General features: G+C 61.3%; 50 protein-coding genes and 1 pseudogene (1 of these 51 running past the window's edge). 30 read left to right on the top strand and 21 right to left on the bottom strand.

Annotation, left to right across the window (positions count from 1 at the left end; all coding sequences use genetic code 11):
- The 5 genes in view from EOS_RS30885 to ssuE are tightly spaced (at most 36 nt apart) and all read left to right on the top strand, a layout consistent with a single transcriptional unit that may run on beyond the window.
- On the top strand, positions 1–24 hold the 3' portion of the coding sequence (locus EOS_RS30885) for an ATP-grasp domain-containing protein (RefSeq protein ID WP_047896000.1). It extends 1,221 nt beyond the left edge of the window; the window shows 24 of its 1,245 coding nt (coding positions 1,222–1,245); its start codon lies off the left edge, out of view; the stop codon is at positions 22–24.
- A 6-nt stretch (positions 25–30) separates the two neighbouring features.
- A complete protein-coding gene (locus tag EOS_RS30880) occupies positions 31–1,392 on the top strand; it encodes an ATP-grasp domain-containing protein (protein WP_047895999.1) in 1,362 nt (453 codons plus the stop codon).
- Positions 1,389–2,144, top strand: a complete 756-nt coding sequence (locus tag EOS_RS30875) for an iron-containing redox enzyme family protein (RefSeq protein ID WP_047895998.1) — start codon at positions 1,389–1,391, stop codon at positions 2,142–2,144. Before EOS_RS30880 ends, EOS_RS30875 begins: the two co-directional genes overlap by 4 nt.
- A gap of 36 nt (positions 2,145–2,180) precedes the next feature.
- Complete coding sequence (locus EOS_RS30870; protein WP_047895997.1) at positions 2,181–2,462, top strand: 2Fe-2S iron-sulfur cluster-binding protein; 282 nt, start codon at positions 2,181–2,183, stop codon at positions 2,460–2,462.
- 14 nt (positions 2,463–2,476) lie between these two features.
- Positions 2,477–3,067, top strand: coding sequence for an NADPH-dependent FMN reductase (ssuE, locus tag EOS_RS30865; protein ID WP_063177465.1), 591 nt, complete (start codon positions 2,477–2,479; stop codon positions 3,065–3,067).
- A gap of 649 nt (positions 3,068–3,716) precedes the next feature.
- Here ssuE and EOS_RS47225 read toward each other — a convergent pair.
- Together EOS_RS47225 and EOS_RS30860 are read right to left on the bottom strand one after the other, a co-directional pair.
- Positions 3,717–3,878 (bottom strand): hypothetical protein, encoded by a 162-nt coding sequence (locus EOS_RS47225; protein WP_160312544.1) that lies wholly within the window; start codon positions 3,876–3,878, stop codon positions 3,717–3,719.
- 136 nt (positions 3,879–4,014) lie between these two features.
- On the bottom strand, positions 4,015–4,356 hold the full coding sequence (locus tag EOS_RS30860) for a YncE family protein (RefSeq protein WP_152693197.1): 342 nt from the start codon (positions 4,354–4,356) through the stop codon (positions 4,015–4,017).
- Between the two features lie 381 nt (positions 4,357–4,737).
- Between EOS_RS30860 and EOS_RS47220 the strand changes: the two genes are divergently transcribed.
- Both EOS_RS47220 and EOS_RS30850 read left to right on the top strand, forming a co-directional pair.
- Positions 4,738–4,881, top strand: a complete 144-nt coding sequence (locus EOS_RS47220; RefSeq protein WP_160312543.1) for a hypothetical protein — start codon at positions 4,738–4,740, stop codon at positions 4,879–4,881.
- Complete coding sequence (locus EOS_RS30850; RefSeq protein WP_047895994.1) at positions 4,878–7,796, top strand: bifunctional YncE family protein/alkaline phosphatase family protein; 2,919 nt, start codon at positions 4,878–4,880, stop codon at positions 7,794–7,796. The genes EOS_RS47220 and EOS_RS30850 overlap by 4 nt, the downstream gene beginning before the upstream one ends.
- Positions 7,797–8,159: 363 nt before the next feature.
- On the opposite strand, the pseudogene EOS_RS48355 reads toward EOS_RS30850, so the two are convergent.
- A pseudogene (locus tag EOS_RS48355) lies at positions 8,160–8,327 on the bottom strand (copper resistance protein CopD); the annotation flags it as partial.
- A 16-nt stretch (positions 8,328–8,343) separates the two neighbouring features.
- On the opposite strand from EOS_RS48355, the gene EOS_RS43730 reads away from it, so the two are divergent.
- From EOS_RS43730 to EOS_RS30805, 9 genes are all read left to right on the top strand, one after another.
- Positions 8,344–8,997, top strand: coding sequence for a permease (locus tag EOS_RS43730; protein ID WP_053064088.1), 654 nt, complete (start codon positions 8,344–8,346; stop codon positions 8,995–8,997).
- Entirely contained in the window at positions 8,997–9,686 is a 690-nt protein-coding gene (locus EOS_RS30840) for a response regulator transcription factor (RefSeq protein ID WP_047895993.1), read from the top strand. Before EOS_RS43730 ends, EOS_RS30840 begins: the two co-directional genes overlap by 1 nt.
- Complete coding sequence (locus EOS_RS30835) at positions 9,670–10,950, top strand: sensor histidine kinase (RefSeq protein WP_047895992.1); 1,281 nt, start codon at positions 9,670–9,672, stop codon at positions 10,948–10,950. The genes EOS_RS30840 and EOS_RS30835 overlap by 17 nt, the downstream gene beginning before the upstream one ends.
- 621 nt (positions 10,951–11,571) lie before the next feature.
- Entirely contained in the window at positions 11,572–12,963 is a 1,392-nt protein-coding gene (locus tag EOS_RS30830; protein WP_047895991.1) for a TolC family protein, read from the top strand.
- Entirely contained in the window at positions 12,960–14,024 is a 1,065-nt protein-coding gene (locus EOS_RS30825; RefSeq protein ID WP_047895990.1) for an efflux RND transporter periplasmic adaptor subunit, read from the top strand. Before EOS_RS30830 ends, EOS_RS30825 begins: the two co-directional genes overlap by 4 nt.
- Positions 14,025–14,073: 49 nt before the next feature.
- A complete protein-coding gene (locus EOS_RS30820) occupies positions 14,074–17,193 on the top strand; it encodes an efflux RND transporter permease subunit (RefSeq protein ID WP_047895989.1) in 3,120 nt (1,039 codons plus the stop codon).
- A 42-nt stretch (positions 17,194–17,235) separates the two neighbouring features.
- Positions 17,236–19,260, top strand: coding sequence for a bifunctional DedA family/phosphatase PAP2 family protein (locus tag EOS_RS30815; RefSeq protein WP_047895988.1), 2,025 nt, complete (start codon positions 17,236–17,238; stop codon positions 19,258–19,260).
- Between the two features lie 106 nt (positions 19,261–19,366).
- On the top strand, positions 19,367–20,572 hold the full coding sequence (locus tag EOS_RS30810) for an MFS transporter (protein WP_047895987.1): 1,206 nt from the start codon (positions 19,367–19,369) through the stop codon (positions 20,570–20,572).
- A 27-nt stretch (positions 20,573–20,599) separates the two neighbouring features.
- The gene (locus EOS_RS30805; RefSeq protein WP_047895986.1) at positions 20,600–21,202 is read left to right on the top strand and encodes a phosphatase PAP2 family protein; all 603 of its coding nucleotides are present in this window, start codon (positions 20,600–20,602) and stop codon (positions 21,200–21,202) included.
- Positions 21,203–21,465: 263 nt separating this feature from the next.
- Here EOS_RS30805 and EOS_RS30800 read toward each other — a convergent pair whose 3' ends face one another.
- Both EOS_RS30800 and EOS_RS30795 read right to left on the bottom strand, forming a co-directional pair.
- Positions 21,466–23,319, bottom strand: coding sequence for a thiamine pyrophosphate-binding protein (locus EOS_RS30800; RefSeq protein ID WP_235443014.1), 1,854 nt, complete (start codon positions 23,317–23,319; stop codon positions 21,466–21,468).
- Between the two features lie 331 nt (positions 23,320–23,650).
- The gene (locus tag EOS_RS30795) at positions 23,651–25,396 is read right to left on the bottom strand and encodes a methyl-accepting chemotaxis protein (RefSeq protein WP_047895984.1); all 1,746 of its coding nucleotides are present in this window, start codon (positions 25,394–25,396) and stop codon (positions 23,651–23,653) included.
- A gap of 634 nt (positions 25,397–26,030) precedes the next feature.
- Between EOS_RS30795 and EOS_RS30790 the strand changes: the two genes are divergently transcribed.
- Positions 26,031–26,312, top strand: coding sequence for a hypothetical protein (locus EOS_RS30790; protein ID WP_047895983.1), 282 nt, complete (start codon positions 26,031–26,033; stop codon positions 26,310–26,312).
- A 527-nt stretch (positions 26,313–26,839) separates the two neighbouring features.
- Positions 26,840–27,223 (top strand): hypothetical protein, encoded by a 384-nt coding sequence (locus EOS_RS30785; protein ID WP_047896026.1) that lies wholly within the window; start codon positions 26,840–26,842, stop codon positions 27,221–27,223.
- Between the two features lie 83 nt (positions 27,224–27,306).
- Here the strand turns inward: EOS_RS30785 and EOS_RS30780 are convergent, their stop codons facing one another.
- Positions 27,307–27,759, bottom strand: coding sequence for an Lrp/AsnC family transcriptional regulator (locus EOS_RS30780; RefSeq protein WP_047895982.1), 453 nt, complete (start codon positions 27,757–27,759; stop codon positions 27,307–27,309).
- Positions 27,760–27,883: 124 nt separating this feature from the next.
- Here EOS_RS30780 and EOS_RS30775 point away from each other — a divergent pair, with 124 nt between their 5' ends.
- Positions 27,884–28,417 (top strand): RBBP9/YdeN family alpha/beta hydrolase, encoded by a 534-nt coding sequence (locus tag EOS_RS30775; protein ID WP_047895981.1) that lies wholly within the window; start codon positions 27,884–27,886, stop codon positions 28,415–28,417.
- A gap of 226 nt (positions 28,418–28,643) precedes the next feature.
- On the opposite strand, the gene EOS_RS30770 is transcribed toward EOS_RS30775, so the two are convergent.
- Positions 28,644–28,985, bottom strand: a complete 342-nt coding sequence (locus EOS_RS30770; RefSeq protein ID WP_047895980.1) for a DHCW motif cupin fold protein — start codon at positions 28,983–28,985, stop codon at positions 28,644–28,646.
- 574 nt (positions 28,986–29,559) lie between these two features.
- On the opposite strand from EOS_RS30770, the gene EOS_RS30765 reads away from it, so the two are divergent.
- Positions 29,560–31,527: an acid phosphatase gene (locus EOS_RS30765; RefSeq protein WP_047895979.1), complete on the top strand. Its 1,968-nt coding sequence runs from the start codon at positions 29,560–29,562 to the stop codon at positions 31,525–31,527.
- A 314-nt stretch (positions 31,528–31,841) separates the two neighbouring features.
- Here EOS_RS30765 and EOS_RS30760 read toward each other — a convergent pair whose 3' ends face one another.
- The 4 genes from EOS_RS30760 to EOS_RS30745 form a co-directional block, all read right to left on the bottom strand.
- Complete coding sequence (locus tag EOS_RS30760; RefSeq protein WP_047895978.1) at positions 31,842–32,678, bottom strand: ABC transporter permease; 837 nt, start codon at positions 32,676–32,678, stop codon at positions 31,842–31,844.
- Between the two features lie 19 nt (positions 32,679–32,697).
- Positions 32,698–33,975 carry an ABC transporter permease gene (locus EOS_RS30755; RefSeq protein ID WP_047895977.1) on the bottom strand — a complete coding sequence of 426 codons (1,278 nt, stop codon included), beginning with the start codon at positions 33,973–33,975 and terminating at the stop codon, positions 32,698–32,700.
- A gap of 133 nt (positions 33,976–34,108) precedes the next feature.
- On the bottom strand, positions 34,109–35,152 hold the full coding sequence (locus tag EOS_RS30750) for an ABC transporter substrate-binding protein (RefSeq protein ID WP_047895976.1): 1,044 nt from the start codon (positions 35,150–35,152) through the stop codon (positions 34,109–34,111).
- A gap of 71 nt (positions 35,153–35,223) precedes the next feature.
- Positions 35,224–36,321 (bottom strand): ABC transporter ATP-binding protein, encoded by a 1,098-nt coding sequence (locus EOS_RS30745; RefSeq protein WP_047895975.1) that lies wholly within the window; start codon positions 36,319–36,321, stop codon positions 35,224–35,226.
- Positions 36,322–36,449: 128 nt separating this feature from the next.
- On the opposite strand from EOS_RS30745, the gene pdxR reads away from it, so the two are divergent.
- Together pdxR and EOS_RS30735 are read left to right on the top strand one after the other, a co-directional pair.
- The gene (gene pdxR / locus EOS_RS30740) at positions 36,450–38,003 is read left to right on the top strand and encodes a MocR-like pyridoxine biosynthesis transcription factor PdxR (RefSeq protein ID WP_047895974.1); all 1,554 of its coding nucleotides are present in this window, start codon (positions 36,450–36,452) and stop codon (positions 38,001–38,003) included.
- Between the two features lie 112 nt (positions 38,004–38,115).
- Positions 38,116–39,534 (top strand): NYN domain-containing protein, encoded by a 1,419-nt coding sequence (locus EOS_RS30735; RefSeq protein ID WP_075645418.1) that lies wholly within the window; start codon positions 38,116–38,118, stop codon positions 39,532–39,534.
- A gap of 101 nt (positions 39,535–39,635) precedes the next feature.
- On the opposite strand, the gene EOS_RS30730 is transcribed toward EOS_RS30735, so the two are convergent.
- The 3 genes from EOS_RS30730 to EOS_RS30720 are packed head-to-tail and all read right to left on the bottom strand — an operon-like array spanning position 39,636 to position 42,648.
- Positions 39,636–39,944 (bottom strand): AtuA-related protein, encoded by a 309-nt coding sequence (locus tag EOS_RS30730; protein ID WP_047895972.1) that lies wholly within the window; start codon positions 39,942–39,944, stop codon positions 39,636–39,638.
- Between the two features lies 1 nt (position 39,945).
- Positions 39,946–41,304 carry an acyclic terpene utilization AtuA family protein gene (locus EOS_RS30725; RefSeq protein ID WP_047895971.1) on the bottom strand — a complete coding sequence of 453 codons (1,359 nt, stop codon included), beginning with the start codon at positions 41,302–41,304 and terminating at the stop codon, positions 39,946–39,948.
- A gap of 39 nt (positions 41,305–41,343) precedes the next feature.
- A complete protein-coding gene (locus EOS_RS30720) occupies positions 41,344–42,648 on the bottom strand; it encodes a CitMHS family transporter (RefSeq protein WP_047895970.1) in 1,305 nt (434 codons plus the stop codon).
- Between the two features lie 113 nt (positions 42,649–42,761).
- On the opposite strand from EOS_RS30720, the gene EOS_RS30715 reads away from it, so the two are divergent.
- Positions 42,762–43,661 carry a LysR family transcriptional regulator gene (locus tag EOS_RS30715; RefSeq protein ID WP_047895969.1) on the top strand — a complete coding sequence of 300 codons (900 nt, stop codon included), beginning with the start codon at positions 42,762–42,764 and terminating at the stop codon, positions 43,659–43,661.
- A 43-nt stretch (positions 43,662–43,704) separates the two neighbouring features.
- Here EOS_RS30715 and EOS_RS30710 read toward each other — a convergent pair whose 3' ends face one another.
- From EOS_RS30710 to EOS_RS30695, 4 genes are read right to left on the bottom strand one after another with little or no spacing between them, the layout of a single operon-like run.
- Positions 43,705–45,075 carry a short-chain fatty acid transporter gene (locus EOS_RS30710; protein WP_047895968.1) on the bottom strand — a complete coding sequence of 457 codons (1,371 nt, stop codon included), beginning with the start codon at positions 45,073–45,075 and terminating at the stop codon, positions 43,705–43,707.
- 47 nt (positions 45,076–45,122) lie between these two features.
- Positions 45,123–45,944 carry an amidohydrolase family protein gene (locus tag EOS_RS30705; RefSeq protein WP_047895967.1) on the bottom strand — a complete coding sequence of 274 codons (822 nt, stop codon included), beginning with the start codon at positions 45,942–45,944 and terminating at the stop codon, positions 45,123–45,125.
- Positions 45,945–45,960: 16 nt separating this feature from the next.
- The gene (locus tag EOS_RS30700) at positions 45,961–47,163 is read right to left on the bottom strand and encodes a CaiB/BaiF CoA transferase family protein (RefSeq protein WP_047895966.1); all 1,203 of its coding nucleotides are present in this window, start codon (positions 47,161–47,163) and stop codon (positions 45,961–45,963) included.
- Entirely contained in the window at positions 47,160–48,065 is a 906-nt protein-coding gene (locus EOS_RS30695; protein WP_047895965.1) for an HpcH/HpaI aldolase/citrate lyase family protein, read from the bottom strand. The genes EOS_RS30700 and EOS_RS30695 overlap by 4 nt, the downstream gene beginning before the upstream one ends.
- A 75-nt stretch (positions 48,066–48,140) precedes the next feature.
- On the opposite strand from EOS_RS30695, the gene EOS_RS30690 reads away from it, so the two are divergent.
- Positions 48,141–49,022, top strand: coding sequence for a LysR substrate-binding domain-containing protein (locus tag EOS_RS30690; protein WP_047895964.1), 882 nt, complete (start codon positions 48,141–48,143; stop codon positions 49,020–49,022).
- A gap of 130 nt (positions 49,023–49,152) precedes the next feature.
- Here EOS_RS30690 and EOS_RS30685 read toward each other — a convergent pair whose 3' ends face one another.
- Together EOS_RS30685 and poxB are read right to left on the bottom strand one after the other, a co-directional pair.
- Positions 49,153–49,443 (bottom strand): hypothetical protein, encoded by a 291-nt coding sequence (locus EOS_RS30685; RefSeq protein WP_047895963.1) that lies wholly within the window; start codon positions 49,441–49,443, stop codon positions 49,153–49,155.
- Positions 49,444–49,529: 86 nt separating this feature from the next.
- Positions 49,530–51,251 carry a ubiquinone-dependent pyruvate dehydrogenase gene (gene poxB / locus EOS_RS30680; protein ID WP_047895962.1) on the bottom strand — a complete coding sequence of 574 codons (1,722 nt, stop codon included), beginning with the start codon at positions 51,249–51,251 and terminating at the stop codon, positions 49,530–49,532.
- Between the two features lie 282 nt (positions 51,252–51,533).
- Here poxB and EOS_RS30675 point away from each other — a divergent pair, with 282 nt between their 5' ends.
- The 3 genes from EOS_RS30675 (at position 51,534) to EOS_RS47610 (ending at position 53,587) form a co-directional block, all read left to right on the top strand.
- A complete protein-coding gene (locus EOS_RS30675) occupies positions 51,534–52,247 on the top strand; it encodes a pseudouridine synthase (RefSeq protein ID WP_047895961.1) in 714 nt (237 codons plus the stop codon).
- Between the two features lie 176 nt (positions 52,248–52,423).
- Complete coding sequence (locus EOS_RS30670; RefSeq protein WP_053064086.1) at positions 52,424–53,302, top strand: alpha/beta hydrolase; 879 nt, start codon at positions 52,424–52,426, stop codon at positions 53,300–53,302.
- A 108-nt stretch (positions 53,303–53,410) separates the two neighbouring features.
- Positions 53,411–53,587, top strand: a complete 177-nt coding sequence (locus EOS_RS47610; protein WP_047895960.1) for a hypothetical protein — start codon at positions 53,411–53,413, stop codon at positions 53,585–53,587.
- On the opposite strand, the gene EOS_RS30660 is transcribed toward EOS_RS47610, so the two are convergent.
- On the bottom strand, positions 53,553–54,665 hold the full coding sequence (locus tag EOS_RS30660) for an NAD-dependent epimerase/dehydratase family protein (protein WP_047896024.1): 1,113 nt from the start codon (positions 54,663–54,665) through the stop codon (positions 53,553–53,555). The two genes, EOS_RS47610 and EOS_RS30660, sit on opposite strands and share 35 nt — an antisense overlap.
- Before the next feature lie 60 nt (positions 54,666–54,725).
- Between EOS_RS30660 and EOS_RS30655 the strand changes: the two genes are divergently transcribed.
- From EOS_RS30655 to EOS_RS30645, 3 genes are all read left to right on the top strand, one after another.
- Positions 54,726–55,757 (top strand): CDP-6-deoxy-delta-3,4-glucoseen reductase, encoded by a 1,032-nt coding sequence (locus EOS_RS30655; protein ID WP_047895959.1) that lies wholly within the window; start codon positions 54,726–54,728, stop codon positions 55,755–55,757.
- A 296-nt stretch (positions 55,758–56,053) separates the two neighbouring features.
- Positions 56,054–57,238 carry an acetylornithine transaminase gene (locus EOS_RS30650; RefSeq protein ID WP_047895958.1) on the top strand — a complete coding sequence of 395 codons (1,185 nt, stop codon included), beginning with the start codon at positions 56,054–56,056 and terminating at the stop codon, positions 57,236–57,238.
- Positions 57,235–57,657 (top strand): GNAT family acetyltransferase, encoded by a 423-nt coding sequence (locus tag EOS_RS30645; protein ID WP_047895957.1) that lies wholly within the window; start codon positions 57,235–57,237, stop codon positions 57,655–57,657. Before EOS_RS30650 ends, EOS_RS30645 begins: the two co-directional genes overlap by 4 nt.
- Positions 57,658–57,671 lie beyond the last annotated feature (14 nt).

Raw genomic sequence — 57,671 nt, 5'->3', positions numbered from 1 at the left:
CGCATCGAAACCACCCTGCCCTGATCGATCATGAGCACACCCACTCTTCTTCTGTTTGCCCATCAGGCGCGCTCTTACGCGTCGATGATCCGGGAGTATGTCGACCGGCTCGGCGTCACGCTCGTGATCCTCAGCTCGAAGCCGCGCGACCCGCGGGATCTCGAACAGCTCGCCGCTGTCGGCGCGGCGCGGCTATGGCAGGTCGACGACGAGTATTTGAACGAATCGCACCTCGAGACGGTGCTCGCGCAAGCGCGCGACGAAGGTTTCGGCATCGTCGCGGCACTGGCGACATTCGAAGGTTACCGGCTGCTGATGGCGCACACGAACGTGCTGCTTGGCGCCATCGATGGCGATCCGTCGGCGTTGCGCGTCTGCATGGACAAGCTGCTGTGTCGCGGCCGCTTGAGCGAAGCAGGCTTAAGCCGCGCGAGAGCAACCGTGCTCGACGCCGCCACGCTACCGGTGTTGCAGGCGAGTGGCAGGCCTTTGTTCGTCAAGCCGCGACGCGGCGCGGGCTCGTTCGCGTGCTTCCGTCTCGACGAAACAGTTACGCCGCAGCGCCTGCAGGCGCTGCGAGAACAGATGCAAAGCGACAAGGCATTTCGCGCAATCTTCGCCGGGCAGTTCGACTTCATCGTGGAAGACTACGTCCGCGGCGATGAATACAGCTTCGAAGTACTCGCGGCCGGCGGCGAAAGCCACGTGATCGGCGTGCACGCCAAGTATCTGGACGACTCGAGCGGCACAACGCTCGAAATGGGCAACTCGCTGCCTGCGCCGCGACTGACGGACGCACAGCAGCTCGCTGGTGAACGTTTCATCGACCAGTGCCTCGCCGCGTTGCAACTGCGCGACGGCTGTTATCACATCGAGACGCGCTACGACGCGGCCGCCGAACACTGGGACATCATCGAGATCAACGCCCGCATGGGCGGCGCACTGATCAATCAAAGCGTTGGTGTCTTCACGAACGGCCTGTCAATGCTGGAGCTGTGGGTCAAGACGCTGTGCGTCGAGCGCGACCACTTGCTCACGTGGCGCGCGCGGCTCGCCGCCTTGCGCGAAAGCGTCCGGCGCCGCGACGGCACGCTCGAATACGGCACCGTGTTCTTCAGCCGCTACGGTGAGCGCAACCGCACGCTGGAAGTGCTGTCGATCGACGGGCTGACGCCACAACCCGACGTCGTCGAGATGCCCGTGCGCCCCCAGACCCGACTCCCTGATTCGGAACGCGGCATCTTCATCCTGAACGCTCTCTGGAAAGTCCCCATTCGCGAGATTGCCGAGCAACTGCATGCGCTCTCGGCGATGCTCGACGAACAGTTGGTAATCCGTTATTCCGATGCAGCAGCAACCGCCGATGACACCACAACCCAGGAGAAGTCATGAATCGCGTCACGCATTGCGGTATCGAACGTCCGTCCCCCTTCTATTCGCTCGCCGAAGGCGCGGCAGTACAGGCTAAGCTCGATCAGTATCTCGACAAAAAAATAGCCGAATGGAGAGCCACCGTTCCGCACGCCAACCATCTAGAAAGCAAGAAGCTCGACAGCAAGTGGTATCGCCGGCACACGATCGAACACGTCTGGCGCATCCGCCTGAGCCGCTCCGCCCATGCCAAGACGCTGCACGCGATCACCAAGATCTCGCCGGAGGCTGCACAGCTGTACGCGGAATATCAAGCCGAGGAGATGAACCACGACGTGCTGTTCATGCAAGACTGCAAGGCGCTCGGCGTGACCCAGGAAGAATTGCTCGCAACGGAGCCGTTTCTCGCCACGCGTCTGCTGCAGGGCTTCTTCTACTTCGTGTCGGAGCACGAGAGTCCGATCGGCGTCGTCGCATCGAGCTACCTTATCGAATACACGACCGCCAAGCTCACCCCGAACCAAATCAAGTCGCTGAAGGAGACGCTCGGCGAAGACAAGATCAAGGGACAGCTCGCCCACGTCAACACCGATGTGGGCGACGATCATGCCGGTGAAATGTGGCGCATCCTGCGCTACCTGATCCGCGAAGAAGCGGACGTCGAGAAGGTGCTGCGCTATTTCGACGACATCCAGACCATCCTGGCGATGTACTTCCGCGAACTCTACGAAGCCACCGTCGATATCCGGGTCGAAGATGACGTGGCGGCGTAAGCCGTCGCCAATGCAGGGCTTTCTGACGGAGCGGGTATGTACAAAGTCGTAATCAGCACGACGTGCGAGTCGTTTACGCTTCCACACAACGCGCACCTGTCCGACGCCGCCGAACTACAGCTCGGCGGCCTTACGTTCGGTTGCCGGTCGGGCGTGTGCGGTATCTGCGTGATCGAGGTGCTCGCCGGCATAGAAAACCTGTCCCGCCCCGAGGAAAAGGAAAGTCAGTTCCTAGAATGGCTCGGCCACGAAGGCGATAGCAAACGCCTCGCGTGCCAGTGCCAGCTGCGCGGCGACATCACCATCCGGCAATGTTGAGCGAGGAGGTAACCGTGCCCGATGTCGTCACGCTATCCGGCAGTCCCGTCATGCCGTCGCGCAGCCAGCATCTCCTTTGCGTAGCGGAGGAGATGCTATGCGAGCGAGGGTATTCCGTACAACGCATCGACGTCCGCCAGTTACCGGCACAGGCTCTCGTGTACGGCGACTGGAACGATCCCGCCGTGCGGGCGGCGCTCGAAACAGTGCGCGCCGCGCGGGCGGTCATTGTGGCAACGCCGCTCTACAAGGCATCGTATTCCGGTGCGCTTAAAACGCTGCTGGACCTGCTGCCGCAGACCGCGTTCGCGCACAAACCGGTACTCGCATTCGCGACGGGCGGTAGCCTGGCCCATCTGCTCGCGCTCGACTACGCGCTCAAACCGGTGCTCGTCGCGCTCGGCGCGCGCCTAATGCTCGACAATGTATTCGCTACCGAATGCGATATCCACCAAACCGACGGTGTCTACAAGCTAGCCGGTTCGCTCGCGCAGCGACTGTCCAGTGCCGTTGAGTCGCTTGCACAGGCGCTCGAAGATCGCGAAGCGCTCGCGCGGCTGCGCGCCAGCACCGTTCTAGACCAGATGAGCGCAGTCGCACAGTAACGGCGCGTGCGCCGCCGAAAGACATTTTTCTCAAGATCGACTCCGACACGGACAACGTTCATTTGTGGCTCCTCCTCATTAAACGATGCGCGAAAAATCTTGCCGGAATCTTTCTTGCTGTTCTGGCGGGGAAGGTCGGATTCGTGGCAAATGTCAGTCAGCAGAGTCTACAGTCGCATTTTGGGGGCATTTTGGGGGCATCTCCATGAGAGAAAATTATCTCACCCTTTGCTGGTATGCCTTAGAAGCAACAGGTTCATTCCGGCCTCGACCACATACAGTTCTGCAGAATTCCGATGAAGTTCGAGAACCCGCTATAGCTCAAGGCTTGGCGGGTTTTTGCGTTCTGGGGAATCCGAGAGCATCTATTGACATCCGGGGGCATGTTAGGGGCATTTTTGGGGGTGTCGGCGTACGCCACCGGTTCTGACGCACACGTTCCCTGCGACAGCAGGCTGCGCTCACACCTCAGCATCAGATTGACCCAGGACTAAAAAAATGCCGTCCGCTTTGACGCGGACCGCACATCGTGTGCCCCGGATCGCGGATCGTCCTACGGTTAAGGATCGAGCACAAGGCGCGGCGATACGGCCCGCGAGCAGCATGCGATGACCATCGTGCTGGCCCACTTTTCGTCGTCGGAGAGCACTTAGTCCCGATGATCGGCCTGCCCTGCTTTCGGGCCGGTCGAACATGCGCCGCAGATGCCCTGCTCGCAGGAAAGCGACACGTCGATATAGATGCAGGCGGAGCCGCGCAAGCTCGTTTCAACATAGGTCTTCGGCATCGTTTCCACGTTCGGAACATCCATGACTGAGAGCTGCCGCCGAAGTAGGAGCGACAGAAATCGCCTGACGTGATGAAGACTTCGTCGTGCGGTCGAGTTGATCGGCGAGGTCGGATAATTCCGCGACAGGCTCAGCCTTTTGATTCCGTGATCCTCAATATCACTTGTCCCCGAACATTCTTGAGCCGGACGTAAGCGCGGTGCGTCGACCCATCAACCGCGACCACATGCGCATTGGGGCCGATGCAGCCGTCGCCAATCCGTGACCCCTACCTGCATCGGCTTTGAACATCGAGACGACTTCGGCTTCGCCAGCGACATAAAGCAGATGCATTTGCGGGTCGAAGTCGACGACGTCCGGATCTTGACCGATGTCGAAGGAAGACGTGACGCGCATCGTGCGCATATCGAGCGCCAACAGCGTGTCGTCGCCTTGGCACGCGATGATCCGGTCGGTGGCCGGGTCTATTTCGATCAGTCGCTGTTGCGATTGCACGTTCACAAAAGAATCGCGGGCGGCAACGCTAAGCACTTCTGAAGAGGTTCTGCTCCGTGAAATATCCGGTTGAAGCCATGACGAACAACGACCGAGAGCGAGTCTCTAAGCAACTGCAACATAGCAGAGGTAACTTAGCCATAACTTAGCGTCGACTGGATTCCTGTCGCGATAACGCTAAATAGTACGAAGGGGTTTATCGGCGCCATCAGGCAGCCACCGTCGGGACACATCCTTGTCCCGACGTCGTCATATTCCGTAGCTATCTTCCAGTGATACCCCTTGTAATTTTCCGGTAAGAGATAGACAAAGGCCAACCACATCAGATCGCCACGCCTTGCTATTTCCGCACTCTCTGTATCGGTCGTCTTTGCCAAGGAGCTCGTCGTGAAGCGAACAAAAGGAGCAAGAAATACAGCAACGCTACGTGTTGGTGTGGTCCGTAATAAAGTCGCGCTGGCGGTTGCCGGTGCGGTTCATCGTCTCGCGCCCCCCAAAAACCGCCCGGTCTTTTTCGAGGAACAATCATGAAGAATCATTCGTTCGAACGCGTGTTCAAATTGTGCATTGTCGCATCGGCAGTACTGCTTGCCACACAGGGGGCGCGCGCCGATTCAGAGCACGAGGGGGAATCCACGGAACGCAGCGGACGGATGCCGCTGGCGACTGGCCAGTACGTCACGCCTACGTACCTCAGCGGTGCGGTTCAGCAGCCGCTCAACCCGGGCTTGGCCGCATACCCGAACTTTGTCGCGGGCGAAGCGGTGCGTTCACAGCTCAGCCCGGACGGCACGACGCTCGCAGTCCTTTGCGCAGGCCAGAATTCGCTCTACGCGCCAGACGGTACAGTCGATCAGGCAAACTCGACCCAGTACATTTTCCTTTACAACGTGGCGGGCGCCAACATGGCGAATCCCGTGCTGACCCAAGTGATTCAGCAGGCCAACGCCCACGTCGGTCTGGTCTTCTCGCCAGACAGCAGCACGCTCTACGCGGCGGGCGGCGTAGACGATGCCGTATATGCGTACCACAAGAGCGGCGCGACCTGGTCGCAGACGGCAAAAATCGCGCTGGGCCATGCCGGCAAGGGCGTGGGCCTGAACGTGCAACCCAATGCCGGCGGCCTGGGACTATCCGCTGACGGCAAGACGCTGGTCGTGGCCAACAACTACAACGATTCGATCAGCGTGATCGACACCGCGTCCAGCACCGTGCGCTATGAGCACGACCTGCGTCCCTATCAGGCGAACAATGAAGGCGCCGACGGCGCCGCCGGTGGAACCTTTCCGTTTGCGGTGGTCGTGAAGGGCAACGGCACTGCCTACGTGTCTTCCGATCGCGACCGCGAAGTCGTCGTAGTCGACATCTCCTCGCCCACCGCCGGGCGCCTGCTCAAGCGCATCAAGCTCGACGGCAATGCCCTCGGGATGACGTTCGATGCCTCGCAAGCCAGGCTGTACGTGGCGCAGGACAACGCCGACCAGGTCGCGGTCATCGATACCGCAAGCAACTTGGTCACCGCGAAGATCGACGCGCGCGCTCCGGCGGACCTGCTACGCGGATCGAAGTACACGGGCGCAGCCACATTCGCGGTGACGGTTTCCAAGGATGGCGGGATGCTTTATGCCGTCAATTCCGGCTCGAACTCAGTGGCCGTGATCCCGCTGTCCGGCCGCAATGCGAACACCGTCACGGGCCTGATTCCCACGGCCTACGAGCCGCATGACATCACGTTCAGCGCCGACGGAAACTGGATGTATATCGTGAATGGCAAGAGCATCACAGGCGCCAACCCGGGTCACCTATATGGCAACACGGCGCTCGTCACCAGCGTCACCTACCCAGGCGGCAACGCGGCGGCCGCGGCTGCGGCAAGAGCGTCAAACCAGTATCAGTTCCAGCTCGAACGCGCGTCCCTAGTCAGCGCCCCAGTGCCCAAACCGTATGAATTGCCTAAGCTGACGGAGATCGTTGCGCAGAACAACTTCTACTCGGGCGAATCAGGCGAGCGCGACGAGGGAAAGATTGAGTTCTTACGCAATCGGATCAAGCACGTCATTTATATCGTTAAGGAAAACCGCACCTTCGACCAGATCCTTGGCGACCTGCGCAACGGCGCGAACGCCGATCCGAGTCTGGCAATGTTCGGCCGGAACATCACGCCGAACTTCCACAGCATCGCGAGCAACTTCGTCACGCTGGACAACTTCATGGATCCCGGCGACGGCAGCATGGACGGCTGGTCATGGGCGCTGCAGGGCCGCGTGACCAATACCGAGACGATCACCCAGCAGCTGAACTACGCCGCCGTGAACCGTGGCCTGTCCTACGAGTCCGAAGGTTCGAACCGCAACGTGCCGGTCAATCTGGCAACCGTCACGGAACGCGACCACGCAACCAACGGCGCGTACAGCAGCGGGTCCGGCGGGCTGGTTGGCGGCCCGGTCAACCTGCTGGCGGGCGTAGGCAATCACGCGTCCTCCGACGCACCGTTTGGAATCCAGAAGGGCTACATTTTCAATGCGGTGCTCGCAGCGGGCGGCACCGTGCGCAACTACGGCTTTCTGGTCAACAACATCGGCAGCATCGGCACCCAAGGTTCGCCAGTATCGAATCCGTTTGGCTCAGGTGTCGTGCAAGTGGCCCCGCTTGAACCGACGCTCGCGGCGCTCACCGACGTCTACTTCCGTGGTTACGACCAGAACTACCCGGACCTCTGGAGGTACAACGAGTGGAAGCGCGAATTCGACCAGTTCGTGGCGCAGGGCAATCTGCCCAGCCTGTCGACGGTTCGCTTCAGCCATGACCACACGGGCAGCTTCAGCACCGCGCTGGCCGGCGTCAACACACCGGAAACCCAGCAGGCCGACGACGACCTAGCGGTTGGCCGGCTCGTCGAGGCCGTGGCCCATAGCCCCTACGCGGCGAACACCCTGATCATCGTCACTGAAGACGACTGCCAGGACGGCCCGGACCACGTCGATTCGCATCGCGCGACGTCATATGTCGTTGGCCCGTACGTCAAGCAAGGCGCGGTGGTCAAGACGCACTACAGCCAGGTCAATGTGTTGCGGACGATCGAGGACATACTCGGCACGCAGCACATCAATCTGAACACCGCCTATCAGCGGCCAATGACAGACGTCTTCGACACCCGTTCATCAGGTGCCTGGACCTACAACGCCACCGCCTCTACCGTTCTGAAGACGACGACACTGCTGGCGCAAGGCCAGCCGGACGGCAGCGTGCGATTCGCACAGGGCCCGGACGTCAAGCCCAGGCACGACGCCGCCTACTGGGATAAAGTCACCATCGGCTTCAATTTCGACGAGGCCGATCAGGTACCCCCCGCCAAATACAACAAGGTGCTGTGGTCCGGCATCAAGGGGAAGAAACCGTATCCGACGCGGCCCCACGGTCAGGAGCTTGCTCAAACGGACGACTGATACTCAGCCCGAATGCTCAGGGGCAAGGCAACTCCGCCTCGCCCCTGAGCGCCGACCGCGCAAAGGGCTTCGGCCCAGAACCTACGAACGGTGGGCGGCCAACGCCACGATGGGCAGAAAGGCTTCGCAGACAGCAGTCGTTCGTGGACTTCCTCGAAGAGCCTCACGCCAATGTGCAGTTCTCAGCCCAGCCGTTGCGAACTGCACGGGCCGCACGGTGAGCAAATCGAGTCCTCGCAGGGAATCGAAGGCATAGGCACTTCTGCTTCCGCCACTGCCGCCTGGCGGCGAATACTCAGCCTGCCGTGACGGTGATAGTTCGGCTAGAGAATGGGGTACAGCGTGAATTGGCCGGGGCGGATGTCACTCAGTCCCAGGAAGCGGGCTAGAGACCAACACGGCGGCAATAGCTACGACTCCAATCAAGACCCAAGATTCCACGTGCAAGACTGTGGAGAAGCGCTTTAGGCGACGGGTTTGGTTAGCAGACGAATCCCTCAGCGACGCTAGCAAGGATGGCATTTCGAAGAAGCATCCAGTCGCTGCGATGATATGGGGCACTTTTGTTGGCCCCCTTATCGCTTTGGTTTCGTTCACCTGCTCGGTGGGCAATGTTCCACTTGCCGCGGTGCTGTGGAACGGTGGTATCGGCTTCGGCGGTGTCGCGGCCTTCATATTCGACGGCCTCATCATTCCGCCGATTCTAAACATCTACCGGAAGTACTATGGCGGTAAGATGCCCTGGTACATGCTCGTCACCTTCTACGTCGCGATGGTGGTTGCAGCGCTTGCCGCGGAGCTCATTTTGGGACTGGCCGGCCTGGTCCCGCAGCAGCGCAACGTCGGCATTCTGACCGAGACAATAACGTTCAATTGCACGACCGTGCTTGACATCGTCTTCGCGGCTATAAGCGTCGTTCTGATCATCGTATTTTATAGGAGCGGTGGCTATGAGCACCATCACGAACATGGTCGCGGTGAAGCATCGGATCAGGGTGATACCGCGCATACGCACGAACACGCACGAACACCACAGGCACGACCATCACTAACGACAACGTACTCACATCGTGAACCGTACTTTCATCGAACCATTCCAAATACGATGCCCGTACGGCACCACTCGGCTGCACAATGTCGTCGTTGCTGCGTCAACATGAGTGCCTTACGACACCGCCCACTCGCCAGGAAGGCCGCTTGATGAGAGTATTGATAATCGAGGATGACGCGGATATCGCGACGAACCTCTACGACTATCTGGAAAACGGCGGCTATGAGGTCGACGTTGCATCAGACGGCGCAATGGGTCTGCATCTCGCCGTGACGCAGCACTGGGATGCAATCCTGTTGGACCTGTCGTTGCCGGGCGTGAATGGGTTGACCATCTGTCGCAAGCTGCGGGAAGAAGCACGTCGGGATACTCCGGTCCTGATACTGACGGCTAAAGATACGCTTGACGATAAGCTGCAGGGTTTCATCCAGGGTGCGGACGACTACCTGATCAAACCATTCTCGCTCAAGGAAGTTGGCGCACGCCTCGCTGCACTCATCAAACGCTACAAAGGGCAGGTAACGCAAGCGGTGTTGAGTTGTGCGGATGTGCGCTTCGATGTGTCGACATTCACGGTGGACCGCGGCGGACGGCCAGTCAAACTGCCACCGAAGTGTCTGCAGCTTCTGCGCATCCTGATGCAATCGCCGAATAAGGTGTTCGGCCGTGCCGAACTCGAGGCCGAAGTCTGGGGCGAGCAGTTGCCGGACAGCGATACGCTGCGCGCGCACGTCTACACGTTGCGACGCGCGCTAACCGCCAACGGCGAGGACGATCTTATCGAGACTGTCCACGGTCTCGGCTACCGGCTCGTGGTGGACAATGCGCACCCGCTCTAGCCTGCGCCTCAAAGTTGCACTGGTTTTTTCTGCGCTGACCATCCTGTTGCTTGTGGGTCAGGCTCTCGGCGTAAAAGCGCTCGCCGAGGCGCAGGAAGAGAAGCTCATCGCGGCGCTGATCGAAGACGACATGGCGAATCTGCTCCAGAGCTACCGGATGGACCCGAAACTTGTTCCGCCCATCGACCCACAGCTCGGCGCACACGTGTCCACCGCCGGCACAACGCCGGTCGCCTTGCCCGCTTCTGTGAAAGATCTGCGCGACGGCACACACGAGATCATTGTCGGCGACCAGGAAATCCACGTGGCGGTCGCCGCGCTCGGCGATGCAAAGGTATTTCGGGTCTACAACTTCAGCCGCTATGAGCAACGCTTCAAGAAGGTGATCGACGCGCTAATGGCCGGCACGGGCGTGTTCGCGTTGCTCACCATTTGGCTTGCGTTTGGCCTAGCGGGCCTCCTGGTTCGTCAGGTTGCCGGCTTTGCTAGTCAGGTCAAGGCGCTGAAATTGGGTACGGTGACTGCGCTGAACCCCGGCAAATACGACGAAGCGGAGGTTGTTGAACTGGTCGAAGTATTCAACGATTATCACCGCCAAATGGCGCGGATGATCGAGCGCGAGAAGGAGTTCACGAGCAACGTGAGTCACGAATTGCGAACGCCACTCACGGCCATCAAGACCAGTTGTGAACTCCTCGAGCAGGATACGGCCATTGGTTCGAAGTCCCGGGCACGCCTGCAACAGATCGATCGCGCGACCGATAACATGATCGAGATGACCAATGCCTTGCTACTCCTGGCACGGGAAGAATCCCCTGCAGATGTTCGGCCAGTGCGCCTCGCCAGCGCTATCGAGGACGCACTGGATCCTTTTGCAGAAGAGCTGCTTGCCAACGGTATCGAGACAGTGCTCGACCTCGACAACAGTCTGTGCGTCCAGGTTAACCGTTCGGCACTCGCAATCGTTCTGTCGAACCTGATCGACAACTCCGTGCGGTACACCGATCGCGGCAGTATCCGTTTTGCCTATAGGGATGGCCTGCTGCAGATAGAAGACTCGGGCCGTGGCATACCGGGGGAAGCCCTGGCGCATGTGTTTGAGCGTTTTTACCAGGCGAGGCCCGCACACGCAGGCCGCCGAACGTTCGGCATCGGACTTGCGATCGTAAAAAAGATCTGCGATCGTTATCAATGGTCCATCAAGCTCGACAGCGAGCCCGGTAAAGGCACTCGCGTCTCGTTACGTTTGCCGCCGGTTGACTGAAAATTGCCGGGATAGGGCCCCCTTCGGTGGGTATTTTTTTGCGACACCGGTTTTCTACGAAACTTATTGGATTCCTCGTCTACTGTGGCGATGGTTGTCACCGTTGCTCCGTGACGAAGTGCAGTCGTCTTCCATTCGCCGGCTCTGGTCGGGCGACGCGGCGCAAAAAACGAAGTTAGCCATCAAACATTACTATTTGAAAGCAAAGACTGGCTGACCGCGGCCCGACTATGCACCTGTCCGTTAAACCTGGCGTCCGTTATGCCACCGTGGCACTAAGCAAGACGCCGCCACATACTCGACGGCGAATGTCGTGAACTTGTTTTTGACCATTGGTAACTGGCAGATCGAAACACAAAAGCGCTGAATTGAGAGCCTCGATCGACCGTCCCATGGCCCACTTTCGCCTTCCCGTTGTTACTCGATCAGCGCCGGTCGATCCGACCGCGCATGTCGGTGAATGAGTGTTGCGACGCAGTGTGCGCCACGACCACCAACCACGTAATACGGATACTCACAACGAATTGACGTCTTCTTGACGAAAACTTCACAACCCCTTGCGTAGCATCCACGTCTGTCGCCGTCTCAACAGGCGGCCAACAAACCCATGGATGCTGTGTTATGCGCCGACCGTTGCTGCTCGCCTGCGTCATGTTGACGGGATGCGCGGCCTATCGCCCGCAGCCCATCGTTCCGATGCAACTGGCCCGACACTTCGAGGACCGAACGCTTGCGAGCGCCGAACTGCGCGCGTACCTCGCGCGGCAATCCGGGCACGATATTGATCCGTGGCCCTTGCCACACTGGAACCGCGAGATGCTCACCCTCGCGGCTTATTACTACAGCCCGGCGCTTGATATTGCACGGGCCCAGTGGGGCACCGCGAAAGCGGGCATCGATGTCGCGGGCGCAATTCCGAACCCGGTGCTGCAACTGCCGTTCCAGTACGCGACGCCGAACCCGGGACCGGGTGCGCCATGGATCGCGGGCCCCGCGCTCGACATTCCGATCGAGACCGCGCACAAGCGCGGCTACCGGATCGACCAGGCCTCGCACCTGTCGGAAGCCGCGCGCCTCGCCCTCGGCAATGAGACGTGGAAGGTACGCGCACAGGTGCGTGACGCACTAATTTTGCTGTACGCCGCCCAACAGCGAGCTGCATTCTTGTCGCGCAAAGTCGAGGCCCAACAACAGGTCGTCGCAATGGTGACGAAGCGCCGCTCAGTCGGCGAAAACTCCGGACCCGATGTCGACGCGGCAGTGCTCGCGTCCTCCCAGGCACAGGCCGATCTCGCCGCCGCGTACAGTGCCCAACAGGACGCGCGCGCGCAACTGGCCACGGCGATCGGCATGCCGGTGGCCGCACTCAGCGCCGTCCAGCTCGATCTCGACGCGTTCGGCACAGCCCTGCCTGCACCACCCGCCTCTGACGCGCAGCGCGAGGCGGTTTTCCATCGCGCCGATCTGCTGGCGTCGCTCGCCGAGTACGCGGCCGCCGAATCGGCGTTGCAGATCGAGGTCGCGAAGCAATATCCGGACATCCATCTCGGCCCCGGCTACACATACGACACGGGTACGAACAAGATCGGGTTCGGGCTCGCTGGCATCACGCTGCCGGTTTTCGACCAGAACCAGGGCGGCGTTGCACAGGCGGAGGCGAAACGCAAGGAGGCGGCCGCGCGCACCGCGGCCTTGCAGGACACGATGCTCAACGACCTTGACCATGCGCTCGCCCACTACCGGGCGAGCCTTGATGCCGTGCTGCTCTCTGCCGCACATCTCGCCACCGCGCTAAAGCAACTGGACAGCCAGTCGGCAAGCTTCGCAGCCGGCACCACCGACCGTCTCATGTTCACGCAAGCTAGGGCGGACTACCAGGCGAGCGAGATTGCCCATCTGGACGCCGTCGTCGTCGCACAGCAGGCAGCCGGCAGGCTCGAGGACGCTATGCAGCACCCCCTCGCAGTGGAGACCATCAACGCCCCCGTGACCCAACAAGAGATACCGCGATGAAACGCACATTGGTCATTCTTTTAGTTGTCTCCGTGCTGCTGGCGGCCGGTGCCAGCTGGTTCATCTACCAGACACTTGTTGCCAGTCAGCCGAGGCCGGGCGCCCTTGTGCAGGCCGCCGCTCAGCCGTCCGTGCAGACGGTGAACGGTGAAACGGTGGTTGTCGTGGCCGCCGATGTACAGCGCGCCAGCCACATCGAAGTCACGCCGCTGACAGCCGTCGCCATCCAGCCGGAGAACGCGGCGTACGCAACAGTCGTCGACTTGCAGCCGCTGTTCGATCTGCGTAATCGGCTCGCGGCCGCGCGAGCCGATTACAAGGCGTTGCGCGCACAAGCCGGCAACTCGAACGCACAGTACGAGCGTAGCCGAGTGCTGTTCGATGACGATCGCAACATCTCGCAGAAGAGCCTGCAGGATGCACGAGTGCTCATGCAGGCGGATCAGGCAAAGCTCCAGTCGGCCAACGCGGCGCAAAGCGGGCTGGATGCGACGATGCGCCAGCAATTCGGAGAAGTGCTTACGGTCGCGGCAATGGCGCCGGCCTCAGACCTGTTCCAGCGGTTGCTCGCCGGCCGCGCGGTGGTGTTGCGCGTGACGCTACCCGCCACCTACAGCAGCACCGCACCCGCGCGCATCACGGTCGATGCGCCGGACGGCCAGCCGGTCGCGGCGCAGAAACTCTCGGCTTCGCCCCAAGGTGATCCTGCGGTCCAGGGCAACCCGTATTTCTACGTGACCGGGCGCGCGCTGCCCGTTGGAACCCACACCGCCGCGCACGTGCCGGCGTCGAACGGGAGCGTGTCCGCACTCGTGATTCCCGAAGCGGCGGTCATCTGGTACGGCGGCCAGCCGTGGACCTACGTGCGCACTGCGCCGGATCGCTTCACGCGACGCTACGTGCCGGCATCGTCTCCCGGCGACCAGGGCTTCGTCGTGACGAGCGGCTTTCATGCCGGCGACGAAGTGGTGATGCGCGGCCCACAATTGCTGCTTTCCCAGGAACTCCGGCCGCAGGGCATCGCGACGGCGTGCAAGGATCCGCCCGAATGTGACGACTGACCCGCAGATCGGTTTGCACTTCGCCCACACCGCACACGCCTGGTAACCAATGCTCTACGCCATCATCCGGTTCTCGCTGCGCTTTCGCGGCGTCATTTACGCGCTGGCGGTGCTGCTGACCGGCTACGGCCTCTACACACTTACGCGCGCGAAGCTCGATGTGTTTCCCGAGTTCGCCCCGCCGATGAGCATCGTGCAGACCGAGGCGCCGGGGCTCTCCAGCGAGCAGGTCGAGACGCTGGTGACCCAGCCGGTCGAAAACGCGCTCGCCGGCATGGTCGGCCTGCAGTCGATGCGCTCGAAGTCGCTGCAGGGCCTGTCCGCGATCACGGTGGTGTTCGACAGCCGTGCGAACCTGCTGCAGGTCCGGCAACTGGTTTCCGAGCGCGTCAACGCGCTGGCCTCAACGCTGCCCGCCGGCGTGCAGCCGCCGAGACTGCTGCCACTCACGACCACGACCAGCGTGGTGCGCACCATCGGCCTGACGTCGAAGACGCGCTCGCTGATGGACCTGTACGACATCGCGCAGTGGACGGTCAAGCCGCAACTGTTGAGCGTGCCGGGCGTCGCGGACGCCATCGTGTTCGGCGGCGACACCCGGCAGTTACAGATACAGATCGATCCAGCCAGGCTGATGCGCTACGGCATGTCGATTCAGGATGTGATCGCGGTGGCACGGACGTCTACCGGTGTGCGCGGCGCGGGTTTCATCGAGAACGCGAATCAACGCATCGCCATCAATACCGATGGCCAGATCAGAACACCCGATGCACTGGCCGGCGTGGTGTTGCGCTGGAGCAATGGCGCAGCCGTACGGCTCGGCGACGTCGCAACCGTCACGTGGAGCAGCGCACCTCCTGTTGGCGCCGCATCGATCATGAGTGCGCCCGGTGTGATGCTGGTCCTCGAAAGCCAGTACGGCACCAACACGCTCGCCGTAACGAAGGACATCGAGAAGACGCTCGCCGCGCTCAAGCCCGTACTGACCCAACAAGGCGTCGAGCTGAACGCGGACGTGTTCAGACCAGCCAACTTCATCGACGCGGCCGTGAGCCACCTGCGCATGGCGCTGCTGGTCGGCGCGGTGCTGGTGATCGCGGTGCTGTTCCTCTTCCTGCTCAATGTTCGCACCGCGATCATTTCAGCCGTCGCGATTCCGCTCTCCTTGCTGGTCGCAATCATCGTGCTGAGCTCGTTTGGCGTGAGCCTGAACACGATGACACTCGGCGGCCTCGCGATCGCACTCGGCGAAGTGGTCGACGATGCGATCATCGACGTCGAGAACATTTATCGGCGGCTGCGGGAGAATCGCAACAGGCGCGAGCCATTGGCGGCATTGCGCGTGGTGCTGCGCGCCTCGCTCGAAGTGCGAAGTGCGGTCGTGTTCGCGACCTTCATCGTGATGCTGATCTTCCTGCCGGTGCTGACGCTTTCGGGGATAGCCGGCAAGCTGTTTGCGCCACTCGGCGTTGCCTACATCCTCGCGGTGCTGGCATCGCTCGGTGTTGCGCTTACGCTAACACCGGCGATGGCGCTCGCGCTCCTTACGCGCGGGCCGCTGCCAGAACACGAGCCGCGCTTGCTCACGTGGCTGAAGACACGCTACACCGCGTTGCTGCTGAAGATCGAGCAACGTGTGAGGACGGTCATGGTGGTAGTCGCCGTGATGTGCGTGGCGACCCTCGCCGCGCTGCCTTTCCTGCGTGGCAACTTCATTCCTGAACTGCGCGAGGGGCACTACATCGTGCACATGGGACTCGCGCCCGGGACGTCGCTCGCCGAATCGATGCGTATCGGCACCCAGGTTTCGCAGGCGCTGATGCATGTGCCGGGAGTGCGGCTGGTCGCGCAGCGCGCCGGCCGTGCCAACGGGGTCGTCGATCCGGTCGGCGTGCAGTTGAGCGAGTTCGAGGTAGACCTCGTGCCGATGAGCGCGGCCCGGCAGAGTGCGATCTTGTACCGCATCCAGGAAGCGCTCGCCCGCTTTCCCGGCCTGACCACCTCGGTCAATACGTTTCTCGTCGAACGGATCGACGAGACCATTTCCGGCGTGACGGCGCCCGTTGCGGTCAACGTCTTCGGCGACAACCTCGATGTGATCGATCGCAAGGCGCAGGACATCGCGCGATTGCTGGGGACCATCCGCGGCGCGGCGAGCGTGCGGGTGGAATCGCCTCCGGGCATCCCGGAGCTCGACGTCAGACTGAAGCCTGACCAGTTGAGCCGCTGGGGCTTCCGTCCGGTCGACGTGCTCGATGCGATCCAGAGCGCCTATCTGGGAAGCACGGTTGCACAAACCTATGAAGGCAGCCGGACCTACGATGTCACCGTAGTTCTCGCGCCCGAAGCGCGCAAGAATCTAGCGGACGTCGGCGCGCTGATGCTGCGCAACCCGGATGGGCTGGCCGTGCCATTGCGCGAGCTGGCGGTCATCGGCCAGGTCTCGGGCCGGTATCAGATCACGCACGACGGCGGCCGGCGAATGCAGACGGTCTCTGTCAATCTCGGCAGCCGCGCAGTGAGCGATTTCGTGAGTGAAGCGCAGGCGCGCGTGAATCGCGACATCGTGATGCCGAAAGGCACGTACGCGGTATTCGCGGGCGAAAGCGAGGCACGCACGCAATCACAGCATGACCTGCTCGCGTACGGGGCGATGTCCGTGGTCGGCATCGCACTGTTGCTGTTCCTCGCGATGAAGAGCCGGCGTGGAGTCGTGCTGGTGATGGTGAACCTGCCGTTCGCGCTGGTGGGCGGTGTGCTGAGCGTGCTGCTGACCGGCGGCGACCTGTCACTGGGCGGCATGGTGGGTTTCGTCACGCTGTTCGGCATTTCGCTGCGCAACTCAATCATGCTGATAAGTCACTACGAGCACCTCGTGCATGTCGACGAAATGCCGTGGGGCATGGAGGCGGCCGTGCGCGGCGCGTCCGAGCGGCTGATACCGATCCTGATGACGGCGCTCGTGACGGCGCTCGCCTTACTACCGCTCGCGCTTACGAGCGGTGCAGCTGGGAACGAAATCGAGGGGCCGATGGCAATTGTCATTCTCGGCGGACTGGCCACCTCCACGATTTTGAACCTCATCATCCTGCCAACGCTCGCGCTGCGCTATGGCCGCTTTGAGCGCGATACGCTGGCCGAACCGCAGGCTGCATCGTCGAACGGGTGATCCATGCACTCTCGCAAACCCCGCAGTTAACCGGAACCGCGTATGCACGCGTGGCTCGCCAGCATTGGCGCACATCCCTATCTTGTCCTCGCCGTCGTCTTTGGCGTCGCGTGCGCGGAGTCACTGGCTGTCATCGGGACATTCATCCCTGCTGGCATCGTGATGTTCGCCGCGGGCGCATTGATTGGTGCTGGTGCGCTGAACGGCTGGGTAACGCTCGCTATCGGCGCACTCGGCGCCGTGGCGGGCGACGGGATCAGCTACGAGCTCGGCCACCGGTATCACCGCGAAGTGCGCATGTGGTGGCGGGCGAAGGGACACGAGGCGGTCTGGGAGCGTGGCGAGCGTTTCGTTCAACGGCATGGCGGGAAAAGTATCGTGCTGGCCCGCTTCTTCGCGCCGGTGCGCGCGATCGTCCCACTGGTCGTCGGTGCGTCGCACATGCCGAGGCGCAGGTTTTACCCGATCAACATTGCTTCTGCACTGGCCTGGTCGCCAGCACATATCGGCCCGGGGATCGTGTTCGGCGCATCCGCACAGCTAGCTGAAGCGGTGAGCGGCCGCTTGGCCGCGATGCTGCTCATGTTGGCCGGGCTTGCCTGGCTGCTTGTGCGGCTGGTGCACGTCGCCGTCCAGCGTGGCATACCGCTTGCCAAAAGAGCGTTCACGCTGACGGTACAGTGGCTCGGTCGGCGATCTCCGCGTCTGGCGGGCCGGTTGCTGCGCATCGTCGATCCTGCGCGACCGGAGTTCCAGACACTGGGCGTGCTGGTGTTGCTTTTCATTGGCAGTATCTGGATGTTCCTGGGCATCTTGCAGGATGTGGTCGCGCGCGATCCGCTGGTTCGCGCTGATACCGCGCTCTACAGCTTCCTGCAGGCATTGCGTACAGTGCCGACTGACCGGTTGATGGCGGGTATGGTCGAACTGGGTGGCTACGGTGCGGGTCTGTTCGTGGCAGGCAGCGTCCTGATCTGGTTGCTCGTGCGACGCCGCTGGCGCTCCGCGGCCTGGTGGATTCTAGTGGTCGGCGTAGCTGCAGCACTGACCCCTGTGATCGAACCCGGGGCCAGTTATATCCGGCCACTGAACTGGCGCCCCGGTACCGCGCATTCTCCGTTGCCTAGCGGTCACGCAACGTTCACCCTGCTCGTCTACGGATTCCTGGGATGGCTGCTGATCCAGCGGCAAACACCGCTCTGGCGAAACACAGTCATCGCCGTGATCAGCATCTGGATCATGATGACCGGGCTCGCTCGCCTGTATGTCGGAGAAGACTGGCTTGCGGGGGTGTTGGGCGGTTGGAGCCTGGGAGTCGCATGGTTTGCGGTATTGGCCGGTGCTTACGCGTACCGGCAGGTGCGTGATGACATACTTCCAGGGGTTTTGGCATGCATTGCGGGCGGTGCGCTCGCCATCTTCGGCTCATGGACGATCTCTGAACATCTTGAGACCGACCTCGCCCGATATAGCGTTGTCACGCATGAAACCGTGCTTACGCCACGCCAATGGACCGAGGGAGAGTGGCGCGCGTTGCCCGGGCGGCGCAGCGAGATAAGCGGAGACGAGGAAGAAAATTTCCCGCTGCAATGGGCCGAGAGCGACGGCGCCATCACGCACCGCCTCGAAGCGACGGGCTGGCAAGCGGCGCCGGCGTGGTCGATCAGGCCCACCTTGTTGTGGCTGTCGCCCCAAACATCGGTGGATGCCTTGCCCGTGCTGCCGCTGCTCGCAGCAGGCAAAGGCTCTGAACTAACCTTTGTTAAATTCGATCCGCAACGACCGATGGGCCGGTTAGTGCTGCGGCTCTGGCGGTCTCCTTATCGGTTGACGACCGGCACCCAGACCGATGAACCGATCTGGTACGGCGCGCTGTATCAGGAAGCGTTTCGCCAACCGTGGCACCTCGTCACGCTGGGCACCACGACGAGCTGGCCGGAGGCGATCGTCGTTCCCCAACTACTCCCTATCGGGATGCACCTGTTGAGCCGGTCAACGATGCAGGACGGGGCAGTTCGACGGGTCGTGCTGGTCTTGCCGCTGACCTCCGAGGAATCACCCCAGTGAGTCGTCTCATCCGCCAACGACGATGCCACAATGCGCTGCGCGGCAACGCCCTGAGCGCCGGCGCAACTGAACTCACCGTCGTCTCTTCGTCACCTTTCCTAACTCTATGACCGCGAACCTCACATCTGCCAACCGGCCGACCATCCCGCGCACCGTGTGGGCGCTTGGCTTCGTCAGTCTGTTCATGGACCTGTCGTCCGAACTCGTGCACGCGTTGCTGCCGGTATTCCTCGTGACTACGATGGGGATGAGCGTTACTGCGCTCGGCGTGCTCGAGGGCGCAGCGGAGGCGACCGCCATGATCGTCAAGGTGTTTTCCGGACCGCTCAGCGACTATCTCGGCCGGCGCAAGGGGCTGTTATTGCTGGGTTACGGACTGGCTGCACTCACGAAGCCGCTGTTCCCACTTGCGACCACGCCCGCCTGGGTCGTAACGGCCCGCTTGCTTGACCGTGTTGGCAAGGGGATTCGCGGCGCACCACGCGATGCGCTGGTGGCAGACGTCGCCCCGCCGGAAATTCGCGGCGCGTGTTTTGGGCTGCGTCAGTCGATGGACACCATCGGCGCTTTCATTGGCCCACTGCTGGCGATCGTGCTGATGCTCTGGTTTGCCGACCATATTCGAACGGTGTTGTGGTTTGCCGTCGTGCCAGCCTTCGTCGCGATTGGACTGATTGCGTTCGGCATCGACGAATCGGGCCACGCGCCAGCGCGGCGCACGTTCCGCTCGCCGCTGCACTGGCGCGCGCTGCGCGAATTCCCGCCAGGCTACTGGCTGATCGTCGGCGTCGGTGCGACGTTCACGCTGGCGCGCTTCAGCGAGGCGTTTCTGGTGCTGCGTGCCCAGCAGACCGGTCTGGATCTCGCGTGGATCCCCGCCGTGATGGTCGTGATGAGCCTCGCCTATTCGCTGTCGGCGTACCCGGTCGGCATACTCTCGGACCGGCTGGATCGCCGTCTTCTGCTCGCGCTCGGCATGGTGCTGCTGATCGCGGCCGATCTGCTGCTCGGAATGGGGCAGTCTGTCATGTCCGTGTTCGCAGGTGTCGCCGTGTGGGGTCTGCACATGGGATTCACGCAGGGCATTCTCGCTGCAATGGTGTCCGAAACGGCGCCCTCAACGCTGCGCGGTACCGCGTTCGGCGTGTTCAACCTAGCCTGCGGCCTGTGCATGTTGGTCGCGAGCGCGCTTGCCGGCTGGCTGTGGGATCGCTTCGGCTCCTCGACCACTTTTCTCGCCGGCGCGGCGCTCGTCGTGGTGCCGTTGCTCCTGTGCTGGTACGCGCCGCGACAGGCAGCGCAAAACGCCTGATAGATTTTTACTAAGAACCTCACTGCGATGGAAACTCTCGAAGGATTTAACCAGGCGCTTTTTCTCGCGATCAACGGTACTCTGGCGACGCCGGCGTGGCTAGTCGGCGCTGCGATGTTGATCGCCGATTACGCGATCTATCTGATTCCTTTGCTGTTGGCGGCTATGTGGCTGTGCGGCAGCAAAGCGCAACGCAGTCTCGCCATCCGGGCGTGCCTCGTGGCGATGCTTGGCGTAGGCGCAAATCAGCTGATCGGTCTGGCGTGGCAGCATCCGCGGCCGTTCATGATTGGCCTCGGTCACACGTTTTTGCCGCATACGCCGGATTCTTCGTTTCCGAGCGACCATGCAACTGTCTTTGCCGGCATCGCCCTGACGTTGCTCTTGAGAGATGCGCGCTGGCTCGGCGTACTTACGCTGCTGGCCGGGGTGTCGGTTGCCTGGGCGCGGGTCTTTCTCGGTGTTCACTTCCCGCTGGACATGTTCGGCGCTGCCGCGGTGGCCGGCGTGGCTTACGCACTAATAGCACCGATCTGGCATCTAGCGGGCAGCGCCGTGACGCGATGGCTAATCGTGGTGTATCGCAAACTCCTCGCGCGGCCAATAGACCTCGGCTGGTTGCGACGCTGACTATCACTAACAAACCGATGCAGCGAGATCAAATCGTCGCCGCCTTCGATTTCGACAGCAACCACCACCACGTTGGACCGTCCGCGTGGCCCCTTCCACTCCACGTCCCAACTGTCAGCGCCAGCGGACCAAACATTGTCTTTGATCGTCAGCGTGATTTCGCCATTCTCATCCGCACCGCACGCATCCAAAACCACACCCCTTTCTGAATCACGGGGATACCAACGAGCCCCCATACTGCAACGGAACCCAGCGCGCGCTGTTCACGAACAAGCCGCGCATTCCGCATAGTACCGATTCGGTGCGGGAAAGACTCCGGTCATCACTTCGATCAGGAACGGCCCGTTGTATCGCGACGCTTCGCTCAGCACATCTTCCAGCTCATCAAGGTGCTCGACCATGCGCGCCGCCACACCGAGCGAAGAGGCAAAAGCTGTCCAGTCATGGCGAGGGAGCTTGGTGAACTGCTCCGAAATCGATCCCTTGCTGATCGCGTCGATATGGATTGCGCCATGCGCCGAGTTATTCAACACGACGTAAATCATCTTGACCCGGTAGCGCGCTGCGGTCTGAATCTCCATTCCGTGCATCAGCATGCATCCGTCGCCAGTCACTACGACACACGGGCGCTCTGGGGCGGCAAGCTTGATGCCGATCCCGGCGGCGATTGCCCAACCCATCGGCGCGAGGGAACTTGACGAAAAGTAGTTGCCGATGCCCGACGAAAGCCAGTAATGGGCCATAAAGATACGGTGGGCGCCGGAATCCACGACGACGTTGCTGTCCTTCGGCAGTAGTTGGCACAAGCGCTTCACTACGTCTCCCGGATAAAGCGATCGATCGCCGCCCGAAACCCCAGCACTGACTTGCTCGAATTGATCGTCGTACAACGGGGTCTGGATGACCTCGGCGACCCACGCTTTTCTTGTTTCAAGCACCTTCGGGAAGTCGGCGCTGCTGTCCGTATCCGTCTTGGACAGCACGCGGAATGTGGCGCCAATCCCGGAGAAAATACTGCCGTGCCCGATGTGCCCCATTGCGGGCGGGTCGAAGCTGTCGTCAAAGATGATCAACTCTTTCCCCGCAGCCAGCTTCTTACTCCAATTCATGCTGTCGCGCTGGTTCAAATCGCTGCCAAACACGACAAGGGCGTCGAGCCCGTCCGAATTGATCACGTGAGCGGCCCGCGAGTGGCCGGAGAATCCGTAAATGCCGAGCGCAAGAACATGATCCTCAGGAAACGCGCCCTTTCCCGACAGTGTGGTCGCGACAGGAATGTGAAATTTTTCGGCGACCTCGAGCAGGACCTTTGCGGTTTCCGCGTCGTTGCCGCGGCTGCCGATCAGGAAAGCGACTCTCTTCGATTTGAGGAGATACTGCTTGCACAAGGCATCCAACACCGCGCGGCTCGCGGGGACTTCGCGCACATTGAATTCGCCGTGATCGTACAGTTGCCTTGCTGCGTCCTGACCGGACAGAACTTCCTGCTTTTGAACATCAATAGGAATGCTGATGAAAGACCGCGCTCGGCGCATCCAGTTCAACCCGTCCGTCGCACGGCGCATTTCGGCTTGAATATTTTCCTTGTTCTTTAGTTCGATGACATTTTCCACCAGGTTTTTCACCACGCCGCTTTCGAAAATGCCACTCAGCGTAGCGTCCTGGAACGCGCCTTTCCCTTCTGCTTGCGACGAGACACCTCCGGCAATATAGAGCATGGGAATCTGGTCTGCGTGAGCGGCCGCCATGCCCGGCACGAAATTCATGGTACCTGGTCCGGAAATCCCTATGCATACGCCGAATTTCCGGCTGGCCCGCGCATACCCATCGGCCATGAAGGCACTGCCAGTCTCATGAGCGCCAACGATCGCGCGAATCGACGGCGACTCGTCGATTGCCTCCAGCAACGGGTAGATCAACTTCCCTGGGACCAGGAAGACGTGGTCGATCTTCGCAGACTCCAACGACTTCACGACTGTTTTCGATACACTGGATGGAGCGAGTGATCCCATAGTTTCGAGTACGATCTGAGCAGAAACTGTTAGTTGGATCTCACCATCCCTCATCCGGTCGTCGCGTGCGGCCCTCGCAACGGCAACATGACGAACCGGCGGCAACCGGCATGTGGAGACGGTGAGACGGCCTCGAGTGCGCTGCAAACCAACTGCAGTCGCGTCTCGCGCTGCTTCATCGTGCCCGCTTGATCAACGGGCCCGTGTCTCCATCCATGAGTACTCTTTTTCGGTTACGACGTCGCTCGCATACGCTTCACCAATGGCTGAAGCAAGATCTGCGAGGTGTTATCAACCCTATGGCCGTGGATCGCGGGCCTCAATCCGTTCGACTGCAGGTTGTCAGCGATCCCTGCCTGCAACGCCTGTGTGACGACACTCTGTTCGACGAGCACGGCGTTCTCGCGTCGACAGCACCGCTCATGCCAAAACCTGTTCAGAATGTCTGCCAGCCCGACGCGTCACTGGCGCCAGTCGCGACCACCGTGCTCCTGCCAGCGACAAGGACTGGAGTCTTCCCGGGTTTTGTCAACATTGCAGGCGAAGACGCGTGAATTTTCGGCGCCGTCCGGTGTGGTTCTTTCCGAGGCGTATTTGCTCGTAACACAGCTACTCGCCTGTCGTGGACCTTGAAGAAGGCTACCGCTTCACGCAGGCTTTGGGCCTGCTGGGCCATCGACTGGGCCGCTGCCGAAGCTTCTTCCACCAGCGCAGCATTTTGTTGGGTTACGCGGTCCATCTGGTTGACCGCCTGATTCACCTGCTCGATGCCGCCGCTCTGCTCTACCGACGCCGACGAGATTTCGCCCACGATGTCGGTCACACGTTTCACCGACCCGACTATCTCCTTGATCGCGCCGCCAGCCTGCTCAACAAGAGTCGAGCCCGCTTCCACGCGGTTGACCGAGACGGCGATCAATTCCTTGATTTCCTTTGCGGCGGTGGCACTGCGTTGCGCGAGCGTGCGCACTTCACCGGCGACGACGGCAAATCCACGTCCCTGTTCGCCAGCACGAGCCGCCTCGACCGCCGCGTTGAGGGCGAGGATGTTAGTCTGGAAAGCTATACCCTCGATCACGCTAATGATCTCGGACATCTTGGTCGAACTTGCAAAAATCTCGTGCATCGTCTCAACCACCCGCCCGACGATTTCGCCGCCTCGCTGCGCGACGCCTGAGGCCGTGCCGGCGAGGGTAGCTGCCTGCTTCGAATTGTCGGCGTTGTGACGGACCGCAGCGGTCAGTTGTTCCATGCTCGAGGCAGTTTCCTCCAGCGATGCCGCCTGCTCCTCCGTACGGCTCGACAGATCCAGATTGCCTTGCGCGATCTGCGCACTCGCAGTCGCCACACTTTCGGCGTTCTCGCGAACATCCGAGACGACCTGCGACAGCGCATCGCGCATTACCTTCAGCGATGCCATCAGGCTGCTCGTGTCACCGGGCCGGAGGTCAATGCTTACGCTGAGATCGCCGGCTGCCACGCTTCTCGCTAGGTCGGCCGCTGTCGCAGGCTCTGTTCCAAGCTGCCGTGTCAGACTACGCGTCAGGTAAACGCCGAGCCCCACACCAATCAGCACAGACAGGACCACCAGAACCAGCATCAGATTGCGGCTTTGGTCGTACACCTTGTCATTAGACTCAGCCGCGTTTTGCGCGTCGCCCTGTTTCAGAGCAACCAGGGCGCTCATCAAGACCAGGGTCTTGAAACCCTTGTGATGATATTCGTTCAACAGGTAATCAGTCAGGCCGTCTCGATCCTTTAGCCCATCTGCGTCAATCCTGCCTTTCATTTCATTGAAGGCCTGCGTGTAATCCTGCCAGCTCTGATCGAGATCCGTAAAGGTAGCCTTCCCTTTCTCGGTGTAGACGAGGGGTTCCGCTTGATTGAGGTGCTCGCGCGCCGAGGCGAGGCCTTTTTCAGCTGCGTCCAGCGATTTAGTCCGCTGCTCAGCAGTGGAAGCCAGAATGGCGTTGCGTAGATACGTGCCGGTCCTCAGCACGTCGGCGTTCGCCTGCTGAATCAGGTTAAGCCCCACAAGATCAGACCGATAGGCCTTGTCCGCATTGGCGCTGATCTGCGCCATGTTGCTAAGGCCGATCCCGCTAACGATTGCGCTGATGACCGATATCAGGATGAAGGCACTGATTAGTTTGGTGCCGAGTTTCATATTGCTGAAATTCATAGTTCGCCGTGTCAAGGTGAAAGAACCGGAACAGACTGACAACGCTGGCCGCAATCTACTTTCACGCAACCTGTGTCTCGGCTGGGGGTAGCCGCGATAGGAGCACGAAAACGATTGCTGAAACGTCCAGGACGAGCTGGGTAGCCCCCTTTCGGTTCATGAGAGTGCATGGCGAATCTCCTTGCATTTCACATCTGGCAGCGGATCCCAACCGGACCGGGAGGCAACGCGGTAAGTCCTTCATGTAGTGGTTAACGACAGTAAAAAGGAAATCTTCATACAAAATGATGTTTACATTTTCTTACGGGTACGCGAAACCCGATCTGGAGTGATCTACCGAGCAATCGGATCCTGAAGTTTGACGAGGACAATCAGGTCTCAGTCTTTCGACCCATATCCAAAGTTTCGAACGAAAAGGCTCGCATTTCTGGGGGCATCTCCGTTAGAGAAAATGATCTTGCCCTTTACTGATAAGCCTTTGCCGCGACAGTTTCATTCCGGCCCCGGCGCCACGCACGTTTCGGTAGACGTCCGATGAAGTTAAAGAATTCGCTCGCCTACATCGAAAGTCTTCACGCGCGCACGGTAGACTCTCAGAACAATCGCGTCGGCGACTTATACGGAGACAGATGTCATGGAACGCTCTGAATTCGTCACAGCCATCCGACAACTGGATGCAGCCGCCGAGATTCTAGCCAAGGCCGGTCCCCAAGACTGGGAGTTCGATGCATTGCGATTGCTTGCGTTTTTTCGCCGATACGACAACCTTGGTCCTGGCTTGGAGGCGTTCGTAACGTCCGACGACGAGCTGTTCGCGCGTACTGCGCAGGCCGCGCTTACTATGGCGGGGCGTAACGAGTTCACCGCGTCGCACGCGCTTCTCGAGCAGGCCCGGTCGCTTTTGCTCGCCACATGAAAACCGCTGCGGCATGCAGGCACCGCACCTGAGTCAACGTCCGACGCGGCGCGACTTGGGCGCTGGTCCTCATCATTTTGCTTACGGGTCGTCGCGAATTCGTCCTTGGCACGCAAGGATGACTATGGTCGCCCGCAAATACGACAATCGAAGTATTGCGGGATTGGCTACCGCCGGGTTTGGACGGTGAGTGCAAATTCGATTCGACGACGCCCTGATGTAATGTGCGAGTCGCCTACGCGGACGGCCCGTTCAGCGTTGGCGCAGCGTACACGGACAACGCCGGCAAGACGGCGTAGTCAAATCACAACCAACAGCCGTCCGTCAACGTGTTCGGTTCGTTCGATCCTGAATTTCATTTCGCCATCCTTATTAACTGATCTACGAAAAACTGATCCATGCACAAACGATCATTCGATCCGAATATCCAGCACTATGACATACTGGAATGGCTTTGACGCTGGCTGCCAAGGCCGACGAATACAGGTAAGCTCATGTTTGCTCCTGTCACCAAGGACTTCACGTCGATGCCCTCTTCCGTCCGCAACTCGCTCCTCTGGATCTTCGAAGCATTCGAGCGTGATTCAACCTACATCGCCAAGCGGATGTTCGGCTGCGATGCTGCCTATATCGACGGCCTGTTGTGTCTGGTCGCAGCCGATCGCGACGAACCATGGAATGGCTTGCTGGTGTGCACATCGCAAGAGCATCATGCCGCTCTCATTGATGAAATGCCCGCTTTGCAGCCGCATCCGGTGCTTGGAAAATGGCTTTATGTGCCGCAAGACGATCCGGCGTTTGAAGCCATCGCGGAAAGGATGGCAGCGCTCGTGCTTGCGCGCGATCGGCGTGTGGGTGTCGAGCCGAAACCACGCGAACGAAGCAGAAAATCTGCGCTGCCAAGAACATAAGGCATCGCAGCCAGCAACCCCGCTGAAAGGTAGATAGCGACCCTGAGCGGCCCCCCGCATTTCTACATAACAGCCCGTCAAAGTCACGATCCACGGATCGTCTTCGGTGGATAACTCGCCAGCACGACAGTTGTGGTCACCGGCCCAAATTTCGCCAACGTGTCGATTGCAGCTTCGAGTTGCGGCATTTCTTCGACCACGATGCGCACCATGAAGCAGTCTTCGCCCGTGATTCGATGCGCCTCGACGATTTCCGGCATTGCTTCGAACGCACTCAGGCATTGCTTGATCTGAGCATGAGTGGTCCGAATCCGAACGATGGCTGCAATGCCACGGCCGACGAGACCGGGATTGATCCGCGCCGCGTAACCTTCTATGACGCCTTGTTCCTCGAGTCGTTTGATACGCGCCGTGACGGCTGGCTGTGAAAGTCCGATCTGCTTGCCAAGCTCGGTGTTGCTGATGCGCGCATTGCTCTGGAGAGTCTCCAGTATCCGCCAGTCCAGCCGGTCTAACGTTGCCTGCTTAGGTTTCATTTGTGCGATCCGTCAATTTTCGTTGTTTTAACCGGCAGCAGCCGTCAATTCATTTGATCCGGGATGTTGCCAGAATCCCTGCGCTTTTACACTGGATGCTCATTCAACATTGGAGAGCAGGCAGATGGATCACCCCGTTTTCGTTGTTCCTGGTATCGGCAATTCCGCTCCATTGCACTGGCAAAGTAGGTGGGAGGCGGCGCATCCGGAGTGGCGGCGACTCGTTGTCAAAGACTGGGATCAGGTCGCCTGTAACGATTGGATATCGGCAATCGAGCGACAGGTAGCGAAAAGCGGCGACGACACCGTCATCGTTGCGCATAGCCTTGGATGTCTGGCAGTCGTGCATTGGGCGGCCCGTCATTTGCCCCGGATCCGTGGCGCGCTGCTTGTCGCTGTTCCTGACCCTGCCACACCGGCATTTCCTGCGGCGGCCGCAACGGGATTTGCGCCTTTACCGTCAGAGCGGCTACCGTTTCCTACGATCGTCGTATCCAGCTCCAACGATCCCTATGGCGGCGCAGACCATGCGCGTCGCTACGCCAAAGCATGGGGGAGCAAGCTGATCGAAGTTGGAGAGAAGGGGCATCTCAATGCAGATAGCGACCTGGGCGATTGGCCTGAAGGGTTCAGACTGCTCCAATCAATGAATGAATGATGGATGTTCAGATTACGTCCGTTATAAGCCTCGCTCCTCGCCTGACGCGGCGTTGGGATTGGGCCGGTCACGGGTCACCCAAGCTGCATTCGCCGAAGGCCAGAAATCGGTGCCTAGTCGACGAAATTGGACGCGAGGACAAATGTCCGTTCGTGGCCGGTCTGGCCGAACAGAGCCGGATGACCATCGGTTCAGTTCGATCCGCTGGCCGCCTTCGCGTGGCCGCTCAATCAACGACGAATAGCTTGGCGCCCGTGCTGGTGTAGGATTGATGCGGCTCAGCGTTATCGCCGACCTGATAGCTCATGCCGGCCGTCAGAATGAACTTCCGTCCATCTTCTAGAGTCGTTTCCAGCTCGCCTTCCATACAGAAAAGAACATGGCCTTTTTGGCACCAATGGTCCGCCAGGTAGCCAGGGGTATATTCCACCATCCGCACTCGGATTTGATTAGGCTGTTCACCGAAAAATTGGGTGCGCCAATAGGCTACGCCGGTCTCCCCCTGATGTTCGGTTCGTTCGACTTCCGCCCAATTTGTCGTACCGAATGCAAATGCGTCCATTTTCATGCTACTGATTCCTGGCTAAGTTAGGTTCACGCCCGCCTGTTCCGTGCGTCATTTCCCCATCCGGAGCGGTCGTGGGTATTGTTCGCTCATTTGACACCGGGCCCGCTAATGGGTGTCAACGATCTTCGTGACGGTGTCGAACGTCTCATCCTGGCCGGTTCGCGTCAATGGCGATTATCTGGCGGTCTCCACTGACTCAGGCCCGCCAAGTTGCCGTCAAGGAGAAACTTGCATGGCGAGCATGCGAGTTGATAGTCGCAACGGTGACAGTTTTGACGTGGTCTGCGGATACCCCATCGACGTTCACTCTTAGTGGCTCTTGCAATGTCGCAACTTCAAGCCACGCTCCGGGAACGGCCGTAGCGTCCAGCGTGGCGCTCGCTCGGCTGCGCGACGTGCCCTGGCCGCTCGGAGGCAATCGCTGCGCGGCTTCGCCTGACCTGTGCTGTCCGCCTTCCCGCATCAAACAATACATTCCGCCCGAAGCAATGATTTGCCGTCAAGGTAATGAAAGCTTCATGCTGCCCCCATAAACTGCGCGCTTCCTTACCTACCCTTATCGGGAACGCTCGCCATGTCGTCATCGCAGATACGCACCGTCCGCCGCCTCTTTGCCGCTTCCAGCATCGCGCTTTTGCTGGGTGCGTGCGGTGGCAATTCCGACAATGGCAACAGCGCACCCGCCACGGTCTCGGCTGCTCCTGCGCCGCCCGCCGACCCGGGTTTCGTCGATAGCGCGCCGGTCCAGGCCTCGGTCGCCGCCTTCGTCGATAACGCGGCCACCAACCAACGTGGCGACGCACGCTACGCCACGATGGCGACGAACGCCGGCGTGCGCGTGCTTAACGGTTTCCGCACGTTGTGGCAACCGCTCACCGATATCGTGGATGCCGGTGTCTCCGCGCCCGCTGTGGGGAGTTTTCCGGCAGTTGTAGCATCGACCTGGACGGGCATCCCGACCGACGGCACGCCGAACGGCACCGCGCTGAATCCGACCGTGCTTGATGCCAATATCCAGTACGTCGTCGCGGCGACCACACAACGCACGGACGCACAGGGGCAAGCCGCCTACTACGATGACCGGCGCGGCAAGGGCTACAGTGTGTCGGACGGTATGGGACCGCTCACCAATGCGTGGCGCAGCGCCGCGCAGCAAACTACGAGCATCATCAGCATTCCGGCGAACGCGGTCACCACCGCCTACAACGACACCGGCAATAACACCGGCGTGGGCGGCACGGCGAATGCGCAGTTCGGTTCGGTTGTCGACTTCATCAACGCGATGGGCAACAATGGTTCGACTGAACCGGCCAAGCGATTCTACAAATATGCCCGGCCGTTTCGCTGGAGCAGCAACGTAGTCGTCGTGCCGACACTCGTGCCGGCCGAAAGCACGACGCCGGCGACCGACGGCGGCTTTCCGAGCGGCCACTCGGCCGAAGCCATGCGCGATGCACTTGCGATGGCCTACGCGCTGCCCGAGCGCTATCAGGAGATGCTCAGTCGCGGTCTGGAGCTCGGCGAGAACCGCATCTTCGCTGGCATGCACTCGCCGCTCGATGTAATCGGCGGACGGATCCTGGCGGAAGCGGTGGTCGCGGCAAACCTCTCCGACAGCGCAAACGCGACGCTCAAGCAGACAGCCGTCACGCAGGCGCACAGCGCGCTGTACACGCTGACCAATACGGATGCCACGACGTTTCGCGCGCTGGCCGAATCGGGGACCGCGGCAACTGACCGCTTCGCCGACTACGCCACCAACAAGGCGAACTACACGCGGCGCCTGACCTTCGGGTTCGGCTCGATCGCAACGACCACTGGGGCCGCCGTAGTCCCGAAGAGCGCAGAGGTGCTGCTCGAGACGCGTCTTCCGTACTTGAGCGCCGATCAGCGTCGCGTCGTGCTCAAGACAACCGCGCTCGCATCGGGCTTCCCCGTTCTCGACGACGCGGAAGGCTGGGGTCGCCTCAACCTGTTTGCTGCAGCGGACGGTTACGGCTCGTTTTCGGGCAACGTCGTTGTATCGATGGACGCATCGCTCGGCAGCTTCAGCGCGATCGATACATGGCGCAACGACATAGCAGGCGCCGGCAAGCTAACGTTTAACGGCACCGGCTTGCTCACGCTCGCTGGATCGAATGCGTACAGCGGCGGCACGCAGGTACAGGGCGGAACGCTCGTCGCCGGTTCGACGAACGCGTTCGGTGTGGGCGACGTGTATGTGAGCGGCGGCACGGTTGCGGTGAACGCTGCCTCTCGCGTGACGATCGGCGGCAAGTTCACACAACTCGCCGCCGGCACGCTCGAGATTGATCGCGGCAACGGCGACCAGGGAAGGCTCGCGGTGAGCGGACAGACTTCAATTGTCGGCGGGACGCTGCATGTAAAGCTCGCCGCAGGCTTCACGCCGAAAGTGGGTGACACAATCGCGCTCATGGATTGCAACGGCTTGCAGGGGCGCTTTACGACGGTGACAGTTGACGGCTTCAAGGCGACCGCACTTTATAGTGCCTCGGGTGTGCAACTTCACTTGGATGCGTGAGCGGTCGTCGCGGAATCAACGTATCGAGCCAGCGGCTCTTCACAAACTGAACGAAGCTGCTGACGACTGCCATTGACCTTCGAGGCCGCCTCGCACGCGCGATGCGCAGGTCAAGTCCATATCCAGGAAAACTGCCCAAGCTTAGGCATGGACCGATGAGTGCCAAACTCGGTCCGATACCGAACTTCCGTGGTCCACCCGGTCCTTCGACCGACGCGCTCGGGGCAACGCCGCGCAACGCTCCTGTTTTCGGCCCGTGGAGGATGAGTGTTTGATGATTGGCTATCGGCCGTTTTGGGTGCCACAGACAGCGCTTATGCCACTGCCCGCGCCGCATTGCGCCCACGCAGCCATTCGAGCGCGAGCAACAAGCCCGTCGAGAACACGATCAGAATCGTCGCGAGCGCTGCGATGGTAGGGCTGATGTTTTCGCGGATGCCGGTGAACATCTGGCGCGGCAGTGTCGTCTGATTCGCCCCGGCGAGGAACAGTGTGACGACCACTTCGTCAAACGACGTCGCAAACGCGAACAGCGCACCCGAGATCACGCCAGGCGCGATCACCGGCAACGTGATGCGAAAGAACGTGGTCACGGGATTCGCGCCAAGCGACAGGCTCGCGCGCACCAGGTTGTAGTTGAAGCCCTGCAGCGTCGCTGCCACCGTCGTCACGACGAACGGCACGCCCAGCGAAGCATGCGCGAGGATCAGCCCGATATAGGTATTCGCCAATCCGAGCGGCGCGAAGAACAGATACATGCCGACGCCGACCACGACCACCGGCACGATCATCGGCGAGATCAGGACTGCCATCAGCAGCGCTTTGCCGCGAAAGTTCGCCTTCGTGAGACCGATCGCTGCCAGCGTTCCGAGCACGGTCGCTACCACCGTAGCCGACGGCGCCACGATAAAGCTGTTCTTCGCCGCCATGCGCCATTCGGCGGATCCGATCAGATTTTCGTACCAGCGCAGCGACCAGCCCGGAATCGGATACACAAGGAACGTGCTCGACGAGAACGACAGCGGCACGATCGCCAGCACCGGCAAGATCAGGTATAGCAATGTAAGCACGGCGAGACCGCGCAGCGCGAAATACCACACGCGCTCGACCATCGACATGTGTGGCGCAAACAGGGGTTTGGAAAGTTTCATCACTTGGCTCCGCCCAGATTCAGCCGAGACTCAGTTGTGAGCGCGTAAATCGCCCATACACGGCATACAGCACGAGCGTCGCGGCGAGCAGCAGCGCGCCGAGTGCACACGCCATGCCCCAGTTGATTGTCACGTTGGTGAAATACGCGACGTAGTAGCTGACCATCTGGTCGTTCGGTCCTCCGAGCAGCGCCGGCGTGATGTAGTAGCCGATCGCGAGAATGAACACCAGCAACGCACCCGCGCCGATACCCGGATAAGTCTGCGGCACATATACGCGCCAGAAGGCGGCGAACGGGTGGCTGCCAAGGGAAATCGCCGCGCGCTGATAGGTCGGCGGGATCGACTTCATCACGCTGTAGAGCGGCAGGATCATGAACGGCAGCAGAATGTGCGTCATTGAGATGTACACGCCAACCCGGTTGAACAACAACGCAAGCGGATCATGGATCAGCCCGCTGCCAATCAACGCCTTGTTGACCAGCCCTTCGCCCTGCAGAATCACGATCCAGGCGGCCACGCGCACGAGGATCGAGGTCCAGAACGGAATCAGCACGAGAATCATCACCAGGTTCGCGCGGCGGGCCGACAGCGTGGAGATCCAGTAAGCAAGCGGATAGCCGAGCAGCAGCGTGAAGATCGTCACGGCCGCGCCGATCACGAAAGTCCGGTTGAAAACGGTGAGATAGATTTGTTGATCCGGATCGGTCGCGATGACGTGGCCGAACCCATCCTGTTTGTGATCGAGCGACGCCAGCAGGTAGAACGGCGAATACGCGCTGCCGTTCTTCGCGATGGCTTGCCAGTACGCGATGTCATTCCAGCGCGGGTCCAGTTCGACTAGCTTCCCGTGAACCTGGGCGGGCGTCAGAGCGAGCGGATGGCCGTCGGCGTCGGCGAGAGGCATCGCGCGTGCCGTCTTTGCAACCAACGAGCGATAACCCGGAATTTCGGTGTTTAACCGCCGGGCCAGTGCACCCATCGCGTCACCGTCCGAGATCGCGACCAGATCAGTGGCAAGTGCGGCGTAGGCGGCGTCGGCGGGCGGGGTCTTGCGATCCCAGCCGTTGAGCGCTTTCAATGTGTGCGGCAACGCCGCAACCACCTCGGGGTTCTGCACGGCACGCGTGAGCAAGGCGGCTATCGGCACGACAAAAATCAGCAGCAGAAAAATTGCCAGGGGCGCGACCAGCAGCAGCGCCATCGCGCGCTTTTTCGCCTCGGCGGCCTTCAGTTCGCGTTTAAGTCTACCCGTCGATTCGGGCGATGAATCGGCGGCGATCGTCATCGTGGTCACACCTGTCCCCTGCCTTGCATCCCGCCGCGCGCCGCAGTGGCGCGCGGATCCTGCATCGATGCGGCGCGGTTTCGTGTGTCGCGAAACCGCGCCCCGTGTTGCCTGCTTACGCTATTTAGCTATCTCTGAGCGCTTACTTTGCAGCCCACGAAGCGAAACGCTGTTCCAGCTCGTCGCCATGGTCGGTCCAGAACGCCAGGTCTTGCAGCACTGCGTTCTTGCCGTTGGCCGGCGAGTTCGGCAGGTTGGCGAGCGTCTTCGGATCGAGCGACTTGATGGCCGCGACGTTCACCGGACCGTACGCGATGTGCTTCGCGTAGTCCTGCTGCGGCTTCGACGTGAGCGTGTACGCAATGTACTGCTCGGCCAGCGCCTTGTTCGGCGTGCCCTTCGGCATGGCCCAGTAATCGAGGTCGTAGATGCTGCCGTTCCACACCACCTTCAGGTTCTTGCCTTCCTTCTGCGCGGCGTCAATGCGGCCGTTGTACGCGGTGGACATCACCACATCGCCCGCCACAAGGAACTGCGGCGGTTGTGCGCCTGCTTCCCACCACTGGATGTTCGGCTTCAGTTCGGCGAGCTTCCTGAACGCGCGGTCCTGGCCTTCCTTGGTCGCGAGCACCTTGTAGACGTCCTTTGGCGCTACACCGTCAGCCATCAGCGCGAATTCGAGGTTATAGCGCGCGCCCTTGCGCATGCCGCGCTTGCCGGGGAATTTCTTCACGTCCCAGAAGTCAGCCCAGCTGGCCGGCGCGGTCTTCAGCTTGTCCGCGTTATATGCGAGTGCCGTCGACCATACGAAAATGCCCGCTCCGCACGTTTGCGGCGCTTCCGGAATCAGATCGGATTTCTTGCCGATCTTCGACCAGTCCAGCTTCTCGTACAGGCCTTCGTCGCAGCCGCGGCCAAGGTCGCCCGATTCGACTTCGACGACGTCCCAGTTCACGTGCTTCGCTTCGACCATCGCCTTCACTTTGGCCTGCTCGCCGTCGTATTCGACGGCGGTGACCGTGTTGCCGGTCTGCGTTGCAAATGCCTGGTTGAATGCAACCTTCTGCGCATCGCCGTTCGCGCCGCCGAAGTTGACGACCGTCAGTTCGGCCGCGCTGACCTGTGCGGCGCCCAGTGCAAGTGCGACAGCACCGATAGCGCAACGCGTTTTGCCAATCTTCAACATGGTGTGTTCCTCTCCTTTGTGATGGTGTGCTAACCAGTGACTACTGTATGACGTTGTTATCCTGCTGAACCTCAGGCCCCGGCAAACACGCGCAGATGCTCAGGGGCGAACTCGAGCGCGACTGGAACGCCTGGCGCAAAGGTATTGAGCGCTTGAGTGCCGAGCGGCACCTTGACAAAACACTCGTCCTGTTCCGGCAAGCCACATCGCATGCGCACGTGGTCGCCGAAATAGATCAGCCCGAGCGCCTCGCCCGCCAGCGTGTTGGTGCCGGGCCGCGATGTGCCGGCCGCAAGCTTCATGCGTTCGGGCCGGATGCACGCCACCGCCGGCGTACCCGCCCGCGCGCCACCAATGTTGCGGCCCGTGAGGCGCGTGCCGTCGATCAAATGAAACTCACAGTAGTCTCCGTCGACGTCCGCCACCGTGCCGCGCAACTTGTTGCTATCGCCGATGAAGTTCGCGACGAACTCATTGCATGGCGATTCGTAGAGCCGGTCGACTGTGTCGAGCTGCTGCACGATGCCCTTGTCGAACACGGCAACGCGGTCCGACATGGTCAGCGCCTCGCCCTGATCGTGCGTCACGTAGACAAACGTCACGCCGAGTTTTTCGTGCAGTGATTTAAGTTCATACTGCATATGCTCGCGCAACTGCTTGTCGAGCGCGCCGAGTGGCTCATCCATCAAGACCAGCTTGGGTTCGAACACAAGCGCACGCGCCAGCGCGATCCGCTGTTGCTGGCCACCCGACAACTGCGCCGGATAGCGCTTCGAGAAGCTATCCATGCGCACCATCTTGAGCGCGTTGTCTACCCGATACGCGCGCTCTTCAGCCGACAGCTTTCGCACAGTCAATGGATACGCAACGTTCTGCTCGACAGTCAGATGCGGAAACAGCGCGTAGTTCTGGAACACCATGCCGATGTTCCGCTTGTGCGGCGGCACCGTATTGAGCAGCGTCCCGTCGAGCCAGATCTCGCCGCCCGTCGGAAATTCGAAGCCCGCCAGCATCATCAGGCAGGTGGTCTTGCCGGAGCCGGATGGCCCGAGCAGGGTAAGGAATTCCCCCTGGTAGATGTCCAGATCAAGTTGTTTGACGACGAGCGTCTCGCCGTCATACGTCTTGCGCACACCCCGAAAGCTGACGATCACGTCTTCGGTCTTCATTGTCCAAGTCTCCTTCGCCGTCCCGGCTGGCTCCCTCCGAACAGGGGAAGCGCATCAAATGTGTGAACCACTATAGCCGCTTACGGTTCTACAATAGAGAACCATTTCATTATTCTGGATAGAACCACTTGGACACAGTCATCTTGTCGGATTGGCTCGCCGCGCGGCTTGACCGGGCTGCAGCCGAACCCTCCTACCGGCAGGTGCTGCGGCTGATGCAGCAGGCGATCCTGACCGGCCAGTTGCCGCCTGGCACCAAGTTGCCCAGTTCACGAACGCTCGCAGGCGACCTGCTTATTGCTCGCAACACGGTACTACGCGTGTACGACCAGTTGACGGCCGAAGGCTACGTGATCTCGACCATGGGCAGCGGCACTTATGTCGCCGATACGCGGCCTGACAGCGCGGCGGTCAATGCACGCCGGGCATTGCCGGCTAGTGGTTCGATCGAGCCGGGCGCGCCCACTCCCATCCGGCGTGAACACGGCGACCTGTCGTCGCGCGGCCGCCGCCTGATCGACCAGGCAGGCGTGTCGCTCAAGCAGTGGGGCGCGTTCATGCCGGGCGTGCCCGATGTCGCCGAGTTTCCGGCGCGCACATGGAGCCGCCTGCAGGCAAAGCTGTGGAAGGAAGCCAATCCCGATCTGCTGACCTATGCGCCAGGCGGCGGTTATCGGCCCCTGCGGCGCGCCCTGTCGGACTACCTGCGCGTCGCGCGCTCGGTGAACTGCACGCCGGACCAGATCATCATTACCACCGGCATCCATCAGTCGATCGATCTCGCGGTGCGTCTCCTGACCGATGTTGGCGACCGCGCATGGGTCGAGGAACCGTGCTACTGGGGCGCGCGCAGCGTGCTGCAGTCCTCAGGGATAAAACTCGTGCCGGTGCCGGTCGACGACGAAGGGCTTAACCCGCGCGAACAGGATCTGCAAAACCCGCCGCGGCTCGCGCTTGTTACACCGTCCCATCAATACCCGCTCGGCATGGTGATGAGCCTCGCGCGCCGCCGCACACTGCTCGAGTACGCGCGCCAGCACAAGGTGTGGATCATCGAGGATGACTACGACAGCGAGTTCCGCTACGGCAGTCACCCGCTTGCATCGCTGCAGGGCCTCGACGATGCGGGCCAAGTGATCTACGTCGGCAGTCTGGGAAAGATGCTGTTTCCGGGCTTGCGTATCGGCTACATGATCGCGCCGGAACATCTGGTCGATACGTTCCGTACCGGCGTCGCGGAGCTGTACCGCGAAGGTCAGTTGATGCAGCAGGCGGTGATGACCGATTTCATCATGGACGGCCACCTCACGTCGCATGTGCGCCGCATGCGTGCGCTGTACGGCGAGCGCCGGCAAATCCTGATCGATGCAATCACCGCACGCTTCGGCAATGAACTGCCGGTGATGGGCGACGAGGCGGGACTGCACCTCGTGCTTGGCCTGCCCGATCATGCGAACGATCGCGAGGTGGCGGCGGCCGCTTACGATGCCGGCGTGATCGTGCGGGCGCTGGCGGCGTACTACAGCGGTGAGACTCCGGCCCGTCGCGGCCTGCTGCTCGGGTATGCGTGCGTTCCCAACGCCCAGATTGGCCCGGCTTTTGACACGCTAGCAAGGGTGATCGAGCAAACAGCGCTAGGAGCGTCGACGCGCGCGACCGGTCAACGAAGACACGCTCAATGATCATCCTGACGGGCTGCCGGCTGCCACGCAAATCAAAGCTCGCCGCACAAACAGATATCATGTGCGCTCGTTAATACTGCCGTGCACACCCGGCATTCCTGCTGGAGTTTCTATGGCCTCATCCCCTGATAGCGTCAGCATGGCGTTGTTTTGCGACTTCGAAAACGTCGCCCTCGGCGTGCGCGACGCGAAATACGACAAGTTCGACATCATGCCGGTGCTCGAACGGCTGCTGCTCAAAGGCAGCATCGTGGTGAAAAAGGCTTATTGCGACTGGGATCGCTACAAAGGTTTTAAAGCGGCCATGCACGAAGCCAGTTTCGAGCTGATCGAAATTCCGCACGTGCGTCAGTCGGGCAAGAATTCGGCGGACATCCGGCTCGTCGTCGATGCCCTCGATCTCTGCTACACGAAATCGCACGTCGATACCTTCGTGATCATCAGCGGCGATTCGGACTTCTCGCCGCTCGTGTCGAAGCTGCGCGAGAACGCGAAGAAGGTGATCGGCGTGGGCGTGAAAAACTCGACCTCCGATCTGCTCGTCGCGAACTGCGATGAATTCATTTTCTACGACGACCTCGTGCGCGAGCAGCAACGCGCGATCGCCAAACGGGAAGCACGCGAGGCACGCGATTCCCGGGATGCGAACGCGGCGGCGGCCTCTTCGTCCAAACGCACGTCAGACGACGACCGCCAGCCGAAGCAGGAACTCGAAAACCGCAAGGCCAAAGCCATCGCCATCGCGGTGGAAACCTTCGACGATCTCGCCTCGGAGCGAGGCGAAAGCGGCAAGATCTGGGCCTCGGTGCTAAAGAGCGCAATCAAGCGACGCAAGCCGGATTTCAACGAGTCCTACTACGGCTTTCGCGCATTTGGCAATTTGCTCGAGGAAGCGCAATTACGCGGTCTGCTCGAAGTAGGGCGCGACGAAAAATCGGGTGCGTTTGTGTATCGGACGCAATCGTCCTCAAGTACGGAAACGGTCAGGGAAGTTGAAACGCCTGCCGTGTCGAGGGAAACCCGGCAGCAGGCGAAATCGGGCGGCGAGAAGAATCGAAGGAAAGGCCGCAACGTGCGACAACCCGCGCCCGAACCGATGCTCTTCGAAGAGACTCATGAGAGTCACGAAGCGCGCTCTGAAGTCCTGCCCGACGAGCCGTTTTTTGAACAACCACGGGTATTTGTCGAAGAACCGGCTGTCGTTGAAGAACCGGTGATTGCTCCAATGCCAGTGATTCAGGAGCGCGAGGAAGAAGCGCTCGCGCGGCTGAGTGAAGTGCGCGAAGCGCCACAACCGAAGCGCGGGGCGGCGCGTCGCGGACGTCAGGTCGCTGCGAAGAAAGTTGCCGCGAAGGCGCCGCAAGAGCGGCGTGAGGAGCAAGCTGCGGTTGCAGCTTCAGCCGAAGCTGCCGATCGCCCGGATCAGGAAACGGCCGCGCCCGCCGCAAAGAAAGCTTCCGCAAGGGTGCCGCGCAAGACGGCTCCGCGTAGTCGCCGCCCTCGAAAGACTGCAACGGCGAGCGAAGAGTGACAACGTGAAAAAAAGATCGCCGCCGCATAGCCGCGACGGCGATGTTCGGATCGTTCGCGCCGGTGAACTACAACGATCCAAGCCTCAGCATCGGGCGATGGTCAAGGCTCCGGAATCTCCAGATCCATCAATGCCGAACTCAGCGATTTCCCATGTGCGTCGAGCGCGAGCGATCGCGTCACGCCGCCACCCAGCGCGCGCCCGAGTACAAAATTCATCGCCGATATCCCCGGCAGTTCGAAGCGTGTCACGTCACCCTTCACGACATCGCCCAGATGCGCTTTCACGCGCTCCGGCGTGACGTACGCAAGCAGATGACCGTAGTGCCGCGCGTCGTAACAGATCACCGATACATTCAGCGTATTGCCCTTATCGCCGGTTCGGGAATGAGCCAGTTGACGTAGTTTCATCTCAAGCCTCCACCATGTCGAACGATGGCCGCACGAGTTCTCGCGGCAACAAAACCGACTGCACCGCGATCACCTCGCGCGCCGTCTTCGTCACCCCGCCGCCGCCTGCCGGACCATTGGTATAGAGCGTCTCGACTTCGTTGCCGATACGAACCGCCTCTGCCATCGAATTCGTTCGCCCCGCTACGCGAACGCGGACTTCATACGGTTCCGCATTGCGCCCGCCGAGCGTCGTGCCGTGCAACGAATCGATACCGATCAGATCGAAGCGCAGTTCGCTTGCCGAAACGCCCGTCATCGCCAGCCGCTCACGCACGATCTCGAGCGCGAGCTTCGCCCGCGCGACCGCGCCCGGACCGCCATAAGAAATCTGCCCTTCGCCGATAAACCCATCCACGTAGGCGAGCGTTACCTTCAACGTCCCGGTGCGCGATGTCCCACGCCCACCGCTCACCCGTACCCGATCCGCCGCTTCTTCCACAACGCGAACTTGCGAGAAATCAGCAACTACATCGGGCTGGAGATATCTGCGGGGATCGTGAATCTCATACAGGAGTTGCTCTTTGCATGTGGCCTCCGTCACGCGACCGCCCGCATGCGCGACCTTGGTAATCGTGACGCAGCCGTCCGCTTCAACTTCGCCGATCGGAAAGCCGAGGCGCGCGAGCATCGGCACGTCCTTGAAACCCGGATCGGCGAAATAACCGCCCGTGATCTGTCCCGCGCATTCGAGCAGATGTCCCACCACCGTCGCTTGACCGAGCGTGTTCCAATCGTCCATCGCCCAGCCGAACGCGTGGATCAGCGGCGCCGTGAAAAGCGATGGATCGGCCGCGCGGCCGGTGAGCACGATATCGGCGCCAGCCTGCAGTGCATCGACAATCGGCGCGGCACCCAGATACGCATTCGCGGACACGAGCTTGCTGTCGTAGTCCGCCACGCTATCACCGGATTCCTCGAATCGATACGTTCCTTTCCTCACGACATCAAGTACATCGTCACCACTGACGGCCGCGATTTTCAGGCCGCTCAAACCCAGATCCTTAGCTATCGATGCAGTCTTGCGCGCCGCCGCCAGCGGGTTTGCCGCACCCATGTTCGAGATGATTCGTACGCCGTTACGCGCGGCCGCAGGCAGCACCGCGTGCATTCTTGCGTCGAGCAACGGGTCATAACCCAGTTCCGGATTTCCCCGCCGCGCCTGTTGCGCAAGCGCGATGGTGCGCTCGGCCAGACACTCGAACACGAGATAGTCGAGCGCGCCGTGCTCGGCCAGTTCGAGCGCGGGTTCAATGCGATCGCCCGAGTAACCCGCGCCCGCGCCGATCCGGACGCGGCCTCCTTTAGTTGCAGCAGTCATGCTCATTCCTTGCGTTCAAGAACGCGTACAAAAACGCGCTCAAAGAGGAAATATCCCCATCACGACACACGCTATCGTCATGACGATCGACGCGCCGAACAACAGCGGAAACGTGAATTTCTGATGATCGGCGAGATCGATGCCGGTCAAGCCGACGACAAGAAACGTCGCGGGCGTGAGCGGGCTCACCGGGAATCCCGTGGTCATCTGGCCGAGCAATGCCGCCTGCCCGACATGCACCGCCGGCACGCCAAGCTGCCCCGCTACTTCCGCAATCACGGGCAACACACCGAAGTAAAACGAGTCGGGATCGAAGAGCATGCTGAGGGGCATCGACAGGAAACCCAGTGCAACGGGAATATGCGTAGCCATCGATGGCGGCACGAAACCGACCGCCGCCTGCGCCATCGCCTTGAGCATGCCGCTGCCTTGCATCACGCCGGTGAACACGCCCGCTGCGAGCAGGATGCCGGCCATCATCAACGCGGCGCGCGCGTGGGCATCTATACGCTGGCGCTGCATATCCACGTTCGGATAGTTGACGAGCAACGCGATGCATAAGCCGACCATGAACATGATCGCCGGCGGAATCTTCTCGCCCATCACCACCATCGTGCCGAGCACCACCAGCGTCAGCACGATGTTGAACCAGAAATTCTTCGGGCGACGCAACGCCTTTTGTTCATCGGTGAGTTCGCGTTGCGGCATGGGGACCTCACCGTCGGCGGCCGAATAACCGAGCCTTTTTTCTTCGCGCCGACCGAGCCACCAGGACACGCCGAACACGAATACGAGGCCCACGATCTGCACCGGAATCAGCGGATTAAACAGCGCGGAGATAGGCAGATGCAGCGACGCCGATGCGCGGATCATCGGCCCGGTCCATGGCAAAAAGTTGATGCCAGCCGCCATCGACGCCGCCGCGGCCAGCACGCGCCGATCCATCTTGAGGCGATCGTAAAGCGGCAGCATCGCGGGGATGGTCACGAGAAAACAGACCGCGCCCGAGCCGTCGAGGTGGATCAGCAGCGCGAGCAGCGTCGTGCCCATGACAATGCGCGTCGGCCGCGTGCCAACCGTACGCAGAATGCGATCGATGATCGGATCGAGCGTACCGGCATCGGTGATCGTGCCGAAGTACAGGATCGCGAACACGAACATGCCGACGACAGGCGCAAGGCTCTTCAGCCCGTCGATAACGAACTTGCTCGTCTGCAGCCCGAAGCCGCCGATCAGCGACGCCGCTATCGGCACGATGATCAGCGCGACCAGCGGCGACATTCGTTTGGAAAGGATCGCCGCGAGCAGGACGACGATGGTGGCAAGGCCGAGCAATGGCAGCACGATGTTTGTCTCCGATCTTGTTTTTTATTAGATCCAAGCGTAATTTCGAGACGTCGATAAAACAATTGAAATGATTTGATGGCAGCAATCACATTTCGTAATAGCCGAAAGCCATGGACCTGAATCTCCGCGATATCCGTGCATTCATCGCCGTGGCGCAGGCGGGCAGTTTCACGCGCGCGGCTGTGCGCCTGCATCTGTCACAACCCGCGTTGACGGTGCAGATCCGGCGTCTTGAAGAAACGCTCGGCGCGCGGCTATTCGACCGCAATAGCCGCAGCGTCGCGCTAACGCCAGTTGGACGCGACCTGCTGCCGGTCCTGCAAAAGTCGCTTGGCGATATGGAGCAGGTTCTCCACGACGCCCGCGCACTCAGCGACGGTTCCACGGGCACGGTGCGGCTCGCGTGCCTGCCGTCGTTCGCCGCGAGTTTGCTGCCCGATCTGATCCAGGAATTCAGGCGCGAGTTGCCGCACGTATCGTTTCAAATCCGCGATGTGGTCGCGAGCGTGGTCAATGCGCTGGTGCGTAACGAGGATGTGGACGTGGGTCTGACCGGCGGTGACGTGACCGATGCATCGCTGGAAGTGCTGCATGCCGGTGAGGACCGGTTGTGCGTCGTGTGCCCGGAAGGGCATCCGCTGACCGCTGAGCGGCGGATCGGCTTGGCGGAGATCGTCCGCTATCCGCTGGTGCTCACGGCAGCGGGGACCAGCGTGCGAGCTGTCGTGGATGCCGCTTTCGAGGACGCAGGTTGCGCACCCGTGCCGACCTGCGAGCCGACCTACATGATGACCGCCGTCGCGATGGTGCGAGCCGGCCTTGGCGTGACCATCCTGCCGCGCTCGGCGCGCGAAGTGCGTGCGGAGCCAAGTCTGGTGACGCGGGTTATCGATGAACCGGGGTTCGTGCGTTCCATCGCGCTCGTGAAAAAGCGCGGACGGACGTTGCCGCCCGTGACGGAGGCGTTTGTCGGCGTGATCGTCAAGGGGCTGAAGCAGCGCGGAGAATGACACCCAGCCCACTCGCCGCCCCCAAATTATGTCGCGCGAACGGTTAGATCAGCAACAGCAAGGCCGCGCCGTACACCACGGCGCCGAGCAAGAAGGTCATGACCGTGAAGCCGAGCACACGCTGCACGCCGACACCCGCCATCGCCACAACCGGTGCGGCCCAGAACGGCTGCAGCATGTTGGACACTTGTTCGCCCATTGCAACTGCCATCGTCGTGCCAGGCACCGATGCATGCAGCGCAACCGCCGCCGGCACCACGAACGGCCCCTGCACCGCCCAGTGGCCACCACCCGACGGTACGAGGAAGGTCACCAGCAGCGAACATACGTAACTCCAGAACGGCAGCGTGTGCGCGTTCGAAATAGCGATAAAGAAATGCGACAGCACATCGGGCAAACCAGTCGCATCCATGATCCCCATGATGCCGCCGTAGAGCGGGTACTGAAGCATCATTGAACCGGTCTGGCGCGCGGCGTTCTTGATGGCATCGGCGTAAGCGAGCGGATAACCGTGCAGGATCACGCCCGCTATGAACATCACGAAGATCACCGCGTTCACGCCGCTGAAGCTCGTCTTGTGGGTCCACGCGATCGCCAGGAACGACACCCCTGCCGCGCCGATAAACGCGCTGCCCACCCGCGAATATTCAAGCCACTTGGCCGGCGTGAGTTTGCCCGCAGGGCGGGTCTTGGCGGGCGGATCGGGATTCTTGTCGAGATCGAGTACGACGATGTCTTCATCGGCGGGCTTGAGCAAAGCGAGCACGATCGGCGTGGCGATCAGCATCACGAACGTCGGCACCAGATTGAACGCGGTGAACACGGTGCTGCTGAACGGCAACACCTGCCCGGTCAATTTTTCAACGACATTCATCGCGCTGCCGTGCGTCGCCTGGGCCAGCGCAATCGAACTCGAGATGCCGCTCGCCCACACCACCCAGCCGGAGAACCCCGCCGCCACGATCCAGGCGAAGTCCACGCGCATGCGCTTCGCGACTTCGCGCGCGAGCAGCGCCGCGACCACGAGCCCGAAACCCCAGTTGAAAAACGACGCAACCGCGACCGATACAAAAGTGAGCGTGGCTGCCTGAACCGGCGTGCGGGCGATGGAAACAACCGCACGAAAAAGCCTCTGCACAGGCGGCGCGTGCGCGAACGCGTGGCCGGTAACGAGGATCAGCGTGATCTGGAATGCAAAGGTAAGGATATCGAAGAAACCCTTGTACCAGCCGCCGACGATCCCCATGAACGACGCATGCGGCGCGAACAATGCAGACGCCACCGCGACAAACGCAGTGATCAGGATCGCGAGGACGAACGGGTCAGGAATGACGCGCTCGAAGAGGTCGATGGTCGCGTTGGTGAAGCGCGTTTTACCGCCACCGCCCGTTGGTGATGCGCTCGCCGGTTTCATGTCAGTCTCCTTGTGATTGTTGTTGGTTGTTTTAACGTCCGGCGGGGTCAGAAGTCATAGAGCGTCCCGGGGTTATCGACGAGAATGGCTTGGCGTTGCCCGGGGTTTTCCACCCAGTGCGCAAGCAACTCGAACAGCGCTGCATCGTCGGGTTTGGCTGTTTCCGTCGTGTGCGGCCAGTCGCTGCCCCATACCAGCCGCTCAGGCGCTGCATTGACCCAGGCGCGCGCAGTGCGGTCCATATCGCTATAGCGTTCTGCTTCGCCCACGCGCGAATCGAGATACGGACCCGACAACTTCAGCCACGCACGGCCACCGTCCAGCAGCGTGCGCACAATGCCGAACGCCGGATGATCGATACCTTCGGGTCCCGGCAAACGCGCGAGGTGATCGAAGACGATCCTGGACGGCAGGCGTTTCAGCAATGCCTTATGGTCGACGATCTGCGCGGCCGTCCAGTGCAACTGAACATGCCAGCCGAGTTCGTTCACCCGCTGCGAGAGCGACTCCACCATCTCGAAGCCGACGACCGCCTGCATCGGCGTGTACAACGTGAAACGAATTCCGCGGATGCCGCCCGCATGCAGCGTGACCAGTTCTGCATCGGTTACGTCGGGGCGCAGCACGGCCACACCACGCGTGCGCTCGGCGCCGAGTTGCTGGATCGCGTCGAGTGTCACGCGATTATCGACGCCATAGATGCGCGGCGTCACGACCACCGTACGCGTAGTGCCAATGCGCGCCTGGAACTCGCGGCGATACACCTCGGCGGTGGCGTCGTTCACCATCGTGCCGCTGTGCGCAAAGCGGGCATCGAAGACGTGCATGTGGGCATCGCAGGCGAGCGGCGGCGGGGTGATCGTGGGCATGCGTTGTCTCCTCTTTTTATTCAATCACGCGCTTCGCCCGGAGCGCTTCGATGTCCTCGCTCGACATTCCTTGTTCGCTCAGCACCTGTTCCGAATCCTGGCCGAACGTGGGCGCGGCAAAAGGCTCGGGACCGGGCGTCCGGCCGAACCGGATTGACCGCTTGAGGCCCCGATATCGCCCCACCACCGGATGCTCGTACGTCGCGATCATGTCTTCAGCCAGAACCTGCGGATCCTCGAACATGTCTTCGACCGTACGCGCCGCCGCGCACGGCACCTCTTCGCCGAACAGTGCTTCCCATTCCAGCGCGCTCTTCGCCTGCAACGCGGCGTGGAGTTGCGGCACGATCTCATCGACGTGAAGCGCGCGTTTCCTCACGGTATCGAAACGCGGATCGGCGGCTAGCGCATCGAGGCCCGTCTTGCGGCACAGCGCCTGCCAGAAATGCGGCGTATTGGCGGAGATGTAGAGATAACCCTCGCGGGTCGGATGAATGCCGGTGATGCCGCCTGAACGCATGTCGCGGCCGACTTCGCGGGGCTCGCTGTCGGCCCAGACGAGACGCGCCGACTGCATGGTGAGCGCGCTGCGCAACAGCGACACGCCAACGTACTGCCCTTCGCCACTGCGCTCGCGCTCGAACAGCGCGGAAGCCACGCCGCCGGCCACCAGCGCCGCCGCATAGTAATCCACCACCGATCCATACAGCACTTCGGGCGGCCCGCCGCTCTTGCCTTGCATCGCGCACATGCCGGTCATGGTTTGCAGCACCTGGTCGTAACCCGCCTTGTCCTTGAGCGGCCCGGTTTCGCCATACCCTGTCACGGCGCAGTAAATGAGCCGTGGATTGAGCAGCTTCAACTGCTCATAGTCGATACCCAGCCGCACCGGCACGCTCGGCCGGAAATTGTGCACGAGCACGTCGGCGCGCGCGACCAGCGCCTTCAGCGCGGCGAGCCCTTCGGGTTGTTTCAGGTCAAGCGCGAGGCCGAGCTTGCTGCGGTTCACGCCAAGAAACGCGCGGCTCTCTCTCTCGAGTGTCGATGGATATTTGCGGAGGTTATCGCCCGCGGGCGGCTCGATCTTGATGACTTCGGCACCCTGATCGGCGAGCAGACTACAACCATAAGGCCCGGCGATATACGCACTCAAGTCGAGCACGCGGATGCCGCTCAACGGCCCGCGCGCGCCATCGGGTCTGCGCGATGATGCACTCATGGCTGCGCCCCCCGGTCTTGCTTCGAAGCAATCTTCGAAGCCGCCTGCGCCACGATTACCCGCGCCCGCGCGACGAACGGGCCATCGATCATCTTGCCATCGACCACATACGCGCCCCGGCCTGCTGCATCGGCTTCGGCCGCCGCTTCGACCACCCGTTGCGCGTGAGCGATTTCATCGGGCGTCGGCTGGAATATTGCATTGGCGAGTGCGATCTGGCTCGGATGAATGCAACTCTTGCCGATAAACCCAAGACTGCGAGCCAGCCGCGCCTCGGCCTGGAAACCAGCCTGGTCGCGGATATCGGCGAACGCTGAGTCGTAAGCGAACACGCCCGCCTCGCCCGCCGCCATGCTGAGCGCGAACATCGCCTGCTGGATCGCGGCGTTCTCCCGCCGCGCAATGCCAAGCGGCTCGAACAAGTCGCCCAGCCCAAGCTGCAAGCCTTTCACGCGAGGATGCGCACTGGCCAGTTCAAACGAACGCCGCAACGCGCCCGGCGATTCGATATTCAGCAGCAAGCCGATCGGCTCCGACACGCCGTTAGTGCGTTCGGCGGCATCGAGCGCGGTCGCGGCTGCCCGTACATCGTCGGCACTGCGCGGTTTCGGCAAATTGATCAGGTTGACGCCCGTCTGCACGACGGCGGCAAGATCGGCTTCGAAATGAGGTGAATCGATGGCATTCACACGCACGATCAGCGTCTTGCCACCGAACCGGTCCGAAGCATTCAGGGCGTCTGAGGACTGCAGCAGGAAGTCGCGAAGATGCGCTCGCGCTTCAGGCTTGCGCGCCTCGGATACGGCGTCTTCGAGGTCGAAAGAAAGGGCGTCTGCCTCGCTCGCCAAGGCTTTGACGAACAGTTCGGGCCGCGAGGCCGGAACGAATAGTTTGCTTTTCATGCCGCCAGTCTAGTCATCGGAACAATGAAGATAAAGCGATAGAATGTGCCTTCAAAATCAACTAAAAGTATCTTCATGGAGACGTCGTTCCTGACCAGCTTCCTGCTGGTCGTCGATACCGGGTCAATGGCGGAAGCCGCTCGCCGCCTCGACCTGACGCCCGCCGCGGTGGCGCAGCAGATCCGTACGCTCGAACGCGAGTTCGGCGCGCCGCTGCTTGCACGTGCGGGACGGACGGTGTCGCTCACGCCGGCAGGCAGCCGCATAGTGGCCCAATCGCGAGGTTTGCTGCGCGAGCTCGCCGACCTGAAAATCCTCGCCAACAACGAATACGCGACCGGCGAACTCAGGCTTGGCACGATCAATACGGCGTTGCATAGCCTGCTGCCGGACATCCTCGCGCGTTTCGTCACCGCTCATCCGCAGGTGAAGGTGTTCATCCAGTCGGGGACATCGGCGGAATTGTATGAAGCATTGCGACAGGGCGACGTTGATGCCGCCGTCTGCACGCATCCCGCCTTCGCCATGCCGAAAACCTTCGTGTGGGAATTGCTGCGCGAGGAACCGCTCGTGGTGATCGCGCCGCAGCGGCTCGCGAAGCGTGATGCGCATGACCTGCTCGCGCACGAGCCATTGATCCGCTACGACCGGTCGCTGGCCGGCGGCAAGGAAGCGGAGCGGTATCTAAGGCGTGTCGGCATCGTGCCGAACGAGCGCTTCGAGCTGAGTTCACTCGCAGCCATCGCGATGATGGTGGATCGCGGGCTGGGGGTGTCTCTCGCCCCCGATGTCGCCTCGCCGATGACGAGCGCACTGCGCATCGCCCGGCTCAGCTTGCCGATGGAATCGGAACCGCGCCGCTTTGGCGTGCTCTGGAAACGGGCGTCAGTGCGTGAGCGGCTGATTCGCGGCCTGGTGGATTGCGCGCTGCAGTGCGTGCGCGGCGAGATGGGATGAATACACAAGGGACGGGGCGCCCTCAAGGTTCCGCGCACCCAAAAACAATGCGGCGGCACGCTCGCACGTGCCGCCGCATCTCGCACACGAAGCTTGCCGCCCCGCGCGCCTTGCTGCCAGGCTTAGCCGCTTACTGCGGTGCGCCCTTGTCGTTCGTGCCCATGGCCGACGCGGCTGCTGCAGCCGAGGCGCCCTTCAGGTGCGATGCCTTGTCCTGCTGATGCAACGTCGTGCCGCCCGTTTCGGATGCTGCTTTCTTATGATGTTTGAAGTGCGGCAGGTGCGGCTTGGGTTCTTTGGGACTGACAGCAGGCTTGCTGGTGTCCGTCTTCGAACCGCCGCCACCCGACTGAGCCATTGCCGTGCCTGCGAACGCGAAAGCGAGCGCACCAACTATTGCAATTTGCGAGAACTTCTTCATTTGCCAATCTCCCTGGAGTGATGAATCAATTGCAGCACCGCATTGTTGTTCGAAATGCTGAGAATTTCAACGAATTCAGCGCATTCCTATCGAAAGTTGGTTTTCGCCAACTCAACGATTTCGTCGCCGCGACCATTCAGGATCGCGCGCAGCATGTAGAGGCTGAATCCCTTCGCCTGCGCCAGTTCCACTTTTGGCGGCATGGCCAGTTCGTGCTTGGATGTCACCACGTCCACGAGCGCCGGCCCGGGATAAGCAAAGGCCTTCTGCAGCGCCTCGGCAATATCCTCGGACTCCTCCACCCGGATGCTGAAAATGCCCGCCCCCTGGGCAATGGCCGCGAAGTCGGTTTTCGCGAGATCGACGTTGGTATCCAGATAACCGGCGGCCTTGAGTTCCATCGAAACGAAGCCGAGCAGACTGTTGTTATAAACCATCACTTTGATCGGGAGATCGAGCTGGCGAGCGCTGAGCAAGTCGCCAAGCAGCATCGATAACCCACCATCGCCCGACAGCGAGATCACCTGACGCCCCGGGTTCGCGCCCTGCGCGCCGAGTGCTTGCGGCATTGCGTTTGCCATGGAGCCGTGGTTGAACGAGCCGTGAAGCTGGCGCTTACCGTTCATCGTGAGATAACGGGCGGCCCAGACCGTCGGCGTGCCGACATCGGCGGTGAAAATAGCGTCTTCGGCGGCGGCTTCGTCGATAAGCCGGGTCAGATACTGCGGATGAATCGGCCTGCCCGGGCCCGACGGCGTCGCGAGTTCGTCGAGTCCTTTTCTCGCCGATGCATAGTGCTTGCGGGCGGTATCGATGAAATTGCGGTCCGCCTTGCGTGTGAGCTTCGGCAGGACCGCTGAGATCGTCTCCTTGACCGTGCCGACCAGCCCCAGCGCGAGCGGCGCGCGAGAGCCCAGCTTCGAGCCGCGCCAGTCGATCTGGATGATCTCGGCGTCGGTGGGATAGAACGGCCGGTAGGGAAAGTCGCAGCCGAGCAGGAGCAGCGTGTCGCACGACATCATCGCGTGATAGCCCGAACTGAAGCCGATCAGACCGGTCATGCCGACGTCATACGGGTTGTCCCATTCGATGAACTGCTTGCCGCGCATCGCGTGGACGACCGGTGCGCCGAGCACGTCCGCGAGCGCCACCACTTCGTCATGCGCGCCCGCAGTGCCGCTGCCGCACATCAGCGTCACCGCTTCGGACTCGTTCAGCATGGCCGCGAGCCGGTCGATATCGATGTCCGAGGGCAGGATGGTCGATGGACCCGTTGCGGACCAGCTAGGCGTTTCCGCAGGCGCTTCGCTCAACGCAACATCACCGGGCAGCACGATCACCGCGACGCCGCGCTCTTCGATCGCCGTGCGCATCGCGCGGGCGAGCACGCGGGGAAACTGCGCGGCGCTCGACACCAGTTCGACGTAATGGCTGCATTCCTTGAAGAGCGCGGTCGGATGGGTCTCCTGAAAGTAGCCCAAGCCGATCTCCGACGACGGGATATGCGCTGCGATCGCCAACACCGGTTGCTGGTTCCGATGACAGTCGTACAAGCCGTTGATGAGGTGCAGGTTGCCCGGGCCGCAACTGCCGGCGCACACCGCAAGCTTTCCCGTCGATGCCGCGTCGGCGCCTGCCGCGAACGCGGCGACTTCCTCGTGGCGTGTGTGCATCCATCGGATCGAGCCGACCTGGTCAAGGCTGTAGGCGAGTCCGTTCAGGCTGTCGCCGGTGACGCCCCAGATACGTTCGACGCCTGCTGCCGCCAGGGTTTTTGCCAAAAATTCCGCAACCGTGTTTCGTGCCATGTCCTGCTCCTTGGGTGAAAAGAGGAATCGGAGTGGTCGATTGGATGCCGGGTTATCAGCGTCCTTTCGTCATACGTGTGCAATGGCTCAAAGCGAAAAGCATAAACGCGATGCCGAGGGTCAATTATGAAAAAACCTTAATCGGCCTGCCTTACGAGTGGCCGACATTGGGGCGCTGGCGCGGCATGCACGCCATACCAAAACGGCCATACGAGACTGAAGCGCACCGGTTGCTAGAATGTCCGCCCGCCCCTCCTCTCTGCCTGAGCCAAGAACCGCCCGATGGATCTCGAACGCATTCTCTTCTCGCAGGGCTTCGGCTCACGCCGCCAATGCCGCGCGCTTGTAGCCGATCAGCGCGTGTCGATTGCCGGCTCGCCCTGCATCAATCCGGCGACGGAAATAACATCCGACACGCTCTCCTCGTTCGAGTTTCAAGTCGATGGCACCACGTGGCGGTATCGGGAAAAAGCTTATCTGGTGCTGAACAAGCCTCCGGGCTACGAGTGCTCACGCGATCCGCAGCACCACCTGAGCGTCTTTCACCTCTTGCCGCCGCAGTTGCCCGAGCGCGGCGTGCAATGCGTGGGCCGCCTGGATCAGGACACGACCGGCCTTCTGCTCCTCTCCGATGACGGCGCGTTCGTGCATGCGTTCACATCGCCGAAACGCAAGGTGCCGAAGGTTTATCTCGCGACCACGCGCCATCCTCTCGACGACGCCCAACTCTCGGCACTGCGCAACGGCGTCTTGCTGCACGGCGAATCGCAGCCTATTGCGGCCGTCGGCGCCAAGCAGCGCGATGAACATGTGCTCGAGCTTTCGGTGCTCGAAGGCAAGTATCACCAAGTGAAGCGGATGGTTGCGGCGGCGGGCAACCGGGTGGAGAAGTTGCATCGGGAGCGCATCGGCGGTTTTGGTTTGCCTGACGATCTGGACGAAGGCCAATGGCGGTGGCTCGACGATGCAGACCTGGCCATGTTGCGGCAAAGCTGACTGGCTTGCGTGGTCACACGAGCGGTGCGCCCAGACAATGTGACGCGCTTCCGATGTCATTCGTGCGACAGCGAGCGGAGCCGCGACCGCGCGGGGTTTAACGTCCTACCAAAGCGCGCTGCATCCATCCGGGCGCTTCAAGCGTAGAACGTGGCATCCATTGCTTTTCGACACCTATGCCCGCACAACAAAAACGCCGCATCGTGACATTCGGTCTTGCCAGTCTTGGCGCTGCGGCACTCGCCGCCTGTAGTCCCGTCAAACTTCTGAACGCCACTATTCCGTCGGGCGGCTACCGGAAGACACCGGATATTGCGTACGGAAGCGATCCGCGTCAGGCGCTCGATGTCTACGTTCCCACCGCAGCCGTTGCACGTAGTGAGACGCGGCCAGTTGTCGTGTTCTTTTACGGCGGAAGCTGGCAGAACGGGGATCGTGGCAATTATCTGTTTGTTGCGCAGGCGTTGACGTCGCGTGGATACGTGGCGGTGATGCCGGACTACCGCACGTATCCGGAAACGGCGTTCCCGGGTTTTGTCGATGACGCCGCGGCCGCCGTTCGCTGGACGCGCGATCACGCGCATGAATTCGGCGGCGATCCGGCGCGGCTCTTTGTAATGGGCCATTCGGCGGGTGCACATCTCGCTGCGCTGATCGCCACCGATCCACGTTATCTCGCTTCGCAATCGATGTCGAAAGCCGACTTGCGCGGCGTGATCGGTTTAGCTGGACCCTATGATTTCCTGCCGATCAAGGACCGCACGCTGCTCGATGTATTTCCGGCGAGTACGCGCGCAGAGAGCCAGCCAATCAATTTCGTCACCGGCCACGAGCCGCCAATGTTCCTTGCCGCCGGCACTGACGATCTTGTCGTCGATCCGGGCAACACCGACCGGTTAGCGGCGGTTTTGCGGCGACACGGCGACCGGGTGGAAGTGAAGCACTACGACGGCGTGGGCCATATCCGAATAGTGTCGGCACTCGCCGCTACGCTGCGCGGGCACTCGACGGTGCTGGCCGATGTATCGGAATTTATCGATTCGTTCGCACTGTAGAACAATTCCGCCACAGCCCGGGAAAACCCCTGTGCGATGCAGCATGTCTTTCTTACGACGTAAAACTATACTGATTACACGACTATTAAAAGAAGCAGGAGGGCCATCATGGCCACTCACATGACCATTGCAATGATTGCGTTCGTGGCGATCAGCGTGTTGTTCATCGTTGGATTGCTCGTGACGATGCATCTGCGCCACCGCTATCAACCCAACCTGATCGGCGCGCTAATTGGGGCTTTGCTGTGCTTCATCCTGCTGGAGACGCTACCGGTATTGATGTGACGGTTGGATCAATCCGCGCCTCGCGCAAGAAGTCGTCGATGCTCGGATAACGCAGCGTGTAACGCAATTCGTCCCGCAGCCGGGTGTTCTGCAGACGTCGCGATTCACGCATGAACGAGAGCATCATCGGCTCGAGCTGCGCCTCCGCTTGCTCACGCGAAACGCGGGGGGCGCGCGGCAAACCGAACGCATCGGCGATACGGTCGAAATACTCGCCCATGCGCAACTCGCTGTCGTCCGATGCATGCACCACGCGCTGCGGCCACGCCCGCCGGATCGCGAGCACGAGAATGGCCGCAAGATCGTCGGCGTGGATATGGTTGGTATAGACATCGTCGGCTGGCGCCAAAGCAGGCGTCCCCTTTTGCAGCCTTGCCAGCGGTAGCCGGTTGCCGGCGTAAATGCCGGGAATCCGCACAATCGATGCGTTCAACACACCGCGTCGTGCCGCCCGGCGCAATTGCGTTTCCGCCGATACCCGCCGTTTCGCACGCGCGTTGTCCGGCCGCACCGGCCGCGTTTCATCGATCCACGCCCCGCCGCAATCGCCATAAACCCCGGAGGTACTCGCATAAACCACGCGTATCGGCCAGCCGCGCGCGGCAGCGCTCGAAACCCGGTCGGGTACAATAGGCGCTCTTTTTATGGCTTTAGCGCGCGTATTCGCGCCCGCCGGCTTGCTGCTCTTGAAGGTCGCGCGAAACCATCCGCGCCACGCTCGCTGCCGGGCAACCGCGCTGGTCACAGCGCGCGCAACGGAGCGTCGCGGCGCGCTCAAAGCGGCAATCAGCGCGCGGGTCCTGGTGTCGTCGTCGCCCGTTTTCTGGGGCGGCGCCAGATGCAGCACAGTCGATGCGAGACCGGCCAGCCGTCGCAAGCTGCGGCGCTCGTCCAGGTCGCCGATCAACGGCGTCGTGCCGGCTGCGCGTAGTTCGGTCACGCGCGCGGGCTGGCTTGAAAGTGCGATCACGCGAGGCGCGGCGGCACGGTGTGCAAGAAGCGGCACGCAACGCAGGCCGACATCGCCGCAACCGGCGATCAGCACACGCGCGCGGCGTAGTTTTCGAGTGGCGATCATGCTGTCGATTGTAGCCGCGACAGCTTTGGCATTTGTTTCACCCCAACTCATCCAGGATCTATGGCTTTCAACGTTACGCTCCGGCAAAGCGGCCGGCAGTTCCAAGTAGAACCCGACGAGGCGGTGCTGCTCGCCGCATTGCGCCAGGGCATCGGACTTCCCTACGGCTGCAAGAACGGAGCCTGCGGTTCATGCAAAGGCACGGTCGTCTCCGGCGAGGTCGAGCAGGCGCCGCATTCGTCGTCGGCGTTGTCCAACGACGAAAAAACCCGCGGCATGGCATTGCTCTGCTGCGCGACGGCCAAGGGCGATCTGGTGGTCGACGTGCGCGAAGTGGCGGGCGTCGGCGATATCCAGGTGAAGAAGCTGCCTTGCCGCGTGAACGCGCTGGAACGCAAGGCGGCCGACGTTGTGGAACTGAAGCTGCAATTGCCTGCCAACGAACGGCTGCAATACCTGGCCGGACAGTACATCGAATTCATCCTGAAAGACGGCAAGCGCCGCAGCTATTCGATGGCAAGCCCGCCGCATCACGAAGGCCCGATCGAGCTGCACGTTCGCCATATGCCCGGCGGCACGTTCACGGACCACGTGTTCGGCGCCATGAAAGAGCGCGACATCCTGCGCTTCGAAGGCCCGCTCGGCACGTTCTTCCTGCGCGAAGATTCAGAGAAGCCGATCGTGCTGCTCGCGTCCGGCACCGGCTTTGCGCCGATCAAGGCGATTATCGAACATGCGGTGTTCAAGAACCTGAACCGGCCGATGACGCTGTACTGGGGCGGCCGCCGCAAGCAAGACCTGTACATGATGGATCTCGCCGAACAATGGGCGAAGGACGTGCCGAACTTCTCGTTCGTGCCGGTGTTGTCGGAACCCGATGCAAGCGACGCGTGGACGGGGCGCACGGGCTTCGTTCATCGTGCTGTCATCGAAGATCTGCCAGACTTGAGCGCGTATCAGGTGTACGCGTGCGGTGCGCCGGTGATGGTGGAATCCGCCCAGCGCGATTTCACGAGCCATCACCGCTTGCCTGAAGACGAGTTCTACGCCGACTCGTTCACCAGCGCGGCAGATCTCGCCAATCCGGTTTAGCCGCGATTTAGCCTGCGAGTGTGGCGGCTCGACAAAAATCGGGCCGCCATGGTTTACACGCAGGAACTTCGTGTCGTATTCTTCGCGAATGCTCAAAATTTACGCCACTCTTCGACGTCGCAGCTCGTCGCTTCCCTAGGGATGCCGCTGGCTGGTCACGGATTGGCGCTTGAGTTTTCGAACCAGCGCACACTTCGACACTATGAAGCCACGGAATTCCGTGGCTTTTTGCATTGTTGGTTCGGTTTTTAATCCCGCCGTCTTTTTTCCTTGCTGTTTTCGTGGAGCCCGCCGTCATGAATTTCCAAGAGTATCCCGTCGAATCGCTGATGTTCATCACGAACCGTCCTGAGATCGTGTTCACGCACGGCAAGGGTTCCTGGCTCTACGACAACAACGAGAAGCGATACCTCGACTTCATCCAGGGTTGGGCGGTGAATAGTCTCGGTCATTGCAACGACGGCATGATCGAAGCCATGGACAAGCAGTCCCGCACGCTGATCAACCCGTCGCCGGCTTTCTACAACGCGCCGATGGCCCAGCTCGCCGGCCTGCTCACCGCGAACAGCTGCTTCGACAAAGTGTTCTTCGCCAACAGCGGCGCGGAAGCCAACGAAGGTGCCATCAAACTCGCGCGCAAGTGGGGCAAGAAGTTCAAGGGCGGCGCGTACGAGATCATCACCTTCGATCACAGCTTCCACGGGCGCACGCTGGCCACCATGTCGGCGAGCGGCAAGCCGGGCTGGGACACCATTTATGCACCGCAAGTGCCGGGCTTTCCGAAGGCCGACCTGAACGACATTGCATCGGTGGAAAAGCTCATCACCGATAAAACCGTCGGCGTGATGCTCGAGCCAATTCAAGGCGAAGGCGGCGTGATCCCGGCAACGCGCGAGTTCATGCAGGCGCTGCGCGCACTGACGAAGAAGCACAATTTGCTGATGATCGTCGATGAAGTGCAAAGCGGTTGCGGCCGTGCCGGGACCTTGTTCGCGTATGAGTTGTCGGGCGTGGAGCCGGACATCATGACGCTGGGCAAGGGGATTGGCGGCGGCGTGCCTTTGGCGGCGCTGCTGTCGACCAAGGAAGTCGCGTGCTTCGAACCCGGTGATCAGGGCGGCACGTATAACGGCAATCCGCTGACGACGGCCGTGGGCTACTCAGTGATTTCGCAACTGACCGCGCCGGGTTTTCTCGAAGGCGTGCGTGAGCGTGGCGATTATCTGAAGGCTCAGCTATTGCAGCTTTCGGAAGAGCGCGGTTTCAATGGCGAACGTGGCGAAGGTCTGCTGCGCGCATTGCTGCTCAATAACGACAACGGTCCGAAGATCGTTGAAATGGCGCGCGATATGGGACCGGATGGTCTGCTTCTGAATGCAGCGCGGCCGAATCTGCTGCGCTTCATGCCGGCGCTGAACGTGACGAAGGACGAGATCGACCAGATGATGTCGATGCTGCGGTCTGTGCTGGACGCGCTGTGATCATCCGGGTCTTCGATGAGCGCGACACGCAGGCCGTGCTCGCGCTCTGGTCTGAGGCGTTTCCCGAATACGCTACGCCTGGCAAACCACAGCGCGATCCGCGGTTATCGATTCGAAACAAGCTCGCGATGCAGCCGGAGTTGTTCTTCGTCGGCTGGTTGAACGAGCGTCTGATCGGCACGGTGATGGCGGGTTACGACGGGCATCGCGGTTGGCTGTATTCGCTGGCCGTGGCTGAAGATCAGCGCGGCAATGGTTATGGCCGCGCGCTGGTCGAACATGCGGAACGCGCGCTTGCCTGCATCGGATGTCCGAAGCTCAATCTGCAAATCATGGCGAACAAGCCCGAGGCGCAGGGGTTTTACGCAAAGCTCGGGTACCAGATGGATGAAGTGGTCAGCTTCGGCAAGCGGCTTTAAACATCGGCATTAAA

The organism is Caballeronia mineralivorans PML1(12), assembly GCF_001028175.1.
GTDB lineage: Bacteria > Pseudomonadota > Gammaproteobacteria > Burkholderiales > Burkholderiaceae > Caballeronia > Caballeronia mineralivorans.
This window is presented reverse-complemented; position numbering and strand designations above follow the sequence as displayed.

Excerpts from the sequence above, each read along its gene's own strand:
- EOS_RS30880 (WP_047895999.1), top strand. The coding sequence starts at position 31 with ATGAGCACACCCACTCTTCTTCTGTTTGCCCATCAGGCGCGCTCTTAC.
- EOS_RS30875 (WP_047895998.1), top strand. The coding sequence starts at position 1,389 with ATGAATCGCGTCACGCATTGCGGTATCGAACGTCCGTCCCCCTTCTAT.
- EOS_RS30870 (WP_047895997.1), top strand. The coding sequence starts at position 2,181 with ATGTACAAAGTCGTAATCAGCACGACGTGCGAGTCGTTTACGCTTCCA.
- EOS_RS47225 (WP_160312544.1), bottom strand. The coding sequence starts at position 3,878 with ATGGATGTTCCGAACGTGGAAACGATGCCGAAGACCTATGTTGAAACG.
- EOS_RS30850 (WP_047895994.1), top strand. The coding sequence starts at position 4,878 with ATGAAGAATCATTCGTTCGAACGCGTGTTCAAATTGTGCATTGTCGCA.
- EOS_RS43730 (WP_053064088.1), top strand. The coding sequence starts at position 8,344 with ATGATATGGGGCACTTTTGTTGGCCCCCTTATCGCTTTGGTTTCGTTC.
- EOS_RS30840 (WP_047895993.1), top strand. The coding sequence starts at position 8,997 with ATGAGAGTATTGATAATCGAGGATGACGCGGATATCGCGACGAACCTC.
- EOS_RS30835 (WP_047895992.1), top strand. The coding sequence starts at position 9,670 with ATGCGCACCCGCTCTAGCCTGCGCCTCAAAGTTGCACTGGTTTTTTCT.
- EOS_RS30830 (WP_047895991.1), top strand. The coding sequence starts at position 11,572 with ATGCGCCGACCGTTGCTGCTCGCCTGCGTCATGTTGACGGGATGCGCG.
- EOS_RS30825 (WP_047895990.1), top strand. The coding sequence starts at position 12,960 with ATGAAACGCACATTGGTCATTCTTTTAGTTGTCTCCGTGCTGCTGGCG.
- EOS_RS30820 (WP_047895989.1), top strand. The coding sequence starts at position 14,074 with ATGCTCTACGCCATCATCCGGTTCTCGCTGCGCTTTCGCGGCGTCATT.
- EOS_RS30815 (WP_047895988.1), top strand. The coding sequence starts at position 17,236 with ATGCACGCGTGGCTCGCCAGCATTGGCGCACATCCCTATCTTGTCCTC.
- EOS_RS30810 (WP_047895987.1), top strand. The coding sequence starts at position 19,367 with ATGACCGCGAACCTCACATCTGCCAACCGGCCGACCATCCCGCGCACC.
- EOS_RS30805 (WP_047895986.1), top strand. The coding sequence starts at position 20,600 with ATGGAAACTCTCGAAGGATTTAACCAGGCGCTTTTTCTCGCGATCAAC.
- EOS_RS30795 (WP_047895984.1), bottom strand. The coding sequence starts at position 25,396 with ATGAATTTCAGCAATATGAAACTCGGCACCAAACTAATCAGTGCCTTC.
- EOS_RS30790 (WP_047895983.1), top strand. The coding sequence starts at position 26,031 with ATGGAACGCTCTGAATTCGTCACAGCCATCCGACAACTGGATGCAGCC.
- EOS_RS30785 (WP_047896026.1), top strand. The coding sequence starts at position 26,840 with ATGCCCTCTTCCGTCCGCAACTCGCTCCTCTGGATCTTCGAAGCATTC.
- EOS_RS30780 (WP_047895982.1), bottom strand. The coding sequence starts at position 27,759 with ATGAAACCTAAGCAGGCAACGTTAGACCGGCTGGACTGGCGGATACTG.
- EOS_RS30775 (WP_047895981.1), top strand. The coding sequence starts at position 27,884 with ATGGATCACCCCGTTTTCGTTGTTCCTGGTATCGGCAATTCCGCTCCA.
- EOS_RS30770 (WP_047895980.1), bottom strand. The coding sequence starts at position 28,985 with ATGAAAATGGACGCATTTGCATTCGGTACGACAAATTGGGCGGAAGTC.
- EOS_RS30765 (WP_047895979.1), top strand. The coding sequence starts at position 29,560 with ATGTCGTCATCGCAGATACGCACCGTCCGCCGCCTCTTTGCCGCTTCC.
- EOS_RS30760 (WP_047895978.1), bottom strand. The coding sequence starts at position 32,678 with ATGAAACTTTCCAAACCCCTGTTTGCGCCACACATGTCGATGGTCGAG.
- EOS_RS30750 (WP_047895976.1), bottom strand. The coding sequence starts at position 35,152 with ATGTTGAAGATTGGCAAAACGCGTTGCGCTATCGGTGCTGTCGCACTT.
- EOS_RS30745 (WP_047895975.1), bottom strand. The coding sequence starts at position 36,321 with ATGAAGACCGAAGACGTGATCGTCAGCTTTCGGGGTGTGCGCAAGACG.
- EOS_RS30735 (WP_075645418.1), top strand. The coding sequence starts at position 38,116 with ATGGCCTCATCCCCTGATAGCGTCAGCATGGCGTTGTTTTGCGACTTC.
- EOS_RS30730 (WP_047895972.1), bottom strand. The coding sequence starts at position 39,944 with ATGAAACTACGTCAACTGGCTCATTCCCGAACCGGCGATAAGGGCAAT.
- EOS_RS30725 (WP_047895971.1), bottom strand. The coding sequence starts at position 41,304 with ATGACTGCTGCAACTAAAGGAGGCCGCGTCCGGATCGGCGCGGGCGCG.
- EOS_RS30715 (WP_047895969.1), top strand. The coding sequence starts at position 42,762 with ATGGACCTGAATCTCCGCGATATCCGTGCATTCATCGCCGTGGCGCAG.
- EOS_RS30710 (WP_047895968.1), bottom strand. The coding sequence starts at position 45,075 with ATGAAACCGGCGAGCGCATCACCAACGGGCGGTGGCGGTAAAACGCGC.
- EOS_RS30705 (WP_047895967.1), bottom strand. The coding sequence starts at position 45,944 with ATGCCCACGATCACCCCGCCGCCGCTCGCCTGCGATGCCCACATGCAC.
- EOS_RS30700 (WP_047895966.1), bottom strand. The coding sequence starts at position 47,163 with ATGAGTGCATCATCGCGCAGACCCGATGGCGCGCGCGGGCCGTTGAGC.
- EOS_RS30695 (WP_047895965.1), bottom strand. The coding sequence starts at position 48,065 with ATGAAAAGCAAACTATTCGTTCCGGCCTCGCGGCCCGAACTGTTCGTC.
- EOS_RS30690 (WP_047895964.1), top strand. The coding sequence starts at position 48,141 with ATGGAGACGTCGTTCCTGACCAGCTTCCTGCTGGTCGTCGATACCGGG.
- EOS_RS30685 (WP_047895963.1), bottom strand. The coding sequence starts at position 49,443 with ATGAAGAAGTTCTCGCAAATTGCAATAGTTGGTGCGCTCGCTTTCGCG.
- poxB (WP_047895962.1), bottom strand. The coding sequence starts at position 51,251 with ATGGCACGAAACACGGTTGCGGAATTTTTGGCAAAAACCCTGGCGGCA.
- EOS_RS30675 (WP_047895961.1), top strand. The coding sequence starts at position 51,534 with ATGGATCTCGAACGCATTCTCTTCTCGCAGGGCTTCGGCTCACGCCGC.
- EOS_RS30670 (WP_053064086.1), top strand. The coding sequence starts at position 52,424 with ATGCCCGCACAACAAAAACGCCGCATCGTGACATTCGGTCTTGCCAGT.
- EOS_RS47610 (WP_047895960.1), top strand. The coding sequence starts at position 53,411 with ATGGCCACTCACATGACCATTGCAATGATTGCGTTCGTGGCGATCAGC.
- EOS_RS30660 (WP_047896024.1), bottom strand. The coding sequence starts at position 54,665 with ATGATCGCCACTCGAAAACTACGCCGCGCGCGTGTGCTGATCGCCGGT.
- EOS_RS30655 (WP_047895959.1), top strand. The coding sequence starts at position 54,726 with ATGGCTTTCAACGTTACGCTCCGGCAAAGCGGCCGGCAGTTCCAAGTA.
- EOS_RS30650 (WP_047895958.1), top strand. The coding sequence starts at position 56,054 with ATGAATTTCCAAGAGTATCCCGTCGAATCGCTGATGTTCATCACGAAC.